The organism is Leptolyngbya sp. AN10, from assembly GCF_050565645.1.
GTDB lineage: Bacteria > Cyanobacteriota > Cyanobacteriia > Leptolyngbyales > Leptolyngbyaceae > Leptolyngbya.
The window spans coordinates 1-53,509 of record NZ_JBNXVP010000018.1; the positions used below are offsets into that span (position 1 = coordinate 1).

The 53,509-nt window shown below is 47.2% G+C and carries 70 protein-coding genes, 1 tRNA gene, 1 pseudogene and 1 other annotated feature (1 of these 73 cut by a window edge); of the genes and pseudogenes, 34 read left to right on the top strand and 38 right to left on the bottom strand.

Annotation, left to right across the window (positions count from 1 at the left end; all coding sequences use genetic code 11):
- Positions 1-126: 126 nt before the first annotated feature.
- Positions 127-183: pseudogene (locus ACQ4M5_RS23450) on the top strand (hypothetical protein); the annotation flags it as partial.
- A 39-nt stretch (positions 184-222) separates the two neighbouring features.
- A complete protein-coding gene (locus tag ACQ4M5_RS23455; protein WP_430678105.1) occupies positions 223-591 on the top strand; it encodes a WD40 repeat domain-containing protein in 369 nt (122 codons plus the stop codon).
- Here ACQ4M5_RS23455 and ACQ4M5_RS23460 read toward each other — a convergent pair.
- Positions 569-685 carry a hypothetical protein gene (locus ACQ4M5_RS23460; RefSeq protein WP_430678106.1) on the bottom strand — a complete coding sequence of 39 codons (117 nt, stop codon included), beginning with the start codon at positions 683-685 and terminating at the stop codon, positions 569-571. The genes ACQ4M5_RS23455 and ACQ4M5_RS23460 overlap by 23 nt on opposite strands.
- 45 nt (positions 686-730) lie before the next feature.
- On the opposite strand from ACQ4M5_RS23460, the gene ACQ4M5_RS23465 reads away from it, so the two are divergent.
- The 5 genes from ACQ4M5_RS23465 (at position 731) to ACQ4M5_RS23485 (ending at position 2,979) form a co-directional block, all read left to right on the top strand.
- Complete coding sequence (locus tag ACQ4M5_RS23465; RefSeq protein WP_430678107.1) at positions 731-1,048, top strand: DUF433 domain-containing protein; 318 nt, start codon at positions 731-733, stop codon at positions 1,046-1,048.
- Positions 1,045-1,395 (top strand): DUF5615 family PIN-like protein, encoded by a 351-nt coding sequence (locus ACQ4M5_RS23470; protein WP_430678108.1) that lies wholly within the window; start codon positions 1,045-1,047, stop codon positions 1,393-1,395. The genes ACQ4M5_RS23465 and ACQ4M5_RS23470 overlap by 4 nt, the downstream gene beginning before the upstream one ends.
- A 60-nt stretch (positions 1,396-1,455) precedes the next feature.
- Positions 1,456-2,304, top strand: coding sequence for an Rpn family recombination-promoting nuclease/putative transposase (locus tag ACQ4M5_RS23475; protein WP_430678109.1), 849 nt, complete (start codon positions 1,456-1,458; stop codon positions 2,302-2,304).
- 18 nt (positions 2,305-2,322) lie between these two features.
- On the top strand, positions 2,323-2,496 hold the full coding sequence (locus tag ACQ4M5_RS23480; protein WP_430678110.1) for a hypothetical protein: 174 nt from the start codon (positions 2,323-2,325) through the stop codon (positions 2,494-2,496).
- A 63-nt stretch (positions 2,497-2,559) separates the two neighbouring features.
- A complete protein-coding gene (locus ACQ4M5_RS23485) occupies positions 2,560-2,979 on the top strand; it encodes a hypothetical protein (protein WP_430678111.1) in 420 nt (139 codons plus the stop codon).
- Here the strand turns inward: ACQ4M5_RS23485 and ACQ4M5_RS23490 are convergent.
- The 10 genes from ACQ4M5_RS23490 to ACQ4M5_RS23535 form a co-directional block, all read right to left on the bottom strand.
- Positions 2,976-3,278 carry a hypothetical protein gene (locus ACQ4M5_RS23490; RefSeq protein ID WP_430678112.1) on the bottom strand — a complete coding sequence of 101 codons (303 nt, stop codon included), beginning with the start codon at positions 3,276-3,278 and terminating at the stop codon, positions 2,976-2,978. The two genes, ACQ4M5_RS23485 and ACQ4M5_RS23490, sit on opposite strands and share 4 nt — an antisense overlap.
- 137 nt (positions 3,279-3,415) lie before the next feature.
- Entirely contained in the window at positions 3,416-3,952 is a 537-nt protein-coding gene (locus tag ACQ4M5_RS23495) for a hypothetical protein (RefSeq protein WP_430678113.1), read from the bottom strand.
- A 496-nt stretch (positions 3,953-4,448) separates the two neighbouring features.
- A complete protein-coding gene (rimM, locus tag ACQ4M5_RS23500) occupies positions 4,449-4,985 on the bottom strand; it encodes a ribosome maturation factor RimM (protein WP_430678114.1) in 537 nt (178 codons plus the stop codon).
- Positions 4,986-4,990: 5 nt separating this feature from the next.
- Positions 4,991-6,337: a valine--pyruvate transaminase gene (locus ACQ4M5_RS23505; RefSeq protein WP_430678115.1), complete on the bottom strand. Its 1,347-nt coding sequence runs from the start codon at positions 6,335-6,337 to the stop codon at positions 4,991-4,993.
- 6 nt (positions 6,338-6,343) lie between these two features.
- On the bottom strand, positions 6,344-6,688 hold the full coding sequence (locus ACQ4M5_RS23510) for a type II toxin-antitoxin system PemK/MazF family toxin (RefSeq protein WP_430678279.1): 345 nt from the start codon (positions 6,686-6,688) through the stop codon (positions 6,344-6,346).
- On the bottom strand, positions 6,685-6,927 hold the full coding sequence (locus ACQ4M5_RS23515; RefSeq protein WP_430678116.1) for an AbrB/MazE/SpoVT family DNA-binding domain-containing protein: 243 nt from the start codon (positions 6,925-6,927) through the stop codon (positions 6,685-6,687). Before ACQ4M5_RS23515 ends, ACQ4M5_RS23510 begins: the two co-directional genes overlap by 4 nt.
- Positions 6,928-7,070: 143 nt before the next feature.
- On the bottom strand, positions 7,071-7,541 hold the full coding sequence (locus ACQ4M5_RS23520; RefSeq protein ID WP_430678117.1) for an N-acetyltransferase family protein: 471 nt from the start codon (positions 7,539-7,541) through the stop codon (positions 7,071-7,073).
- Positions 7,535-7,717, bottom strand: a complete 183-nt coding sequence (locus ACQ4M5_RS23525; protein ID WP_430678118.1) for a hypothetical protein — start codon at positions 7,715-7,717, stop codon at positions 7,535-7,537. Before ACQ4M5_RS23525 ends, ACQ4M5_RS23520 begins: the two co-directional genes overlap by 7 nt.
- A 386-nt stretch (positions 7,718-8,103) precedes the next feature.
- Entirely contained in the window at positions 8,104-9,057 is a 954-nt protein-coding gene (locus tag ACQ4M5_RS23530) for an isoaspartyl peptidase/L-asparaginase (protein WP_430678119.1), read from the bottom strand.
- 134 nt (positions 9,058-9,191) lie between these two features.
- Positions 9,192-9,356 (bottom strand): DUF2256 domain-containing protein, encoded by a 165-nt coding sequence (locus ACQ4M5_RS23535; protein ID WP_430678120.1) that lies wholly within the window; start codon positions 9,354-9,356, stop codon positions 9,192-9,194.
- A 54-nt stretch (positions 9,357-9,410) separates the two neighbouring features.
- On the opposite strand from ACQ4M5_RS23535, the gene ACQ4M5_RS23540 reads away from it, so the two are divergent.
- From ACQ4M5_RS23540 to acsF, 7 genes are all read left to right on the top strand, one after another.
- On the top strand, positions 9,411-10,145 hold the full coding sequence (locus ACQ4M5_RS23540) for an RNA methyltransferase (RefSeq protein WP_430678121.1): 735 nt from the start codon (positions 9,411-9,413) through the stop codon (positions 10,143-10,145).
- Positions 10,146-10,270: 125 nt separating this feature from the next.
- A complete protein-coding gene (locus ACQ4M5_RS23545; RefSeq protein ID WP_430678122.1) occupies positions 10,271-11,617 on the top strand; it encodes a serine hydrolase in 1,347 nt (448 codons plus the stop codon).
- Positions 11,618-11,659: 42 nt separating this feature from the next.
- Positions 11,660-11,893 (top strand): preprotein translocase subunit SecG, encoded by a 234-nt coding sequence (gene secG, locus ACQ4M5_RS23550; protein WP_430678123.1) that lies wholly within the window; start codon positions 11,660-11,662, stop codon positions 11,891-11,893.
- A complete protein-coding gene (locus ACQ4M5_RS23555; protein WP_430678124.1) occupies positions 11,878-12,546 on the top strand; it encodes a peptidase in 669 nt (222 codons plus the stop codon). Before secG ends, ACQ4M5_RS23555 begins: the two co-directional genes overlap by 16 nt.
- A 110-nt stretch (positions 12,547-12,656) precedes the next feature.
- On the top strand, positions 12,657-13,781 hold the full coding sequence (locus ACQ4M5_RS23560; RefSeq protein WP_430678125.1) for an AI-2E family transporter: 1,125 nt from the start codon (positions 12,657-12,659) through the stop codon (positions 13,779-13,781).
- A gap of 41 nt (positions 13,782-13,822) precedes the next feature.
- Entirely contained in the window at positions 13,823-14,614 is a 792-nt protein-coding gene (locus tag ACQ4M5_RS23565) for a YdcF family protein (protein ID WP_430678126.1), read from the top strand.
- Between the two features lie 171 nt (positions 14,615-14,785).
- A complete protein-coding gene (gene acsF / locus ACQ4M5_RS23570; RefSeq protein ID WP_430678127.1) occupies positions 14,786-15,862 on the top strand; it encodes a magnesium-protoporphyrin IX monomethyl ester (oxidative) cyclase in 1,077 nt (358 codons plus the stop codon).
- 50 nt (positions 15,863-15,912) lie between these two features.
- Here acsF and ACQ4M5_RS23575 read toward each other — a convergent pair whose 3' ends face one another.
- The 8 genes from ACQ4M5_RS23575 to purC form a co-directional block, all read right to left on the bottom strand.
- Positions 15,913-16,983, bottom strand: coding sequence for a RuBisCO accumulation factor 1 (locus ACQ4M5_RS23575; RefSeq protein ID WP_430678128.1), 1,071 nt, complete (start codon positions 16,981-16,983; stop codon positions 15,913-15,915).
- Between the two features lie 80 nt (positions 16,984-17,063).
- Positions 17,064-17,207, bottom strand: a complete 144-nt coding sequence (locus ACQ4M5_RS23580) for a hypothetical protein (protein WP_430678129.1) — start codon at positions 17,205-17,207, stop codon at positions 17,064-17,066.
- Between the two features lie 285 nt (positions 17,208-17,492).
- On the bottom strand, positions 17,493-18,662 hold the full coding sequence (lpxB, locus tag ACQ4M5_RS23585; RefSeq protein WP_430678130.1) for a lipid-A-disaccharide synthase: 1,170 nt from the start codon (positions 18,660-18,662) through the stop codon (positions 17,493-17,495).
- A gap of 218 nt (positions 18,663-18,880) precedes the next feature.
- On the bottom strand, positions 18,881-19,681 hold the full coding sequence (gene lpxA / locus ACQ4M5_RS23590) for an acyl-ACP--UDP-N-acetylglucosamine O-acyltransferase (protein WP_430678131.1): 801 nt from the start codon (positions 19,679-19,681) through the stop codon (positions 18,881-18,883).
- 77 nt (positions 19,682-19,758) lie between these two features.
- Positions 19,759-20,253, bottom strand: coding sequence for a 3-hydroxyacyl-ACP dehydratase FabZ (gene fabZ / locus ACQ4M5_RS23595; protein WP_430678132.1), 495 nt, complete (start codon positions 20,251-20,253; stop codon positions 19,759-19,761).
- Positions 20,254-20,288: 35 nt separating this feature from the next.
- Entirely contained in the window at positions 20,289-21,140 is an 852-nt protein-coding gene (gene lpxC / locus ACQ4M5_RS23600; protein ID WP_430678133.1) for a UDP-3-O-acyl-N-acetylglucosamine deacetylase, read from the bottom strand.
- Entirely contained in the window at positions 21,141-23,537 is a 2,397-nt protein-coding gene (locus ACQ4M5_RS23605; RefSeq protein ID WP_430678134.1) for a BamA/TamA family outer membrane protein, read from the bottom strand.
- Positions 23,538-23,693: 156 nt separating this feature from the next.
- Positions 23,694-24,461: a phosphoribosylaminoimidazolesuccinocarboxamide synthase gene (purC, locus tag ACQ4M5_RS23610; protein WP_430678135.1), complete on the bottom strand. Its 768-nt coding sequence runs from the start codon at positions 24,459-24,461 to the stop codon at positions 23,694-23,696.
- 73 nt (positions 24,462-24,534) lie between these two features.
- Here purC and ACQ4M5_RS23615 point away from each other — a divergent pair, with 73 nt between their 5' ends.
- Together ACQ4M5_RS23615 and ACQ4M5_RS23620 are read left to right on the top strand one after the other, a co-directional pair.
- The gene (locus ACQ4M5_RS23615) at positions 24,535-24,894 is read left to right on the top strand and encodes a hypothetical protein (RefSeq protein WP_430678136.1); all 360 of its coding nucleotides are present in this window, start codon (positions 24,535-24,537) and stop codon (positions 24,892-24,894) included.
- Positions 24,894-25,031: an HNH endonuclease gene (locus ACQ4M5_RS23620; RefSeq protein ID WP_430678137.1), complete on the top strand. Its 138-nt coding sequence runs from the start codon at positions 24,894-24,896 to the stop codon at positions 25,029-25,031. Before ACQ4M5_RS23615 ends, ACQ4M5_RS23620 begins: the two co-directional genes overlap by 1 nt.
- A 320-nt stretch (positions 25,032-25,351) precedes the next feature.
- Here the strand turns inward: ACQ4M5_RS23620 and ACQ4M5_RS23625 are convergent, their stop codons facing one another.
- Positions 25,352-26,716 carry an RNA-guided endonuclease InsQ/TnpB family protein gene (locus ACQ4M5_RS23625; RefSeq protein ID WP_430678138.1) on the bottom strand — a complete coding sequence of 455 codons (1,365 nt, stop codon included), beginning with the start codon at positions 26,714-26,716 and terminating at the stop codon, positions 25,352-25,354.
- A gap of 37 nt (positions 26,717-26,753) precedes the next feature.
- Here ACQ4M5_RS23625 and ACQ4M5_RS23630 point away from each other — a divergent pair, with 37 nt between their 5' ends.
- Together ACQ4M5_RS23630 and ACQ4M5_RS23635 are read left to right on the top strand one after the other, a co-directional pair.
- On the top strand, positions 26,754-26,888 hold the full coding sequence (locus ACQ4M5_RS23630) for a ribbon-helix-helix protein, CopG family (protein WP_430678280.1): 135 nt from the start codon (positions 26,754-26,756) through the stop codon (positions 26,886-26,888).
- Between the two features lie 33 nt (positions 26,889-26,921).
- Positions 26,922-27,212 (top strand): hypothetical protein, encoded by a 291-nt coding sequence (locus tag ACQ4M5_RS23635; protein WP_430678139.1) that lies wholly within the window; start codon positions 26,922-26,924, stop codon positions 27,210-27,212.
- Positions 27,213-27,218: 6 nt separating this feature from the next.
- On the opposite strand, the gene ACQ4M5_RS23640 is transcribed toward ACQ4M5_RS23635, so the two are convergent.
- The gene (locus ACQ4M5_RS23640; RefSeq protein ID WP_430678140.1) at positions 27,219-27,761 is read right to left on the bottom strand and encodes a Uma2 family endonuclease; all 543 of its coding nucleotides are present in this window, start codon (positions 27,759-27,761) and stop codon (positions 27,219-27,221) included.
- A 174-nt stretch (positions 27,762-27,935) separates the two neighbouring features.
- Here ACQ4M5_RS23640 and ACQ4M5_RS23645 point away from each other — a divergent pair, with 174 nt between their 5' ends.
- A complete protein-coding gene (locus tag ACQ4M5_RS23645) occupies positions 27,936-28,169 on the top strand; it encodes a hypothetical protein (protein WP_430678141.1) in 234 nt (77 codons plus the stop codon).
- Between the two features lie 84 nt (positions 28,170-28,253).
- Complete coding sequence (locus ACQ4M5_RS23650; RefSeq protein ID WP_430678142.1) at positions 28,254-28,433, top strand: hypothetical protein; 180 nt, start codon at positions 28,254-28,256, stop codon at positions 28,431-28,433.
- A gap of 1 nt (position 28,434) precedes the next feature.
- Here ACQ4M5_RS23650 and ACQ4M5_RS23655 read toward each other — a convergent pair whose 3' ends face one another.
- The gene (locus ACQ4M5_RS23655) at positions 28,435-29,487 is read right to left on the bottom strand and encodes an ABC transporter ATP-binding protein (protein ID WP_430678143.1); all 1,053 of its coding nucleotides are present in this window, start codon (positions 29,485-29,487) and stop codon (positions 28,435-28,437) included.
- Between the two features lie 120 nt (positions 29,488-29,607).
- Between ACQ4M5_RS23655 and ACQ4M5_RS23660 the strand changes: the two genes are divergently transcribed.
- The 4 genes from ACQ4M5_RS23660 to ACQ4M5_RS23675 all read left to right on the top strand — a co-directional run bounded on the left by ACQ4M5_RS23660 (position 29,608) and on the right by ACQ4M5_RS23675 (position 32,543).
- Complete coding sequence (locus ACQ4M5_RS23660) at positions 29,608-30,006, top strand: response regulator (RefSeq protein WP_430678144.1); 399 nt, start codon at positions 29,608-29,610, stop codon at positions 30,004-30,006.
- A 143-nt stretch (positions 30,007-30,149) separates the two neighbouring features.
- The gene (locus ACQ4M5_RS23665) at positions 30,150-31,151 is read left to right on the top strand and encodes an ABC transporter permease (RefSeq protein ID WP_430678145.1); all 1,002 of its coding nucleotides are present in this window, start codon (positions 30,150-30,152) and stop codon (positions 31,149-31,151) included.
- On the top strand, positions 31,120-32,043 hold the full coding sequence (locus ACQ4M5_RS23670; RefSeq protein WP_430678146.1) for an ABC transporter permease: 924 nt from the start codon (positions 31,120-31,122) through the stop codon (positions 32,041-32,043). The genes ACQ4M5_RS23665 and ACQ4M5_RS23670 overlap by 32 nt, the downstream gene beginning before the upstream one ends.
- Before the next feature lie 35 nt (positions 32,044-32,078).
- Complete coding sequence (locus ACQ4M5_RS23675; protein WP_430678147.1) at positions 32,079-32,543, top strand: tetratricopeptide repeat protein; 465 nt, start codon at positions 32,079-32,081, stop codon at positions 32,541-32,543.
- Between the two features lie 55 nt (positions 32,544-32,598).
- Here the strand turns inward: ACQ4M5_RS23675 and ACQ4M5_RS23680 are convergent, their stop codons facing one another.
- From ACQ4M5_RS23680 to ACQ4M5_RS23700, 5 genes are all read right to left on the bottom strand, one after another.
- Positions 32,599-32,850: a hypothetical protein gene (locus ACQ4M5_RS23680; RefSeq protein WP_430678148.1), complete on the bottom strand. Its 252-nt coding sequence runs from the start codon at positions 32,848-32,850 to the stop codon at positions 32,599-32,601.
- Positions 32,851-32,947: 97 nt separating this feature from the next.
- Entirely contained in the window at positions 32,948-34,573 is a 1,626-nt protein-coding gene (locus tag ACQ4M5_RS23685; protein ID WP_430678149.1) for an iron uptake porin, read from the bottom strand.
- Positions 34,574-34,753: 180 nt separating this feature from the next.
- Entirely contained in the window at positions 34,754-35,029 is a 276-nt protein-coding gene (locus tag ACQ4M5_RS23690) for a MoaD/ThiS family protein (protein WP_430678150.1), read from the bottom strand.
- 27 nt (positions 35,030-35,056) lie between these two features.
- Complete coding sequence (thrC, locus tag ACQ4M5_RS23695; protein WP_430678151.1) at positions 35,057-36,352, bottom strand: threonine synthase; 1,296 nt, start codon at positions 36,350-36,352, stop codon at positions 35,057-35,059.
- 113 nt (positions 36,353-36,465) lie between these two features.
- Positions 36,466-36,723 carry a MoaD/ThiS family protein gene (locus ACQ4M5_RS23700; RefSeq protein ID WP_430678152.1) on the bottom strand — a complete coding sequence of 86 codons (258 nt, stop codon included), beginning with the start codon at positions 36,721-36,723 and terminating at the stop codon, positions 36,466-36,468.
- An 11-nt stretch (positions 36,724-36,734) separates the two neighbouring features.
- On the opposite strand from ACQ4M5_RS23700, the gene ACQ4M5_RS23705 reads away from it, so the two are divergent.
- Positions 36,735-38,780, top strand: a complete 2,046-nt coding sequence (locus ACQ4M5_RS23705; RefSeq protein ID WP_430678154.1) for a protein kinase domain-containing protein — start codon at positions 36,735-36,737, stop codon at positions 38,778-38,780.
- A gap of 132 nt (positions 38,781-38,912) precedes the next feature.
- Positions 38,913-39,194, top strand: coding sequence for a hypothetical protein (locus ACQ4M5_RS23710; RefSeq protein WP_430678155.1), 282 nt, complete (start codon positions 38,913-38,915; stop codon positions 39,192-39,194).
- Here the strand turns inward: ACQ4M5_RS23710 and coaBC are convergent.
- From coaBC to rplS, 10 genes are all read right to left on the bottom strand, one after another.
- Positions 39,181-40,383 (bottom strand): bifunctional phosphopantothenoylcysteine decarboxylase/phosphopantothenate--cysteine ligase CoaBC, encoded by a 1,203-nt coding sequence (gene coaBC, locus ACQ4M5_RS23715; protein WP_430678156.1) that lies wholly within the window; start codon positions 40,381-40,383, stop codon positions 39,181-39,183. The genes ACQ4M5_RS23710 and coaBC overlap by 14 nt on opposite strands.
- Positions 40,384-40,431: 48 nt before the next feature.
- On the bottom strand, positions 40,432-41,628 hold the full coding sequence (locus ACQ4M5_RS23720) for a hypothetical protein (RefSeq protein WP_430678157.1): 1,197 nt from the start codon (positions 41,626-41,628) through the stop codon (positions 40,432-40,434).
- Between the two features lie 99 nt (positions 41,629-41,727).
- Positions 41,728-42,123: a 50S ribosomal protein L7/L12 gene (rplL, locus tag ACQ4M5_RS23725; protein WP_430678158.1), complete on the bottom strand. Its 396-nt coding sequence runs from the start codon at positions 42,121-42,123 to the stop codon at positions 41,728-41,730.
- 36 nt (positions 42,124-42,159) lie between these two features.
- Positions 42,160-42,687, bottom strand: coding sequence for a 50S ribosomal protein L10 (gene rplJ / locus ACQ4M5_RS23730; protein WP_430678159.1), 528 nt, complete (start codon positions 42,685-42,687; stop codon positions 42,160-42,162).
- Positions 42,688-42,722: 35 nt separating this feature from the next.
- Positions 42,723-42,870, bottom strand: a sequence feature (ribosomal protein L10 leader region).
- A gap of 10 nt (positions 42,871-42,880) precedes the next feature.
- Complete coding sequence (gene rplA, locus ACQ4M5_RS23735; RefSeq protein WP_430678160.1) at positions 42,881-43,597, bottom strand: 50S ribosomal protein L1; 717 nt, start codon at positions 43,595-43,597, stop codon at positions 42,881-42,883.
- A gap of 46 nt (positions 43,598-43,643) precedes the next feature.
- Positions 43,644-44,069, bottom strand: coding sequence for a 50S ribosomal protein L11 (gene rplK / locus ACQ4M5_RS23740; RefSeq protein ID WP_068390229.1), 426 nt, complete (start codon positions 44,067-44,069; stop codon positions 43,644-43,646).
- Between the two features lie 26 nt (positions 44,070-44,095).
- Positions 44,096-44,722, bottom strand: coding sequence for a transcription termination/antitermination protein NusG (gene nusG / locus ACQ4M5_RS23745; RefSeq protein ID WP_430678161.1), 627 nt, complete (start codon positions 44,720-44,722; stop codon positions 44,096-44,098).
- Positions 44,719-44,931, bottom strand: a complete 213-nt coding sequence (gene secE / locus ACQ4M5_RS23750; protein WP_068390234.1) for a preprotein translocase subunit SecE — start codon at positions 44,929-44,931, stop codon at positions 44,719-44,721. Before secE ends, nusG begins: the two co-directional genes overlap by 4 nt.
- Positions 44,932-45,043: 112 nt before the next feature.
- Positions 45,044-45,116: transfer RNA gene (locus tag ACQ4M5_RS23755), tRNA-Trp, on the bottom strand.
- 76 nt (positions 45,117-45,192) lie between these two features.
- Complete coding sequence (gene rplS / locus ACQ4M5_RS23760; protein ID WP_430678162.1) at positions 45,193-45,558, bottom strand: 50S ribosomal protein L19; 366 nt, start codon at positions 45,556-45,558, stop codon at positions 45,193-45,195.
- Between the two features lie 227 nt (positions 45,559-45,785).
- Here rplS and cbiM point away from each other — a divergent pair, with 227 nt between their 5' ends.
- The 4 genes from cbiM to ACQ4M5_RS23780 are packed head-to-tail and all read left to right on the top strand — an operon-like array spanning position 45,786 to position 48,378.
- Positions 45,786-46,493 (top strand): cobalt transporter CbiM, encoded by a 708-nt coding sequence (gene cbiM, locus ACQ4M5_RS23765; RefSeq protein ID WP_430678163.1) that lies wholly within the window; start codon positions 45,786-45,788, stop codon positions 46,491-46,493.
- 12 nt (positions 46,494-46,505) lie between these two features.
- Positions 46,506-46,832 carry a PDGLE domain-containing protein gene (locus ACQ4M5_RS23770; RefSeq protein ID WP_430678164.1) on the top strand — a complete coding sequence of 109 codons (327 nt, stop codon included), beginning with the start codon at positions 46,506-46,508 and terminating at the stop codon, positions 46,830-46,832.
- Positions 46,833-47,618: a cobalt ECF transporter T component CbiQ gene (gene cbiQ, locus ACQ4M5_RS23775; RefSeq protein WP_430678165.1), complete on the top strand. Its 786-nt coding sequence runs from the start codon at positions 46,833-46,835 to the stop codon at positions 47,616-47,618.
- Complete coding sequence (locus ACQ4M5_RS23780) at positions 47,608-48,378, top strand: energy-coupling factor ABC transporter ATP-binding protein (protein WP_430678166.1); 771 nt, start codon at positions 47,608-47,610, stop codon at positions 48,376-48,378. The genes cbiQ and ACQ4M5_RS23780 overlap by 11 nt, the downstream gene beginning before the upstream one ends.
- Here the strand turns inward: ACQ4M5_RS23780 and ACQ4M5_RS23785 are convergent.
- Complete coding sequence (locus ACQ4M5_RS23785) at positions 48,363-48,857, bottom strand: glutathione peroxidase (protein WP_430678167.1); 495 nt, start codon at positions 48,855-48,857, stop codon at positions 48,363-48,365. The genes ACQ4M5_RS23780 and ACQ4M5_RS23785 overlap by 16 nt on opposite strands.
- Positions 48,858-49,029: 172 nt before the next feature.
- On the opposite strand from ACQ4M5_RS23785, the gene ACQ4M5_RS23790 reads away from it, so the two are divergent.
- The 4 genes from ACQ4M5_RS23790 to ACQ4M5_RS23805 all read left to right on the top strand — a co-directional run.
- Positions 49,030-51,795 carry a M16 family metallopeptidase gene (locus tag ACQ4M5_RS23790; protein ID WP_430678169.1) on the top strand — a complete coding sequence of 922 codons (2,766 nt, stop codon included), beginning with the start codon at positions 49,030-49,032 and terminating at the stop codon, positions 51,793-51,795.
- A 479-nt stretch (positions 51,796-52,274) separates the two neighbouring features.
- Positions 52,275-52,427: a hypothetical protein gene (locus ACQ4M5_RS23795; protein WP_430678170.1), complete on the top strand. Its 153-nt coding sequence runs from the start codon at positions 52,275-52,277 to the stop codon at positions 52,425-52,427.
- Positions 52,428-52,750: 323 nt separating this feature from the next.
- A complete protein-coding gene (locus ACQ4M5_RS23800) occupies positions 52,751-53,089 on the top strand; it encodes a phage holin family protein (RefSeq protein ID WP_430678171.1) in 339 nt (112 codons plus the stop codon).
- Between the two features lie 114 nt (positions 53,090-53,203).
- Positions 53,204-53,509, top strand: the 5' portion of a protein-coding gene (locus ACQ4M5_RS23805; RefSeq protein WP_430678172.1) for a hypothetical protein. It continues 105 nt past the right edge of the window; 306 of the gene's 411 nt are visible here — the first part of the coding sequence; it begins with the start codon at positions 53,204-53,206; its stop codon lies beyond the right edge, outside the window.

The window sequence follows — 53,509 nt, forward strand, 5'->3', positions numbered from 1 at the left end:
TCGTCGGTAATTGCATAAATCGCTATAATTTCGTCAAGCATTTTTCTTCTCTTCGAGGGTCAACATCTTGAAGAGATTTTATTGGCTTTGCTCCCTGACCGCTTCTAACTAGCAACTTGGGTTAATACTGTTACTTTTAGCCCTGACGGTAAGATCCTTGCAAGTGGGAGTCGAGACGGTCAAGTTAGAGTGTGTAATTGGCAGACTGACGACGTTTTGAGAATGTGTATCGAGATCGGAACATCGATTAATACAGTGGCAATAAGTAACCAGAGCCAATTTCTTGCTGCTGGAGATAACGAAGGTGAGATATTGCTACTCAACTTAAAAACTGAGCAGAAGCACGCTGAGTTGAATAGCCATTCAGATGCTGTCTATTCGCTGTCATTTAGCCCGGATGGTCAATTCATCGCTAGTGGTAGCAGAGATGACACTGTTAAGATCTGGCATGTAAAAACAGGGAAGTTACTTCATACTCTTAAAGAGGATTCTCGCTGGTATGGAGTTTTTTCGGTTTCTTTTAGCAAAGACGGTCAGGTTTTAGCAGCAGGTCTTGGAGGAGGTGAAATCAAACTTTGGCAGAAAATATAGTTGGCTCATTGCAGCAACGACAAGCCAGCGCTAAGTTATCAAGCTTATCTGAACCGTCGATCGGTTGAGGAATGAGGGGATTGATCGTAAACATAACAATGCGATCGAGTTAAAATACTGTTGGAGTTTGTGTAACAGCATGGCAGTTGTCGCAGCGAAAGCATATGTAGAGTATCGAAACGATGCTTATTGGATTGAAGAAACTCGGATTTCCCTCGATTCGATCGTATATCTCTTCCAGCAAGGCGCATCTCCTGAAAGCATCGTGCAGGCGTTTCCGTTGCTCACGCTCGAACAAGTTTATGGAGCAATTACCTTCTACCTTGCCAATCGCGCCGAAATTGATGCCTATTTAGCCGAAGAAGCCGCCGCATTCGACGCGATGCCTCAGCCTTTGAAGACTGACGACCCAGTGCTGTATGACAAATTGATGGCAGCTAAGAAGGTCAGTTCGTGAATATTCGGTTTCAGGCTGATGCGGATTTGAATCAAGCGATCGTAACAGGCGTTTTAAGACGAGAACCGAGGATTGACTTTCAAACGGCTTTGTCGGCTGAGTTAGAAGGAGTGAAAGATCCTGAAGTATTAGCGATCGCAGCACAACAAGGGCGAGTTTTGGTAAGCCACGATCGTAGAACAATGCCCCTGGAATTCGCTGAGTTCATTGTCAATTCCAGAAGTGCGGGCGTGATTATCGTTTCTCGGAAATTGTCGATCGAGGTCGTCATCGAAGAGTTATTGCTGATTTGGTCTGCTTCAGCAGCGGAAGAATGGGTCGATCGTATTGCGAAGTTACCTCTTTAAATCGAAACTCAACCCCTTTTCGACATTTTCCTGTGGTCGTAGTACTATTGATCTTTTCCGATGACGATCGATCATGACCGACTGTTCAAAGAATTGCTCTCGACGTTCTTCATCGAGTTCCTAGAGTTGTTTTTGCCGAAAGTGGCGGAGACGATCGAGCGTGAATCGATCGTGTTTTTGCAGCAGGAGTATTTTGCCGATTTAGAGGAAGGCGAAGAGAAGATCATCGATCTACTCGTATCGGTGAAGCAAGCAGGTACAGATATGACTTTTCTTGTGCATATCGAGGCGCAGTCCTACAGCCAGTCGAATTTTAATCAGCGAATGTTCTTCTACTTCGCACGATTGCATCAGAAGCATTTGCAGCGGATTTATCCGATCGTTGTTTTCTCCTTTGATCAACCGCAACGAGCAGAGAAGAACATTTACAAAGTTGAGTTTCCTGATCGAAAAGTTCTGGAATTTAGCTTTGAGCCGATTCAACTTAATCGATTGAACTGGCGAAATTATCTGAATCAGGCGAATCCGGTTGCGGCGGCGTTGATGGCGAAAATGAAAATTGCAAAACGCGATCGACCTAAAGTAAAAGCGGAATGTTTGAGAATTCTGACAACATTGCAACTTGATCCTGCAAGAACTCGTTTGATTTCTCAATTTGTCGATACTTACTTACCTTTAGATTCACAGGAGAAGAAAGTCTTTCAAAGGGAGATTGGTAAAATAGAAGGGATACAGCAGGAGGTCGTTATGGAAATTGTCACTAGCTGGGAGCGTGATGGAATGGAGAAAGAGCGGCAGAAGATTGCTCTAAGAATGCTTCAGCAGAATTGTACGGTGGAGTTTATTGCTCAGATGACAGATCTCTCGATCGAACAAATTCAACACCTGCGATCGCAATTACAACAGTAGACCACACTGGAGAAAGCCATGGAGATTCGGACGAGTTGGGAGCAGGAAGGTTGGGAAGAAGGAAAACGGGAAGCTTTACAGGAGATTGCGCTTAAAATGCTCCAGCAAAATTTACCGATCGAACAAATCGCTCAACTTACAGATCTGCCGATCGAACAAATTCAACAACTGCGATCGCAATTGCCGCAGTAAGGCTCATTGAGCGCGATACACTGCGATACACTAAGGTCTGTATCAGTTGCGGGATGATGAGTTATGAAGGCATGGATCGCGATCGTAGTCTCAGCAGTGATTTGGGTGATGGGTATCTCGAATGCTTGGGCACTGACTCAAATTAAACTGTCGGATTTGGGCTATCGAGAATGCCCGATTGAACTATCGAAGGGCGCAGTGACAGCGGGAGGCATTCCCCAATCAGCGCGATGTTTTATTGTGTATGGCAAAGCAACGAATCCGACCAATAAAATGATTGTCAATGCGGACATCTTTGGGCGGATCTATGATGCGAATGAAGATCCGATTATTGAAAACCGGACGCGATTGGGCGCGATCGAAGAAGTTCCGCCTGGTGTGAGTGAATTTGAGTTTCAGGTGAATGTTCCTGACAATCAGCCTTTACCGTTAAAGCTCTTACAGTTTAAAGCCGCAGGATTTACTGGAACCGTGAGACGTTAGAGGTTGGCGATGTCTTTGTCCACGTTGCAGAGAATGTCGATCGCTTGATCCGCTGTGATTAATCGCTTTAAGACAACTTGCCCGATCGCGCCAGATTCAACTGAAGGTGAAGGTTTCACTTCGACCATTAACACTTCATCTTCGACGCGATAGAGCCAGAGCTTTTCGCCGTTTTCCCAGATACTTAAATCTAATTGTTCAATGCGCGGTTTGCGTCTCCAGGCGATCTCATTCCATAAGCCGCCAATTTCCCAGACTCGACCCACACACCAGCCATCCGAAAGAAAAAAATACTTCACAACCGTCACCAGTCCGCATTTGTGCTTAACCCTAGCGCAAAGTGGCACGATCGCATTCATTTTTAACTAAGATTTCATCGACTTGATTTGGGTGTTGTTTCCTAATTGAATCAACACCCAATCAAAACATTCATGTTCTAGTTCCAAGCGCGTTGTTGATAGTTTTGTTTACAGACATTCAGCATTCGTCGATCGTTAGCACTCAGATTCGAGAGGCGATGGAAGCCTTCTAAGCTAATTGGAGCAACGACTGGATCGCGGGATGCGACCGAATCGTTCCGTTCGGTCGCGATTACAAAAGGATTTTCAGAGCGATCGTAGCTATCGACCACCATTAAGGAAACGCGATCAGCTTCTAGCTGACCATAGGTGCAATCGAATGACGATCGAGGCATATAAAGCGCACCGACTAACTTTCCTTGCCGTGCTTCAAAGACAAAATAACCTTTACCAATCTCATCAGGGTTAGGAGATTGCCCGTATAGGTAAACTCCATCCGGCAATGTGGTGTTTTGTGCAATGACATTCTTTTCCAGATTGCGAGGAGCAGCTTGAGCAGGTGCATTCGTCGCCATCAAGCCTGTCATAGATCCGACCAGTGCAAGCGAAAAACCTGCAATCATCGGAGCGGCTTGTCTAACAGAGGCGAGGAGGTAAGTCGATAGTACTTTCATGGAATGCCCTCTCAAATTTAAGTAGTCTTCAGCAGGGGGATTAAAAAAGCGTTGTTGTTCCTGATTTCACCAGGGGGCTAGTGAATAGTCTGCAACATTGTCTCGGTATTACTACTCCCTCTAAGGAAGTCATTTCGGAAAACAAAGGGCAGAGAATTCAAAAAAGTTCTCGGCGAGACTTGTGGCGAGAAAAGATCGGACGCAAAAACCAGCACGATTGATGTTGTGAGGAAGATTCAACAAAGATCACACTGAGCTTGCTTGATAACTATCAAATCATTGCTGTCGAATAGAGGGATTTGACAGAGTGACAGTCTGTAATTTGGCGATCGATGTAACGTTGTCTTAACCGTTCAAAGAGTTACGACGCTTTGCTTTCTTCGATTCGCCACCTGCAAATCCTCATTTAATCTACCATGCGGGTTTAATCCGATTCATTTTCGCAACAAAGGTTAATTGGAAGTTAAATCGTTCAATAGTAATGAAGTAACTTAACCTATAAGTCGAGAAGTCCAGGGGGTGGTGTGATTTCAATTCGCTGTCGATCGAGGTCAACTACAGGCACGATCGCTTCCACAAAAGGAATCAAAATAATCTTTTCTTGTCCGTTTTCTGGTGTAACTTTAACGACCTGCAATAAATCATGTCCGGCAGGAATCACGTCTTTAACCTTGCCAATCAATTCTTGAGTCGATTGTTCATAAACTGATAAACCGAGCAAGTCTGCAACGTGAAATTCGCCTTCTTCAAGTTCGGGTAAATCGGTATCAGGAACGAGCAATTTACAATCTCGAAGACTCTCGGCAGTGGTACGATCGTGAATTCCTTTGATTTGAATTACATAGAGTCCTTTACCGTCAATGTAGCGACCGGAAAGAAGCTCGATCGCTTCAGGTTCGGTTTGATTCGGACGCAATAACCAGCGTTGTCCAGGTTCCTCGAATCGTTCTGGAAAGTCTGTGTTCGGATAGACGCGCAGTTCGCCTTTGATGCCTTGAGCGGCGACAATTTTACCGATTTCTATATATCCCATGCGTTCTATGATCCGTAAACTTGCTGTGCAACTTCCGCGAGTCGTTCCATTGCTGTTTGTAATTCTACATCTGTTCCCGTTAGGCTAATTCTTAGACATTGCTGTTTGTGTTGCCATTCTTCTTGTAAGCCTGGGAAAAAGGTGCTTCCAGGAACAACGATCACGCCGACTTTTTTGAGTGCTTGGTAAAACTCCCAATCGGTTATTGGTAACTGATCGAGCCATAACCAAGCAAAGATCGCGCCTTCTCCACGATGCAGGAACCAGGGAAGCGATCGCGGCATTGTTCGATCGAGTGTTTCTTCGATAATTGCAATCTTACTTTGATAGAACGGACGAATCACATTTTCAGAAATATCCGCGAGTTGACCGGATCGAATGGCACGAGCCGCGATCGCTTGTCCATATCGAGGGGAGTGAATGCAGAGATTTGTTTGGAAGCATTCGAGCGTTTGAATAATTTCGGGTTCACCGATCGCAATTCCAATTCGCTCTCCGGGCAATCCCGCTTTCGATAAACTCATACAGTGAACTACATTCCCGCCAAACATCGGGGACATTTCAGTGAAGTTCAAAGCAGGAAACGGAGGCGCGTAAGCAGAGTCGATTAAAACCGGAACATCATGAACGGCTGCAAGTGAAGTAATTTTATTCACTTCATCGTTGCTCAAAACGTTTCCAGTTGGATTGCAAGGACGTGAGAAAATTACGCATCCAGTTTGTTCATCAATTTGTAATTGATTGAAGTTGGGGCGATATTTAAACCGATGATTTTCGTGATCGATTTCTAGTTCCGGTTTGTAGGCGATTAGTGCTTCTGGAGTGAGCGTAACGCCACCATATCCCGTATAGTCAGGACTTAATGGCAGAACAATTTTTCTAAGTTCACCGCTTGCTGTGTATCCACCAAAAGCATTTGCAGCATAGAAGTAAAGGCTTTGACTGCCAGGAGTAATCAGAATATTACGATCGCTTAATTGGAGTCCATAGCGCTGATTAAATTCTTGTACGATCGCATCAATCAGCGGTTGATATCCCTGACTTGCACCATACCGACAAACCACATCGCCATATTCAGGACTGGCTAACAATTCCGCAGTACAATCGCGCCAAAGCTGTTCGACCTCTGGCAAAATCACCGGATTGCCTGCACTGAGATTAATAAAACTCTGTCCGGCTCCCGCTCTCAACGTTTCAATAATGTCTTTCATAATCGCCCGAACACCAGACAGGCGGGACATCTCGATCCCAAGTTGACTAAGAGCAGGATTCATCACAAATCGTAATTTTAGAACGATCTTGATGCTACCGATTAAAAGGCTCGATCGAGCATTAATTTTTGCTGCAATCAAGTTTGGTTAAAGCAGCAGTGCCCTTATTTTTTCCTGAACTTCCTCAACAGTTTCTTCTGAAACAGACTCTATAAATTGAACCTTTCGCCCTTTCCAATCGATACACTTGATTTGATCAGTGAGAATGACACCATAAGTACTTAGCCCATCCGGTAGAAGTACCTCGAAAGCGTATCCCTTCTGATGTTTGGTAATTGGCATTACAAGAGCCAGTGAAGTCTTCTTGCTATAAGAGCGGGGTGAGAGGACAAAGCCCGGTCTGAGTCCTTTCTGCTCGCGCCCGATCGTCGGATTAAAATCCACATAGATAATGTCTCCACGATCGGGAATATAGGGATCTAGTTGCTTCACCAAACTTCGTTCCCCACTGGTTCCCCAAAATCAACTGCCGCATGAAGATTTTCTGGAGTAATGCCTTCTAGCAATTCGTCTAGTGAGTACCCCTTGCGCTTTCTCGGTTTCACGACTAGGTTACCGTCGATCGCGCTGATCTCAATTTCTGCGCCCTCGGAGATTTGAAGCTCTTTTGCTAAATTCTGCGGAATACGAATCGCAAGACTGTTTCCCCATTTCGCAACTGTTGAAGCCATAAGAAACTTAGATTAAAAGTAGATACATTATATCTACTTTGGGGGAATCGTTCCAAGTAGAGCTTTCTTAATCTTGTCTTCAGAACTTTGCAGCACGTCTAAAAACGCACCAATTCCTCGATCGAGCATTAATTTTTGCTGCGTCATGGAATCCATTTCAAGAAGCAGCGATTTCCATATTGTTCTGTGATTTCTGCACCTAAGCGATCGTAGAACTGCAATCCGCGAATATTTCGAGCATCAGCATTCCAAGCCAAATGAGAACAGCCATGATCTTGAGCGATTTGGGCGAGTTGCTGCATCAATAGCGCTCCTGCTCCTTGGCTTCTCTGATCTCGATCGACATACAAATCATCAAGCCAAATGCTCGGCTGACCTGCAAACGATGAATACCGAAAGCCATACAGTGCAAAACCAATTTCGCAATCGGAAGACTCAGCAAACAGAACGTAAGCGAAAGGAGCCGTTCCGAATAGTGTTTTTCTTAGCTTGTCTTCAGAAGTTTGAAGCACTCCTGAGAACGCACCAATATCTCGATCGAACTCTGCTTTCTTTTGAATAAACGACAAAATCAGCGCTACATCATGAAGGTTCGCAGATCTGATATTTAACATTGACGCAGGGCTTGTTCGATCTTTTGCACCGCTTCGACTTCATTCAAAAGTCGATCGGCTTGACGTAGCGTTTCACTTGTTTTGGTAGCATCACCGATCGAATAATAGGTCACTCCAAGCTGGTAGAAAGCCTGAGCGATCTCTGCCTTGATCTGGTAAACCTGTGCCAGTGCCATACAGTGACTCGATGGAGGGTTTTACTGATGCGGAAAATTCGGAGACAAACTCTCAGGGGCAATGAGAGCTTGTTAAAGTAGTGGAGATCCCTGATATTTCTATCGTAGAGAAAGTCTCACACAAGAGGGCTGGGGGGTTTAGACCCTCTTTTAGAAAACGTCCTTACTCGGCAGACTGCCAATCTACTTGACACACTCCCACAGCTAGAAGCAGTGGGATTTCAGGCTCAGACAGCAATCGCGGACGTAGCCCGTCTTACATTGCCTAACCTGGCGGACAATGCCCTGCCCGTTTGTAAAAGCATACCTACGCGATTTCCTCAGCACATCCGTAGATACGCATAAGTTTTTCAGTAATTTCTAGTCGGTGTACTGAAATCGAACTGTCACACAGTTCCAGTTTGAAGATCATCGGGCAGATCCAATGTGTCTCCAATGCGATCGCCAGTGTGATACGCCGCTAGAAGCACTTCACTGGTTTTTCCCCAGCCGATCGTGCCGTTTGCAGCAAGTCCGATCGCGCCTAAATCGCGTCGATTTTGATGTGCCTCTTTGAATGATTTCTCAAGCGCCTGATGTAACGACTGTCCATCTGTCACACGAATCACGATTTTTGCCGCTAAACATTCATCGATAATGTCTTCTCCGATTCCGGTGCAGCTAATTGCCGCTTCTGGGTTTGCGTAATTCCCCGCAGGCATCGCAGAATCGCTGACTCGTCCAATTCGCTCAAAGCCTTTTCCGCCTGTCGAAGTTCCAACCGAAATCCGACCGTGACTATCGAGAGCAACGACCCCGATCGTGCCTCGTCCCGCTGATTCCGAAATCAATTCTTTCTCGGCAACTACACCCGCCATTGCACGATTAAAGTTACCTTCGCGCTCTTGAATCCATTCTTGCAAGCGCAGTTCGGTCAGCGGATCATACAAAGGAAGCTGCAATTCGCGGAGCAACTCAGCAGAACCCATATCTGAGAGAACGCGATCGTCAGAGGTTTGCAGAAATAATGCAAGCTCGATCGGGTTCTTGACTCGCGAAGTATTAATCACACCGCTGAATCGTTGCCGCGCTCCATCCATCAAAGCCGCACTCATCCGAATTTGTCCATCCGACTGCAATACTGATCCGGTTCCTGCATTAAAGCGCGGCTCATCTTCGAGCAATTGACAGCCAGTGACTACGGCTTCAGTTGCGGTGGCTCCAGCAAGTAAAAGGGCATAAACTTCTTCTACCACTTTGTAGAGCGATCGACGAACCGCATCGGCTCCGCCTTTCCCTTTAAGCGAACTTCCTGCACCCCCGTGGATGATCAATTTGGGCTGAACTCGATCGACAGACATGACAAGCAACCTCGCGCAGAGTGGGGAGTGGGGAGTGGGGAGTGGGGAGTAGAGCGTTAATTACTCCCTACTCCCTACTCCCTACTCCCTACTCCATTGAGAATTCCATAGCACAGAAGCTTATCACGTCTGGCTTACAGTAATTCAGGTTTTGCTTGTGATTTGCGTTTTCGGCAGCGATCGCTACAGTATTTCACTTCGTCCCAGCAGTCCTCCCACTTTTTTCGCCAAGTGAACGACAAACCACAAACCGGACACACTTTGGTGGGTAAATCAGATTTGGCTCGGTGGCGCGGCATAACAAATTCGATCTAAAGATGCGTTAATTTTAAAGTCTTTCGCTCGTGCGTGCTATGTCGGAAACCTTGTCTTCTCAAGTTCGGATTGTGCTGGTTGAACCTGCGGGAGCGCTCAATGTCGGCTCGATCGCTCGTGTGATGAAAAATATGGGCTTGCATCAATTAGTACTTGTGAATCCGAAGTGTGATTTGCAGTCGGATGATGCGCGGAAAATGGCAATGAGAGCGATCGACGTTTTGGAAGCGGCGCAAATTGTCAAATCGATTCCGGAAGCATTAGCAGGATGTCATCGTGCGATCGCAACTGCGGTTCGATCGAGAATTGATGCTCCTTTAGAACATCCTCGCGAAGCTTTACCTTGGTTACTAGAACCGGGACTAAACACCGCGCTGCTCTTTGGTTCTGAAGATCGAGGACTGAGCAATGGGGAACTAAAGTATGCTCAACGGTTTGTATATATTCCAACCAGTGATAACTATCAATCACTGAATCTTGCTCAAGCAGTAGCACTCTGTTGCTATGAACTGTTTCAAGCTCCGATACCTACTGCACCTGAAGCAATTCCTTGTTCATTGGATGCCCTCGATCGAGCTTATCAACACCTCGAATCCGTACTGCTCGATATTGGCTACCTACAACCGCACACCGCCGCGAGTCGGATGGAAAAATTTAGACATATCTTCAATCGAGCCAACTTATCAGAAAACGAGTTATCCTTGCTGCGTGGTGTTTTGCGGCAGATCGAATGGGCGACTAAAACACGAACCTCTGAAGATTCCCAGACTTGAGCGGATCAGATCCACGAAGTCAATGTAAAATCCCTAAAACATATCGCGTGACGAAAGCGTAAAGCGTTCTAAACTTGGAACCGCTTTTGTAAACCCTTATCCCTGACGAACGGAGAACAGCATCAATGTGGGATGATACGGATGATTCAGCAGCGTCAAATTTAGAGCGCAACGGACGGACAGCACAACGCCGCCGTTCTCGTCGTCGGGCAGTTGAAACTCCACCGAAACCGATTCCCCTTTCATCACGTCGGGAACGAGTACGTAAACCCATTCCTACTGAACGCCCGAAGTCCCGCGAATTTGCTACAACCGTTCGATCGTTTCGCAGCGATCGACCACGATCGAAAGACCGTCGCCTTGAAGTGGTTCCCTCGCCAGAAGTTCGGCGCACTCCCCCTGTTAGAAAACCGCCCGCGCCTAAAAGTCGATCGGCGTTAGCATTTCTCTATGGCACTCGATTGTTAATTCTCGGTGTTGGAATTGGTGTGATTGCGGGAACTAGCTTGTCGATTTGGGACCCAGCAACGCGATTTGGCGGAACACCTCAACCGGAAAAAACCGAGCAAGCAAGTCCTTCTCCGAGTCCTGCTGTCGCGTCTCAACTTCAACTCAATCAGGAAATCACAGGGCTGAAAACGCAGATTCAAACCGCGATCGCATCTCAGACCCAGTTAGCTCCAGGATTCATGATCGTGGATGCAGACACTCACGCTTATGTAGACATCAATGGATCGAATCCGCTTCCTGCTGCTAGTACGATCAAATTTCCGCTGCTTGTCGCCTTCTTCCAAGCAGTGGATGAAGGTAAGATTCGACTCGACGAACCGCTGACGATGCGAAAAGAACTTGTGGCGACTGAAGCTGGAGAACTGCAAAATCTGCCAGTTGGCTCACAGTTTCCCGCGATCGAAGTCGCAACCAAAATGATCGATATCAGCGACAATACCGCGACGAATATGATCATCGATCGTTTAGGAGGAAAAGATGCTGTCAATCAGCGGTTTCAATCCTGGGGCTTAACGAATACTGCCATTCAAAATATGCTCCCAGATTTGCCGGGTACGAATACGAGCAGTCCGCGTGATATGGTTGCGCTCCTAGATGCGGTGAATCGGGGCGAATTAGTGACAATGCGATCGCACGATCGAATGCTCAACATCATGCGGAAAGTCGTAAACAATTCGCTGCTGCCTCAAGGATTGGGGGAAGGATCGGTGATTGCTCATAAAACTGGAGATATCGGCATCATGCTCGGTGATGTTGGCATGATCGATTTACCCAATGGCAAGCGCTATTTGATGGCAGCAATGGTGAAACGTCCGCACAACGACGATCGAGCCGGAGACCTGATTCGGCAAGTGTCGAAGATGACCTTTCAGTATTTCAATCAGTTGAATGCGGCTCCACCCAGTCCTACACCGAGTCCACAAGGAGCAGAACCGCCGAAATCCACGATCGCGCAACCCTAATATTCATATAATGAGAAACGTATCGATCGTAGTTTTGGACTTATGACATTAATCACAGTTTTAAGATCGATTTGGACGTTTTCTGCGGTCGGAATTGTCATTCTGGTACTGTTGCATAGTCCGAAAGGCGATGGCTTAGGCGGGTTGGGCGGTCAAGCTCAACTGTTTACCAGTACCAAGAGCGCGGAAACCACGTTGAATCGCGCAACTTGGCTTTTTACCATTCTGTTTATGGGAATCACCGTTGTTCTGAGTGCAGGATGGCTCGGTCGCTAAGATTCCAACGGTTTAGAACGCATTCGATTGTTCTATTAGCGATCGGGTGCGTTTTGTTTTGGGCAATTTCTGGTCGGGCGTTACCTGCTCCAAAAATTCATCCGCTTCCGGCAATTCTGGCACAGTGGAACGATCGCTCTGGTGATTACTTCGATCGAGTTCAAAAGACTGCTCCAGACTATCTCGTTTGGTCGCGCTTCCCTGTGAAAGTGTTCATTCAGCCTGCGGATGCTCGGAGTCAGATTTGGAACGATTTGATGATGCAAGCGGTGAAAGAGTGGCAGGCTTATTTTCCGTTGGAATTAGTCGATCGACAAAATGAGGCGGATATTTTTATCGATCGATCTTCGATTCCATTGCGTTTTCCCCCGACTGAGCGCATTCGATTTGCAGACACCCGATTTGAGCTATTTGAACAAGATGGCATTCTGCGGCATCGAATGAAGATTCGGATTCAACCCAATCGACCGAATCTTTCGATGCTTGCGGCGGCTCGTCATGAATTAGGACACGCTCTTGGGATTTGGGGACATAGCCCACTGGAAACGGATGTGATGTACTTCTCACAAGTCCGAACACCGCCACCCATTTCTGCAAGAGATGTGAACACCTTGAGGCGAGTGTATGAACAGCCGACGCAATTGGGCTGGTAAAAGGGTCGCCTTGTTTGCCTAATCCCCATCTCTAGGCAGTCGAAAATTTTTCGGGTTCACCTGCAATCTGGAGAGTACACTCGAAAAGGTTCGGAAAGGAGTGAAAAACGGTGGGACTCGGCAAATGGATCGGATTTTTGGCATTCGCGATCGCGCTTTATATCCTGTGGCAGCTTCACCAGGTCTTGCTGCTAGTATTCGCGGCAGTCGTATTTGCAACGGCGCTCAATAGCTTGGTGAAATCACTTCAGCGGTTTGGGTTAAAGCGTGGGGGAGCGGTGCTCGTCTCGATCGTCTCGCTGATTGTACTGATGGTTTTGTTTGTCGGGCTGATTGTGCCGCCGTTTATTTCGCAGATTCAGCAGTTGATCGACTTAGTACCCAAGGGATTCGATCGAGTTCAAATCTGGTTTAATCAGATGCAGGAAATGATACCAGGATATTCACAATATTTACCTGGTGTAGATGATTTGCTGCGACAGGTTCAACCGGTAGTAACGAGAGCATTGGGCGACTTTCTTGCACTATTCCGCGATGCGTTAGCAGTCCTGTTAAACATTCTGCTGGTGTTGATTTTAACAATTATGTTGTTGATCAATCCCCAACCATATCGTCAAGGATTCATAGCACTATTTCCTTCGTTTTATCGCAGACGTGCGGATCAAATTCTTTCACTGTGCGAAGTGTCGCTGGTGAATTGGATTATCGGAATTTTGATCAACATGGTTGTCATTGGTTTAGTAAGCGGGATTGCGCTGCTGATATTAGGTGTACCGCTTGTGTTGGCGAATGCACTTTTGGCGGGACTTTTAGAGGCGATTCCGAATGTGGGTCCGGTTTTGAGTGTGATTCCTCCGATCGCAGTTGCACTTCTAGACGCGCCTTGGAAAGCCGTTGCAGTTTTAATCGTTTATATTCTGATTCAGCAGCTTGAACAGTATTTGCTGGTTCCATTTGTGATGTCGAAACAGGTGTCGATTTTGCCTGCGGTGACATTGATTTCGCAAGTCGTATGTGCGATCGCATTCGGCTTTCTCGGTTTATTTCTGGCAATTCCGCTCGTGATTGTGGGTCAAATTTGGGTGCGAGAAGCTTTGGTGCGTGATATTCTCGACCACTGGCGCAAAGACCAATACGAGGCGCGGATAATTGATCACGCTCAAACGGAATTGGAAAAACTGCCTGAAGCGCCTCAAGAAGTCATTGATTTACCGGATGAATCGAATGCAGAGTAGAACATCAGAGTAGAATACTCAGCGACCTTGTTCGCAGTCCCATGTTTCTATTTCTTTCTAAACTGCTGCCAATTTTCATTTATCCATTGGGTTTGAGTTGTGTCCTGCTCATTCTCACGTTTGTGCTGATTTTAAGAAAGCGATCGCGTTTAGCCCTAATTCCGATCACACTCACCTTTCTGATTTTGGCGCTAAGTTCAAGCGCTTGGATTAGTAACGCTCTCGTTCAGTCCTTAGAATTTCAGTACATTACTCAAGGCGAAATTCCGACCGCAGATGCGATCGTAGTTCTCGGTGGCGCAACCGAGTCTGCATTACCGCCACGTCCGTGGATTGAAATCCGAGAAGAAGGCGATCGAGTCCTTTACGCTGGCAAGCTCTATCGAGACAAGAAAGCGCCGCGATTGATTCTGAGCGGTGGACGAGTCGATTGGCGACCGAGTTCAACCTCGGAGGCGGAAGATATGGCGATTCTGCTGGAAACGATGGGCGTTCCACGATCGGCAATGTTACTCGAATCTCGATCGCTGAATACTCGCGAAAATGCGGTCTACACCCAGGAAATTATGCAAACGCAGAAGATCCAGAAAATTCTGCTAGTAACTTCTGCGATGCACATGCCGCGATCGATGTTGATTTTCAAGAAGCTTGGAATTGATGCGATTCCTGCTCCGACCGATTACATGACAAGTTTTGCCGATCGAGGAGCACGATCCAGCCTAGAAGCGACGATCTTAGATACTTTACCGGACGCGGATCAAATTCGTCGCACGACTCGCGCTCTGAAGGAATACATTGGAATTTTGATCTATCGCTTACGGGGTTGGGCTTAGAGACTGTTCCAAATTGTAAAGACTCGTTGCAACTCTTAATAAAACGGCGGAAAAGCGTTGCAGGAAGCTTGGTAGACTAGGAGACGTATGAAAACTTTGGAATGCTGATGGCAGAGTAATTTGCCGCATTCCTCAAACCCACTTAGACCACACTGCGCGATCGTAAAACTCATGGTAGATTCCCTTAAAAAACCAGGCTTTGAAGAACTGCGCCCCGGAATTAAGGTTCCAGCGAAAGAAACGATTCTCACGCCGCGCTTCTACACCACCGACTTTGATGAGATGGCGCAGATGGATCTCTCCGTCAATGAGGAAGAGTTTGAAGCATTGGTCGCAGAATTGCGAAACGATTACAATCGCCACCATTTCGTGCGCGATGCAGAGTTTGAGCAATCCTGGGATCACATTGACGGCAACACCCGCAAAGTCTTTATCGAATTCCTAGAGCGCTCTTGTACGGCTGAATTCTCAGGTTTCTTGCTGTACAAAGAACTGTCCCGCAAGCTGAAAGGTCGCAATCCGCTATTGGCTGAAGGATTCGCGCTAATGTCCCGCGATGAAGCTCGTCACGCTGGATTCTTAAATAAAGCGCTGTCTGACTTCAACTTGTCGCTCGATTTAGGCTTTTTGACCAAGAGCCGCAAGTATACGTTCTTCAAGCCGAAGTTCATTTTCTACGCAACTTACCTGTCTGAGAAGATTGGCTACTGGCGCTACATCACGATTTTCCATCACCTCAATGCTCATCCTGAAGATCGGTTGTATCCGATTTTCAAATTCTTTGATAACTGGTGTCAGGATGAAAACCGCCACGGTGATTTCTTCGATGCGCTGATGCGGACTCAGCCCCAATTCTTGAACGATTGGAAGGCAAAACTCTGGTGTCGGTTCTTCTTGCTGTCAGTGTTTGCGACGATGTACCTGAACGACATCCAGCGCAGCGAGTTCTATGAAGCGATCGGGCTGAACACTCGCGAATTTGAGTACACCGTAATCGAGAAGACCAACGAAACTGCGGGTCGCGTTTTCCCAGTCATTCTCGATGTCAAGCATCCGAAGTTCTATGAGCGCTTAGAAACTTGCGTTCAGAACAACGAGAACTTAAGAGCGATCGACAGCACAAACGCACCGAAGTTGGTGAAGACGCTGAAGAAGTTGCCTTACTACGTCTCGAATGGGGTTCAACTCGCGAAATTGTATTTCACGAAGCCGATCGATGTCACGCCGACTCATGGGCAAGTTCGATAGATTCTGAGTACCCCTTGATCTGGAGCGGTTCCAATTCGGAACCGCTTTTTTTATTCGTCGATCTGCCAAAGTTCGGTCGTATAAGCTTCATCCAGAACCTTTTTCGGACGCATGACTAAGATCACTCGTCCCAAGAGCGGCATCGTTGGCGCTTCCTCGAACCATTGCAATTCAAGTTGATCCTCGTTTGCGATCGCGAAATAACTATCGATCTGCCATTCTCGTTGAGCGCGATCGATCACGACGATCACTTCTTCTGTATTACCGGGTAACGGAGTCGGAAGTCGATCGCTGTCACATAACACCGCAACCGGATCTTCAGCGCTGCGAATTACTTGCCATCCAGGAACCGTCATCCATGCGCCCGTTCCCGAAAATTGGATAATCCCAAACACGCCAGTTTCTTCGGTCATCGGTACAGCATGAAGATCTGTCACATTTAACGGCAGTTTTCCAGCCACCGGAAGAATGCGCGGCAGTTGTTCATCAGACTCTAAGCGATAAACGGGAAGGCGAGGAGCAGGACGCTTTGGAGTAACGGTGAAATCGGTTAAGAGAGTTTCGATCGCTTTTCGAGCGGTTTCGCTGTGAGCGAATTTCAGACCTCTAGCGATATAGCGCGATCGCTCTTGTAAATCGGTCTTTTCCTTCGCGGTTTTCCAGGCTTGGTATGCGATTGCGTCTCCTGGATGGGATGTGAAAGCTTCAGGCACTTTAGTCAAGCGTGAGAAGTCTTTCAGCGCACGAGCCACTTCGTGAACTTCGTCCGTATCTAAGCTTTTCTCAAACACTAATTCTGCTGCGGCTGCCCGTTCCGATTGTGAAAGAATCCGCAACTCGTACAGAATATCGCTGGCTCTTTGACCGAAATGCGATCGAACCTCATCCGAAACGCCCACTTTCAGCATCGAATCGTAAACTTGAGCCGCAACGATAATTTGGTTTTGGTGAATTGGCTCGAATCCGGTCGCTTCAAAAATAGCGTTTGGCGCGTAGCCTGCTTTTTGCAAAGTTTGACACGCTTGTGCCCAATCGACCCAAGATCCTTCTTTGCGACGCAGCGATAATAGTAAATCGTCTGCGTTTGATAATTCTTCAGGCTTCGATAATTCCTCAGACATGGCGCGTTTTTCCCAGTGAATCCTCAATTAGATTAGCAAAGGGCGATTCGCAAGATCATTTAGATTGTTGGACGATCGCACTATGTAATGCTGAGGGTGTCTTTGTCGATCGGGAAAATATACCGATTCGCGACTTGTTGATAATGAAAAATGCCGATCGCTGCTCCGATTCCAATGAGTACAGCGAGAACGAGTCCCAAACGGTAGTGAGATTGAACTTTCATAGCTTGATGAACGAATGACGCACATCCCTAATATGTTTAAGCCCGAAATGTTCTGCCTCGTACTATCGAATGATTTTGGCAGGATTAGAGGATGTTTGAAGCGTCTCGTTCATTGCGCTCACTCGCCCCGAATTCATTCCGGGGCTAACAGAACGAAGTCCACTAAAGGGGACTGGGAGCTAATTTCAGAGTCTTGAGTCCCGTTTACTGGACTTCGCACCGTTAGCGCCGACTTCTAGTCCGGCGCGGTGAGTGCGTCCGAACGGCTACTTCTCAAACACCCTCTTAAACCGCAATTCCTAAATGTTCCAAAATTGATCGAGCAACTCGATCGCAAGCGCCTTCTCCCCCTAAAGCCGATCGCATTTCCGCATAATCCGCGATCGTTTTTTCACGCTTCTCAGGTTGCAACAATTCCAAAGCCGACATTGCTAGATTCTCAGGAGTTGCAGCGTCTTGAATAAACTCTGGCACAATCGGTTTCATCTCCACCAAATTCGGCGGCGAAACGTATTGCACTTTAAGCTTCAGAATGTTCTTTGCAATCCAATACGTTACAGGCGATAAGCGATACATCACCACTTGAGGCACATTCAGCAATGCGATTTCAAGATTAACCGTTCCGCTTTTGGTAATCGCTAAATCTGAAGCCGCGATCGCATCCAATGGCGAACCTTCGATAATCTCAGCTTGCAATTGATAGTTCTGAATCCCTTGAACGATCGACGATCGATATTTCTCCAACGACAATGGAATCAGAAATTTTACGTCAGGAATCTTTGATTGAATCCGCTTTGCTGCCTCAAACATGACAGGCATCATGTATTTAATTTCCTGTTGGCGCGAAGCTGGAAGAAGCACGATCGTGGTTTGATCCGGAGCAATTCCCAATTTGGTGCGAGACGATTCGCGATCGGGTGCATCCTTCATCCGATCGACCAGTGGATGCCCGACTAAAACGGCATTTGCGCCCTTAGATTTGTAATACGCTGCCTCGCCTGGAAAGATCGAATAAATGCGATCGCTAATCTGAACAAGCCATTGTGTTTTCTTCTCGTTAATCCGCACGACCCATTCTTGTGGCGCAATAAAATAAGCAGTTGGAACCTTCGGCAGATGTTTCCGAACATACAGACCGATGCTGATATTTGGATCGCTGTAATCGATCATCACGACCATATCAGGCGGATTTTCTCTCAGATATTGTTTTGCCCGTCGCTGAACGTTCATTGTCGGAAATAAATAAGGCAATCCTTCGACAGCGCCGATTGAGCCGATTTCAGTTGTTTTTCCTAAAAGTTTCGCGCCTGCGGCTTCCATTCGATCGCCACCCAAAGCCAAAACCTCGATCTCGGCTCCTGCTTTCTCAGCTTGTTCGTACAGCGACTTAACCAGCAATGCGCCTTGCAAATCGCCGGAGACTTCGCCTGTACTGATAAAAATTCGTTTCTTCATTCGCTTTAGGGAATGTTTGAGAAGTATAGAAGTTTTCTCGCTCCGTTCGAGTTCGCCCCGGAATGAAATTCGGGGCTATCGGTGCGAAGTCCTTTGAAAAGGACTGAAGACCTAAGTTAGATTGGCTGTTAGTCCCCTTCAGTGGACTTCGTTTTATTAGCCCCGAATTTCATTCCGGGGCGAGTGAGCGCAATGAACGATACGTTTCAAACACTCTCTTACAGCGTTGCGCTCGGTGTCAGTCCTCTACGTCCCGGTGACAGAGACAGTTGAATGAATTGTTGAAAGTGTTGGATATGTTCGTTTTCAGGCAAAAGATCCAATCGCTCCAAGGCTTCGTTCATCGTTAAGCCCGATCGAAACACGGTTCGATAAGCTTTTTTCAATAAACCAATTTCTTCTGATGAAAAGCCCGATCGCTGAAGTCCTACCTGATGAAAAGCCCGAATTCGCGAAGGATTCCCTTCTACGATCGTAAACGGGGGAACATCTCGATCGATCCGACTCATGCCCCCGATCATTGCGTGTCGCCCAATCCAAACAAATTGGTGAATTCCCAACACTCCGCTTAATCTCGCTTTCGATTCGATGTGAACGTGACCCGCCATCTGAACCGAATTCGCGATAATTACCTGATCCTCGATCACGCACTCATGCCCAACGTGAACATAAGCCATCAGTAGATTTCCGTTTCCGATCAGCGTAATACGATCGACAAACGTTGGACGGTGAATCGTGACAAACTCGCGAATCTGATTGCCGTTCCCGATTCGCACCAAACCAAGCGATCCGTCGTATTTCAAATCTTGCGGCTCAAGACCGATCGCGGCTCCAGGAAAAATCTGATTTCGCTCTCCAATCTCCGTCCAACCCTCGATCACCGCATGATGCCCCACACTTGATCCCGCCCCAATTTTGACGTGTTCCCCAATCACCGCGTAAGCTCCAACTTGGACGGTTGGATGAAGTTGAGCGTTCGGGTGGATCACAGCAGTCGGGTGAATCAAGGTGGTGGTCATAGATAGAGGGTAGGGGGACTAACGAAGAAAGAGAAGCGGATCGGATCGGATCGGATTCGGATCGAGTCGCGCTATCCTCAATCGACCAGCGCAAACATTAAATCACCTTCACAGGCAAGTTGTCCGTTAACTTCGGCACGACCCCGCATCTTACCAAAACGACGTGCCTTCACCGAGAGCAGTTCCACCGTCATAACCAGTTGATCACCTGGCACAACCGGACGACGGAATCTGACTCCATCAATTCCAGCAAACATGAAAAGTCCACCCTGAACATCTGCCATCTGCGTGAGAACGACTCCGCCAACTTGCGCCATCGCTTCGACAATCAGCACACCGGGCATAATCGGACGACCGGGAAAATGTCCCTGAAACTGTGGCTCATTAAATGAAACGTTCTTGATTCCGATCGCCATCTTTGCAGGCACATAATCGATAATGCGATCGACCAATGCAAACGGATAGCGGTGCGGTAAAAGCTGGTGAATTTCTTCGACGGTGAAGGTGGTTTTAATGGGAGCCTCTTCGAGATTCTCGGCAGGTGCAGTATGCGATTCAATCAAGGTTGACATGGGCGTTGGAGTAAAGGGCTAGAGGACAGACTTCGTTAGAGATTTAACAATTGACGGACCAGTTGAGTGTGTAACCCATGACTCGCTTTGTATGCCAAAAAGTGAGCGGTCGGGAACGTCCCCAGTAAACTGAGATCTCCTATTAAGTCTAGAAGTTTATGGCGTGCTGGTTCATTTGAAAAGCGCAATGGCGGATTTATCCATCCGTCTGTGCTGCAAACGAGTGCATTTTCGAGCGAACCGCCTTTAATTAAACCATTTGCCCGTAGCTGTTCGATCTGATGTGCGAATCCAAATGTTCGGGCGGGTGCAATTTCCACCGCAAACGTTTCTGGATCAAATTGCCAACTGTGCCACTGATTCCCGATCGCGCTCAATTCAAAGTCAATCCCATACGAAAATCTCAACTCATCAGACGGCAATGCGGCAACAAACGCATCTCCCTTTCGGACGAAAATTGGTTCAGTGATGGTAATTGCTGATTTCGATTCGGGTTGCTCTACGATCCCCGCTTGTGCGATCGCGCTTGTCCACGATCGCGCTGATCCATCCATCAAGGGCACTTCTGATCCGTCCACCTCGATTCGGGCATTATCAATTCCCATGCCCGCCAACGATGCCAACAAATGTTCGACGGTGCGAATTTTCGCGTCTCCGTTCACGAGTTCCGTCGAAAGCATCGTTTCTCGTACCGCTTTAATCTGAGCGGGAATCTCCGGTTGTCCGGGTAGATCCGTCCGCACGAAATACCGTCCCCGTCCCGGTTCTGCGGGCAAAACTCGCGCCGTGGTCGTTTCTCCTGTATGCAGTCCAACACCGTAACAGGAGAAAGAAGCGGAAAGCGATCGCTGAACGTTTTGAGTGATGCACCCTTGAGAATTCGCCATTTAGAATCGTTCTCCAAATCCAAAGCGAATGTTACTACCGCCTTGATCGTTGATACCGTAGTCAATCCGAATCGGACCCAATGGACCCGCCTGCACCCGAATTCCAATCCCGTAACCGAATCCACTACCAGGCTTACCCCGTACTCCCGCTGGATTTCCAGGAACGCGATCGCCCGATCCTAAATCCGTCGCCGCATCAAAGAACAGCGCACCAGACACGATCGAGAAAATCGGGAATCGATATTCCGCCGTTGCCTGAAGAAAACTCCGACCGCTTCCAACTTCGCCTTCATCGTAGCCCCGGACTGAGTTAGTTCCCCCTAACGGAAACGCTTCATACGGCGGCAAGTCTCCGAAAACTGATCCTGCCTGCACGTTGAACGCAAAAGCCTGAGCGCATCGTCCTTGTGGCGTTTGTTGTAAATCGACCCGACGCGGATCACGCTCCCGACACTCTGGAGTAAATCTCGTCAATCGAGTTGGAATATAGAAGCTATAACTTCCTCGCACTCGGTTGTAAAGAATACTGCCCGAACCGATCGGAACGGATTGCTCAGTACTGAATTGCAGGACTGATCCACGAGTCGGGCGAAAGAAATCATCGCGTCGATCGCGTCTCAGCGCCAATTGTCCGGTGAACAAATCATCATTACCAGACGGATCAAACGTCAGCGGATTGCCAAGTTCATCCACTCTTCGACGAATTCCATCTCCATCCGTTGCGTTCACTCGCTGATATTGCAAGCCCAGTGAAGCGACCCATTCTGCCCGTTCAAACACATTTCTCGACAGCGGACGCGAGAAGCTGATTCCGCCTCCAGTCCGGTTGATTCTCGGTCGATCTCGATCGGCATTCCCCAATCGCACTTCTGGATCGCCCCCATCAAAAACCAGCGAAATTGTTCTACGACGGAACACGCTCAACGTGTAAGAAGTTCGGAACGGATCGCCGCCAATCCACGGATCAGTAAAGCTCAATTCAAACTGCTGATCTCGCTGCCCGATTTGCACTTCCGCATTCAGCCTTTGGTTATTGCCACCAAAGTTCTGTTGTCCGTAGCTCACACTTCCAAACAAACCGCTGGCAGAACTAAAACCACCCGCAAGCCCGATGTTTCCAGTGTTGCGCTCAACCACATCCACGAAAAGAACCACTTTACGCGGATCTTGACCGACATCGAAGTTCGGACGAGTTCCTTCATCAAATAGTCCCAATCCAAACAAGCGCTCAAAGTCGCGTTGAATCGTATTCCGATTGACGATCGTACCCGGTTGAGATTGAAGTTCACGAGTCACAATGAAGTCGCGAGTCCGACCCCGAATCGGTCTACCTTGAGCATCTTGAGGCTGCCCTTCTTTGTTGATGAACCGCACCTGAATCCGTTCGATTTCCCCTTCGGTCACATCCAAAACGACCGTTCCATCAGCATTAACTTGCGGCTGTTGAGCATTCACAACTTGCGCCAAGACGAACCCGCGATCTTGATAAAACTTGGTCAGTTCTTGAATGCCCGTTTGCAAATCTCGGAAGTTCGTAATTCTGCCGTACTGCGGTCCAAAAATACGATCGACATCCGCTTGCTGAAGAACTTTAGTATTTGGAATCTGTACCGATCGTAAAACCGGATTCGCTGCTACTTCAAACGTGACACGAACTCCAAGCGGTGTATCTTCCGGGGTCGCTCTCACATTCGAGAAGAATCCAGTCGCAAAAATCGCATTAATGTCATTCTGAAGCTGTGTTCTCGTCGTGGTTCGTCCCGCCTGGGTTTGAATCACACGGTAAACTTCATTCTGCAATTCTCCTTCGACCCCCGTGACCAAGACTTCCGAAACCAAAACTCGCGGTTCATCGGGTGCGGGAGTTGGCTGAGTCGGTTGAGCGGGTTGGGCAGGCTGAAGAGGCTGAGTCTCCGTGGGGGCTTGAGGTGTTTCAGGCGGAGCTTGAGGTGTTTCAGGTGGAGTCTGTTGTCCTTCTGGAGTAGGCGTAGGGGCTTGTGGACTTCCTGGCGGAACCGTTGGAGCCGTTCCTGGATTTGGAATGGTTGGAATATTGGGACTCGTGGGAACCGGAGCCGAGGGATTGAGTTGAATTTGATTTGGCGTTTCTTGCTCGATCGTGCCTTGTGCCACTTGTTTGATTTCAGACAAAGCAGGCAATTTTGCAGCGGTGCGAGTTTGCAGCACTGGAATGGTTTCGACCACGACATTTCCTGCTTGGGCTGGAGGAATCTTCGCAGCCGTCGTCGATGCCTTGGGCACAGGGGAACCTGACCGAGGAGTTAATTTTGCCTGCGGTTGAGTTGGCTGATTGGGGGTTTTTGCCACAGCAGACCGAGACAAGCCAAGCGTTGCCGTTAATGCAAACGCCGCCATCACAACAGGGGATAAGCGCATAATATTCACAGGTTTTCGCACGTCCTCACACTTCGCTGCTCAAGGCAGACACAACACTATCGAACAGATTCCGATTAAACGGCAAAATTGTACCGCACCCTGAGTATCGAGACTCATGTTAGGTAGGACTGATTTTCAACTGGCAGTTCGTCCGAATCATACCGTTTGTCCGAGGACTCGTTCCATGACTTGCCGATACGCATCTTCGACATTGCCCAGATCGCGCCGGAATCGATCTTTATCCATGACTCGTCGATCGGGGTCGGTTTCTGCCTGATTCCACAATCGACAAGTATCGGGGCTGATTTCGTCTGCGAGTAAAAGCTGACCCTGAGCATCAGTGCCAAACTCTAGTTTGAAGTCAACGAGGGTAATGCCACATTGTTCAAAGAAGGTTTGTAGCACTGTATTGATCTGGGATGCCATGCGCTTGAGCGGTTCGACTTGATCTGCCATTGCGGGATTGAGTGCCCGAATGCGATCGACCGTTAGTAATGGATCTCCCAGCGCATCGTCTTTAAGATAGAACTCGACTAGCGGCGGATTGAGAATGGTCCCTAACTTGAGTCCGGTTTGCTGGCAGAGGCTTCCGGCAGCAATATTCCGTACTACAACTTCTAACGGGATAATGGTGACAGCTTTCACGAGCATTTCGTTCCCGGAGGTGCGATCCATAAAATGCGTCGGGATGCCGTTCTTTTCCATCAGCTTGAATAAATGAGATGCGATCGCACAGTTGATCTCACCTTTGCCCTGAATACTGCCGCGCTTCTGAGCATTGAACGCCGTTGCATCGTCTTTGAAGTAGGTCAGCAACACATTCGGATCATCGGTGCTGTAGAGAATTTTGGCTTTGCCTTCGTAGAGTTTCTGACCCGTTTCAGACATAATGCGATCGCTCTTGAAAATTGAGAATTTCATCATTGTAGCGGTCGAGTGAATCGGTTTGGCGGCGAATCGAGATCTATAATTTAATGACCGATTTAACGGTCAAAATATGACTACTGTTGCCATCGTGCCCGTGTCTGACGCAAGTGGAGAAACCTCTTATCAAGCGATTGCTGGCAATAAGCGATCGTCAGGAAAAACCGCAGGACAAGCGTTAGATGCACTGGTCGCGGAATTAGGTGAGACAGAATCGAGCTTACTGCTTGTCGTTCAAAGATTTCGACCGGATGCGTTTTTTGGAGAAGCGCAACAAAAACGATTAGGTGAACTAATGGAGTTGTGGCGAACAAACCGCGATCGAGGTGAAGCAGTTTCGCCAGAGCAGCAAGCAGAACTCGATCAGTTGGTTGAAGTTGAATTAGAGGCTGCTAGCGATCACTCCGCCGCAATGATTCGACAATTAAGTTAATGAACCCGTTTTATTCACGGGTTGCAGATCAAGCAGGACACTGCTGTGAATACTGCCATGCGCCAGAAGTAGTGTTCAATTTTCCGTTTGAAGTTGAACACATCATGCCGTTATCCAAACAGGGAACGAACTTATAGGAGAATCTAGCGTTGTCTTGTCGATCGTGTAACCTCCGCAAAGGAAGCCGTGTTAGAGGATGTTTGAGAAGTATAAAAAGCTGCTTTGCTACGTTGCGAGTTCGCCCGGAGATTTATTTCCGGGCTAATAGGGGAAGCCCACTAAACTGGGCTAAGAACCCCGTATTACTCTCTTAGCCCGCTTCAGCGGGGTTTCCTCCATTAGCCCGGAGATTTATTTCCGGGCGGGTGAATGCGATGAACGATTGCTTCTAAAACGCCCTCTTAGTGGTATTGATAGTGACGCTCCTACACCAACCTAGCGGTATGGTGTAGGCTTCTCAAGCACTCCGAAGAATGCGTAGAACTTCCTTAGAGGTATCATCGGTAATAGAACCAACTATCACGACTTTACCTTTACGGCGTTTTATCGTGGGGAACACGTCCAGCCCCACTCGTTTGATGTTGATTGCGGCGTTCACGTCACGATCAACCCAAAGCTTTAGAGTTGCGTCCCAATATTCGCGGATGCTGCAATCGGTAAAGATTACTTCATCGCGATAGCTCAGCAATTGAGACGTATAAGCAGGATTCTTTGCAATTACAATAGCTCCAGCTTTTCCAGCTATGTGACCAAGCAATTGAAAGAATTGACCAAACGCGGCATCCGACCAAGACAAATTAAGTCCAGACTTGGCAGATTGACCGTTTGGGATAAAAGCACCCGTTTCGTCTTGTTTGGGTGGGTTGCGCTTTGATAGACCTTTGAGATTGAGGTCTTCATGAAAGAAAACTTTCTTACCCGTTCTCACTAATTTGTGAGCGGTTTTGTATTGGAAATCTTTGCGGCATCTCGCGATCTTTTGGTATTGCCGTCCTTCTCGTTTTGCCAGCTTGCGACGTGCTTTACTTCCACGCTTACGAGCATTCTTTTTCTGCGAGATGCGAGTGAGTTTGTGCTGGCTTTTCCGTAACACCTTGAGCGATGGAAGCTTTACGCCTTCAGAAGTTGCAAGGTAATCATCCTCGTGTAGCACTGCATCCATTCCGAGCGTATTCTCCCAAGTCGGAATGATATCACTCTTGCAAACTGGAACGGTCAGATCTTCGAGTCGCAAGTTAACGAACCAGCCATCATTTTTCTTGACGAATTGAAGCTGTTTAAGGATTGACCCATCAGGTAAATGACGGTGCGACCGAATCTTAATCAGTCCGATTTTTGGCACTTTGACAACCAAATATTTGCCACCAATCGAGCATGAATGCAATTCAAGTCCAGCGCCTTCAATCACAAATGAGCGATAGCGTGACTGCGATTTGATGCGGGGTTTACCGCTTCGATTGCCATTTGAGTCACCCGCGATGAACCGCTCAAACGCAATATCCACGCGCTTACAAACTTCTTGCAGCGTGTTTGCAGGAACCCGCGATAAATCCAACTCCTCACCCGACCATTGCACCGTGACAGGCTCTTTTTTGAGTCCTGGCAGATACTTTTTCTGGCTGTAATAGTTCGGTTTGTCTCGCAACTGGGGCAGAGAAACAACTAGCGGGCAAGCGTCAACGGGTGAGCGATTCTTTTCCCACCAATCGAAGCGATCCCCTAGCTGTCGGTTGTACCAGTACTGGCAAATCCGCAGCCAAAGATTTAACTCTAGCTTCTGTTCAGTTGTGGGAAGTGCTTTGTACTGGTGCGTGAGTTTCATCCTATGATTGTATCGCAACATGCAACACGTTGGAATGATGACAAGTAAGGAATCTGTGAATATTCGACTCCCCAAACAGGAGAAAGAAAAGCTAGACCAATATTGCAAATTGGTTGACAGATCTCAAACGGATGTGATTCGAGAGTTCATTCGTTCATTGCCTGAGAGATAGTTCGTTTCGTCGTCGCTGCTCTCTCTTGCCTCATTGCATTCGGCATCAGTCAACCAGCGCTCCTCAACTCACGCGCATTCCTCTCGACACCTACCCGAAGGGAGGTGTGAGGCTCCTGCTGCTTTAGCTGAGTCAAATGCTGAAGTTGATTTCTTTCGTCCCAGACAAGATTTATGGACTGAGCATTTTGAAGCTGACTTGCAAACAGGCAAGATTCGCGGTATTACTCCGACTGGAAGAGTGACGGTTGTTGCTTTAGAAATGAATAGTGCTGCTCAAGTCGCAGCAAGACAACTCTGGATTCGTTTTGGATTATTTCCTTAATAGGGGTTAACTTAATAATCGATCGACCGAAATTGCAAGGTCTGGAAATGCCAACGGTGCGATCGTGCTCGTCCTTAAAATCTGTTCTGTTTGATATCCGCCATTCTGCGGATCTCGAAACACGATCATTTGTCGAGCCGCTAAGGTTAGAACCCAATACTCTTGAATTCCAGCAGTTGCATAAATTTCAGCTTTCAACTCAGTGTCTTTCTTCAAACTGGTTTTCGCCACTTCAACCAGTAGATAAATATCTTGGACATTCGGATGTCGATCGCAGTATCGTTCTTCTGGCAAATGCACGATCGCGATATCAGGTTCCGGTTCTGAATCTGCTAGTGTAATGGGTCCATTGAATCGAACTTCTGCGCGACTCTCAAGCACCTGCTCTAAATACTTGGCTCCTCGTTTTGCGGTGCTGTAGTGAATTGGCGCTTCTGGACTCATTTCAACAATCTCGCCTGCCAACAGTTCCACAGAGCGATCGCGTAACACTCCCGCTTCAATCATGCGGTGAAATTCATCGATCGACCATTTTGCCAACGTTTTCATCGTTAACTTGAATGCAGGTTTAGTTCAATCGTAGCTTTGATTGTGATGAAAGTTGTGTTACTCTTCGGCGGATTGGTAAAGTTCTAATACAAAGTCGCAAAACCTGACAAAAGTATCATAAGCTACAAAATATCTTGATTGCGTTTGCAGTCCTCGCTACAGAAAGGTATTGTTATGGCTCTTGACTCCCCGAACTCCACAGCATGGGATACGCTTCGATCGATTCCCTGTGCGCCGCGCTTTATGCCCTCTATGTGGGTGGAATTGATCAAATCTCCAACCGCATATAGTTTTGATCAAGCCTGGTTACTGTGCCAATGTGCTGAAGATCAATGGCTGGCTTGGGTTCCAGAATACGGCGAACTGTTGCTGAGAACGGATGAGTTTCGGAGTTTGACCGACGACTGATCGCCCTGATTAGACCATTGGCAGATTTATTGCAGATTTGCAGGATTTAGCGTGGAGCAATTGGCATTTCTGGAGTCACTTGCTATGAACGATTCTGATTCTTTGCAGCTTGACCAAGAATGGTTCGATCGCGGAAAAGAAGATGCTTGGGCGGGTCGATCGAAGCAACCTCCAGAACATGATCCGCAAGCCGCAAGCTTCTATGACCTCGGCTACAGTGAAGGCGAAATCGAACGTCCACCTGTTAGTCTTGTTGAGCCGTGATTTAGGGGTAGAGACGATCGCCAGAAATCGAATCAAATACAAACAGTCGATCGAGATCAAACCGCAGAGGTAATCGATCGCCTAGTTTCAAATTCAATGCTGGATCGGTTTGCAAGTTAATTGATCGCCCCTCCAGCATTGCACGAACTAATACTTCTCGTCCCAACGGTTCGATCACGCTCACTTCTGCAATACAGTGCGGCTCTTGAGCATTGACTGAAATATGCTCTGGACGAATTCCTAAATCGGATTGTCCTGATGGAAGATTGGGCGCGATCGAGAACGATTGTCCTCCGATCTGAACCTCTGAGCCAGTAAGTAGTGCTGGAATGAGATTCATTGGAGGACTACCGAGAAAAGTTGCAACCATACGATTGATTGGTCGATCGTAAATTTGCTGCGGTGTTCCAATTTGCTGAATCTTTCCGCGATCGAGCACCACAATACGATCGGCTAATGTCATCGCCTCAACTTGATCGTGCGTTACATAGATCGTGGTAATTCCCACTTGTTGATGCAGTTGTTTCAACTCGGTTCTTGTTCCATCTCGTAACTGAGCATCCAGATTCGACAGCGGTTCATCTAACAGAAAGACTTGGGGCTGACGTGCGATCGCTCTTCCCAGTGCGACTCGTTGCTGCTGTCCGCCTGATAGCTGTCTTGGTTTGCGATCGAGCAAATGACTAATTTCGAGAATTCTTGCTACCGATTCGACGCGATCTTGGATCGTTTTTGGTTCCGCTTGCCGCATTTTTAGCCCAAAAGCAATATTTTCTGAAACGCTCAGATGCGGGTAAAGCGCATAGTTTTGAAATACCATTGCGACATCCCGTTGACGCGCTGGAACTTGATTGACTAAGCGATCGCCAATATACAAATTTCCAGAGGTTGCCGTTTCAAGTCCCGCGATCGTTCGTAAAATTGTAGACTTTCCACACCCTGAAGGACCCACTAGCACCCAAAATTCTCCATCAGGAATCTCAAAAGTAATATCCTCAACCGCTGCGGATTTACTGAACCGTCGAGTAATACGATCGAGTCGAACAGTTGCCATAAAAAGGTAGATTCTTCTGTGAAACGTGCCCGAAGTTAGAGAAACCAGTCTATCTTAAGGCGTATTATTTTAATACCATTGTAATTTAATGTTGTTTAGTGACATTCACCTGAATCTGTTTTGGTTATCCCAACTTCTGTTCTTAATTCATCACAGGTCTTGATTGTAGAAGATGAAGCAGTGACGCGAACTGCGTTAACTGTTCTTCTGGAGCATCAAGGCGCGATCGTGATTTCGGTTGGTTCTATTCAGGAGGGAATTCAGGCACTCCAGTCTGGATTTCAACCCGATTTGTTGGTGAGTAATATTCGATTACCAGATGGCAACGGGGCACGAGTTCTAGAAGCCATTCGGCAACAAGATGCGGAACACAAACGACAAACGCCTGCGATCGCACTGACTGGAGAAGCGATCGAGATGATTCGCCACGATCCAGAGTCAGCGGGATTTGAGGTCTATTTGCCAAAGCCGTATGATTCTGAAATTTTATTAGCGACGATCGCCCGATTAATGAGTTAAGCGATCGCAACATCTTCGATCGTCTGGAGCTTTGAGAATAGTTGATCAAACGTCTAAACGTTCTTAAGATGCTTGCACGAAAAGAGGATGATTTCGCTCTGAGTTTTGTTGATACAGTTGGGAGGAACAGAAGTGATTGATTTATGTCGCAATACCTTCTCAAACGGCTTTTGGGGCTAGTTCCTGTTCTCTTTGGTATTACGCTGGCGGTCTTTGTGTTGTTGCGGTTTATTCCAGGCGATCCTGCGATCGTCCTTGCAGGTGAACGCGCAACTCCGGATCAAATTGCTGCGCTCCGAACTCAATTAGGACTCGATCGACCTTGGTATATTCAATACTTTGCCTTTGTTGGTAATCTGTTGCAGTTGAACTTAGGCAATAGTATTTTGAGCGGAATTCCAGTGCTGGACGAGATCCGATCGCGTTGGGCGGCAACGTTTGAATTGTCGATCGCAGCAATGTTTGTAGCGATCGTGCTCGGAATTCCAGCAGGCATTATTGCGGCAGTGCGGAAGAATCGCTGGCAGGATCAAATGACGATCGCAGGATCATTACTGGGTGTTTCACTTCCGGTTTACTGGTTGGGATTGTTGTTAATTTATCTATTCTCAGTCACGTTAAGATGGCTGCCTCCCAGTGGTCGAATTAGTCTTGGCTTTGATATTCAACCGATTACTGGATTTTATTTATTAGACACGTTGTTCAGATTCAATCTTCCCGCGTTCATAGATGTGATCGCGCATTTGATTCTTCCAGCGTTGACTTTAGGAACAATTCCACTCGCGATCGTAGCAAGAATTACTCGGAGTGCAATGTTAGAGGTGCTTTCTCAAGACTACATTCGGACTGCGAAAGCAAAAGGACTATCCGATCGTATAGTAGTTCTGCGTCATGCGTTGAAGAATGCACTCTTGCCAATTAATACAACGATCGGGCTTCAGTTTGGAACCTTATTAAGTGGTGCAGTCTTAACCGAAACTATCTTTTCTTGGGCTGGAATTGGCTCCTGGATTTACGAAGGAATTTTGGCACGAGATTATCCCGTGGTTCAAGGTGGTGTCGTATTTGTTGCGATCGTATTTGTGTTAATCAATCTATTAGTTGATCTGTCGTATGCAATCATTGATCCAAGAATTCGATATTAGTCGCTCACGTTCATGGAAGCGATTTTGGCGATCGACTTCAGGCAGAATCGGATTGGTGTTAACACTTGGACTATTTGCGATCGCATTTTTAGCTCCGATTCTAAAACCTGCTGAACTAGGAATTACTCCTGATGTCGTCTCCCGCTTACAGCCTCCAAGCGCGACTCATTTACTTGGAACGGATGGATTGGGACGCGATTTGCTCACACTGATTTGGTACGGAATTCGTACCTCGTTGTTAATCAGCTTAGTATCGGTTGGAATTGGAGCCGTATTCGGTCTGATTCTCGGCTTGATTGGAGGCTATTTTCGAGGATTGCTCGATGCTCTGATTCGTTGGTATACCGACATTTTGCTGGCATTTCCTTCGATTTTATTAGCGATCGTCATTCTTACGATCGCTAACAATCCGAATCTAAGCGTCAGCTTTGCCGGAATCACACTCTTTACAGTTCGCCTCACGAGTTTGCAAACGGTCATGCTGGCAGTTGGAATTGTGCAAATTCCGATTTTTATTCGTCTTACTCGCAGCATTGTTTTGTCGCTGCGAGAACAAGATTACATTCAAGCAGCAAAAGCGATCGGAGCTACAACTCCACAAATTCTGATGAAACACATTCTGCCTGGAAGTCTAGCGCCAATCATTGTTCAAGCCTCTTTATCTTTGGGAACTGCCACGCTTGAAGCTGCGGGACTAGGATTCTTAGGACTCGGAGCACAACCTCCAACCCCAGAATTAGGCACAATGTTAGCCGATTCATTTCGAGGTGGATATTTCCTCACTTCGCTTTGGACAACGCTTTTTCCAGGATTAGCAATCACGCTGATTGTGCTGGCATTTAACTTATTAGGCGATGGACTACGCGACGGGTTTGATCCTCGATCGCAATAGTTGTTATCCTGTGTTCGATACCTGTTGCATCTGTTATGAAAGAAATCAACGTTCTACTTGAAGCTCTGAAAGATCCTGATGAAGATGTCCGATCCGATGCAACCCAAGCGTTGTGGCAGATTTGGTTTAATCAAAAAGGTGTAACGGGACTTCAAACTCTACAACGAGCACAGGTACTTTTAGAGTCGGGTGAAGCAAGTCAGGCAGAAACCGTTTTATCCGAGGTCATTGAGCAATTACCAGATTTTGCAGAAGCTTGGAATCGACGAGCCGTTCTGTATTTTGTGCAGCAACAATACCGAAAAGCGATCGCGGATTGTCAAAAAGTAATCGAGCTAAATCCCATCCATTTTGGAGCGCTACACGGATTGGGATTGTCTTATGCCGCACTCGGAGAGTATCGAGATGCGATCGCGGCTTTTCGGCAAGCTCTGACGATTCAACCTTATGCGATCGAGAATCAGCGCTTGATCCTTGAATGCACCGCGAAGTTAAGCTAGAAACAAAAAAGAGACGCAATTCAATCCGTCTCTCAAGTGCAATATTCAAAAAGATTTATTGTTCCATTGATGGGACGGCAAAAATTCGGCTACTGAGCGGAATTCGAGTTGCTTCTACGGGTTTTGGAGCTTCTTGCGGTTTAGCAATCTCAGTTTGTGAAACGACGACAGGTTTTTCTGATGCTACTTCTGGTTGAGCAATTTCGGATTGAGTGGGTGCTGTTTCAGGAGCAGATTCGGCAATCGCAGGCAACGAAATCGAACTAGCCAAACTGAGAATGACGATCGAGCGGAACAATCTAGACATAAACACACTGAGAAAATGGTGAGTTCACTCTAGCTTTAGGGATAGGTTGATCCGGATGCGAACGATTACGGAATCTGCATCAAGACAAGATGAAGTTTTAGAAAGCAAATGTCGATCGAATAACGCCAGTCACGAAGGAATCACTATCTGGAGTGTGTCCCGGCTTCAGAATCCAAATCAAGCCAGGAGTAATACTGAGATTATTGTTCACCTGCCAGCGGTAGAACGCTTCAATGTGCGTCGTTGTTCCAGGTTGTCCACCCGATCGACCCAGTCCAGTATTGAGAAAGTCTGGAACATTGTTCCCAGTCGGTAAAGTACTCCGAGTAATCTTCGGCGGCTGACCAATATACAATCCGCCTAAATTCCCCTTGCCAAACAGATCGGGAAAATTTAGATACGCCATATAGTTCGTCGTTTCAACTCGTCCAGATTCACCCGGAATGTAGGAATTTGTATAGCCAAACCATCCTCCCAAACTCACACGGGGATTGATTTGCCAATTGACAGTTGCACCAAAAGCATTCGTTTGCAGTGGCGCTGAAGCTCCGGTCGCAGGATTGACTGCGGTTAGTTGTTCATCACCCACAAAGTTAATGAGATTACCGTCTGGTGAATAGTCGTTGATATAGTACAGAGCAATGTCGATCGGGTTAATCGGAGTTAAGGCAAGCTGTACGCCTGCGGTGTTGTGTCCTCTGCCACCTACAGAATTTGGAAAGAATCCTACAATGTTTGTGCTGTAAAAGGCTTGCAAACTCGCACGTTTCGCGAATTGCCAATCGAGTGCTGCTCCACCGCGTCCAAATCCAATGTTCAAAATCGGATTGCGTTGAGCAAAGAAAGAGAGGGGTCCAGTAAATGAACTTTCGACCCGATTGGGTCCTCGAAACGCCAAGCTCGTGTACACACCTTCGGTTCCGATCATTGCAGCAAGCTTGTCCGTAATCAAAAAGTGATACTTCAAATCACTCAAATACAGATCAAAAGCTTCTCCGTCATATCCAACTCTTCCATCATTGGTCAGACGAGGACTACCACTGCCCGTCTGATTCCAGAAGGCAAAATAGAGATAGTCACGCGGACTAAATTGCGTAGTGAAGTAAAGATAGTTTTGATTGATGACATTAATATTAGTTCCAGGATCGTCCGTGTCGCGTTGTCCATCTCTGGGATTACGATCGCCCCGATTTTCGGTTCGTCCCTGAACTCCGACGACGACAAATCCATTCATCTTTGTCGTGGTGGAGAACTGCTGTGATTCTAGTGTTGCAGTTCGAGCTTCTAAAGCATCCACTCGCCCTTTCAATGTTGCGAGTTCAGACGAAAATTGAGTTTGCAGCGTTTGTAACTTTTCTAAGTCTTCTCGCTTGACTAAATCTGCGGTGCTGGCAGCGATCAGTTCGTTCACTCGAACACTACGTGGAGCGAAGCTTGCGAGACAAGCATTCAACCCAGCGGCAAATTCATAACGAGTTAGAGCGCGATTTCCCCGAAATGTTTGGTCTGGGTAGCCTGCAATGCAGCCATATCGTTCGACTAGGGACTGGAGTGCTTGAAATGCCCAGTCGGTTGGCTGTATATCCGTAAGCTGAGAAACAGAAGTAACTTGATCAAAGGCTGGATTTAGCTCTTCTGCGGGTCGCGTTTCAGCGTGACTGACAGAATGGAGACTCAGACTCAGGAACAAAGGAAGAATTCGGAGAACAAAACGGAGATTCATAGCTCGATCGAGAATTGCTACCCCAATCTACTGATTCGCTTCTGAATTTAATCCGTGATTCTGTCACTCTTCGATCGTCTGAAACTCTCACAGGTGCGATTTTTACTGTTTGTTGATTTGAACATAAAAAACTCTAAGCCTCCTGGGAAGCCTAGAGTTTTGAGTGAAGATTTTGAGGAATCAACCGCCCGCGATCGCTGGAATAATGCTCACTTCATCGCCATCTTTTAGCGCAGTATTCTCATTATCGAGAAATCGAATATCTTCGCTGTTGACATAGAAATTGACGAAGCGGCGAAGCTTGCCCTGCTCATCACACAAACGTGCTTTGATACCTGGACAGCTTGCTTCAAGCGACTCTAACAATGCACTGATTGTTTCACCGCTGCATTCGACGGTGGCTTGATCATTGGTGAGCTTTTGCAACGGGGTTGGAATTAGAACTTTGACAGCCATAACCTTGATGTGGAGTTAACTAGAACATTAAACCAAAACTTGTTGCCACTCTAAGCGATCGAGCGTTCTGGATCTTTCCAATGCTCGCTCAAAGCTGTCGAGTTTTGGCTCGATCGTGAACGGTTCGCTAATGTAACCTTGAACCGCTTCTTGGGTCTTCAGACCGTTTCCAGTGATGTAAACAACTGTGGTTTCTTCTGGATCAATCTTGCCTGCTTCAACTAATTTCTTCAGAACTGCAATCGTGGTTCCGCCTGCGGTTTCGGTGAAGATCCCTTCGGTTTCAGCCAGCAGTTTGATGCCATCGATAATCTCAGCATCATTCACAGATTCGATGTTGCCGTTGGTCTTACGAGCGATATCGACTGCGTACACCCCATCAGCAGGATTTCCGATTGCGATCGATTTCGCGATCGTGTTCGGCTTCTCAGGTGAGATAAAGTCGCGTCCTTCTTGGAATGCTTTCGCGATCGGAGAACATCCTTCCGCTTGTGCGCCACTGAATCGAACTGCTTTTTCGTCAACTAATCCAACTTCAACGAATTCCTTGAATCCTTTGTAGATTTTGGTGAAGAGTGAACCTGATGCCAACGGAGCAACAATGTGATCTGGAAGTTGCCATCCGAGTTGTTCGATCACCTCGTAGCCAAGCGTTTTCGAGCCTTCAGAGTAGTAAGGACGCAGATTGATATTGACGAAGCCCCAACCGTGAGTGTTTGCCACTTCAGAACAGAGGCGATTCACTTGGTCATAGTTGCCGTGAACAGCCATGACTGTGGGACCGTAAATCAAAGTTCCGAGTACTTTTCCAGCTTCGAGGTCGGAAGGAATGAACACACAACAATCTAAGCCTGCGTGAGCCGCGATCGCTGCCGTCGAATTCGCCAAGTTTCCGGTACTCGCACAAGAAACGGTCGTAAAGCCCAATTCACGAGCGCGACTGAGCGCAACTGAAACGACGCGATCTTTGAAGCTCAGAGTCGGCATATTCACTGCATCGTTTTTGATGTAGAGCTTCTTCAAACCGAGGCGACGCGCCAAACGATTTGCTTGCAACAGAGGAGTCATTCCAGTTCCAACATCGATTACGTTGTCGGTTGCAACAGGCAGAAACGGACGATACCGCCAGATCGAGTTCGGACCTGCTTGAATCGTTTCGCGTGTGACCGTTTTGCGGAGCCAGTCATAGTCATATTTCACTTCCAACGGACCAAAGCAAAGCTCACAAACGTGAGTCGCTTTTGGTTCGTATTCTGCGCCGCACTCTTTACATTTGAGTGCTTCAAAGGCAGATTGACTGGTTCTCGTGTAGGTGGCGGTCATGTCTCGAAACTCCCTAACTGCAAGCTTTCTATCGTTTGACTGTGATTTGTTTGAAATCGTATCACGCAGAAAATACGGAGTCAAATAATCCCGATAAAAAGAGTCGGGATTGCTCAACCGCCGCTTACAGGTGGGATTAGCACGATTTCATCCCCGTTTTGGACGATCGTATCTGGCGAAACAAATTCCAAATTTACGCCGAATTGAGTAATTTCTTTGAGCGGGGCGAGTTGAGGACGATCGAGCAAAATGCGATCGCAGACATCCATCACAGTCGCGCCTTCGGGCAGTTCTAGCTTTAATTCGGGCAATCCATACGCATCTTGATACGCCGCAAACAGCTTTACGGTCACAGAAATCGAGTCAGACATTTTTGAGGAGTGTGAATGTTCAAAATTTGGCGAAAAAGATCAATCTAAGTAAAGACGATCCCCGCACTCCTCTGAGTATGACGTACTGTATTAACCCTGATTGCTCTCACCCGAATAATCCTGATGGTCTCGAACTCTGTCAGACCTGCGGCACAAAGCTAATTGAAAAACTCAGAGGACGATATCGAATTCTGCAACCGTTGGGACAAGGCGGCTTTGGTAAAACTTTTCTCGCTGTGGATGAGGATCGCTTGGGAACTCGATGCGTGATCAAGCAATTTTCACCGCAGCTAAAAGGAACAAAGGCACTCGATAAAGCGATTCAACTGTTTGAACAAGAGGCAGTTCGACTGCATGAACTGGGTGAACATCCGCATATTCCCGCACTTCTCGCTTATTTTGAGCAGGATCAGCGACTCTATTTAGTGCAGCAATTTATAGAAGGTTCAACGCTGGCGCAAGAATTAGCGCAGATGGGAGCGTTCAACGAGCAAAAGATTCGAGAAGTCTTGGTGCGACTGTTGCCGATTCTGAAATTTGTACACGATCGACATGTGATTCACCGCGACATCACGCCTGCAAATATCATTCGTCGCAAGCTCGACGGGCGTTTGGTTTTAATTGATTTTGGAATTGCAAAGGTACTCACCGAGACGAATTCAGTACAACCTGGAACGAGAATTGGAACAGAAGGATATGCACCGATCGAACAATTGCGAAACGGAAAAGCGTATCCTGCAAGTGATTTGTATAGTTTAGGTGCGACTTGTTTGTATTTAATGACGCAAGTTCGACCGGAAGAATTGCATGATCCGCTCTCCGGTCGCTGGCTCTGGCGCGAACATTTAGAGCTTCGAGGCGGCGGAATTAGCGATCGGATTGGGGAAATTCTCGATCGAATGCTAAAAGATCTCGTCAGCGAACGCTATCAAACTGCTGATGAAGTGATGCACGATTTGAGAATGGCACTTTCGACTCCTGCGATCGCGACTTCTGCAAAGCATTCAACGAACGGGAAAGGCGCGACTTTTTCAATGCCATTTCCGATGACCGAGCCTCCCTTAGAAGCGCGACCTTCTGCGCCCAACCTCTCTGCACCTAAAGTGTCTGCGCCACCGCCACCTCCTTCAGTTCCGGTCAGTGCATCTAGATCGCAGCAAAAGAGTCCTCAACCGCGAAAATGCCTCTACACATTACACGGTCATACCGCTTGGGTGATCTCGATCGCGATGAGTCCCGATCGCAAAACTTTAGCCAGCGGTAGTTTAGACGATCGCATTCTCATCTGGGATTTAAACACAGGCGATCGTTTAGGCACATTAACCGGACATACAAAATCGATTAATGATCTAGCCTTCAGCCCAGAAGGATCAAGATTAGCGAGTTGCAGCGATGATGATTCGATCAAGATTTGGCGATTACCAAACGGGGATTTAATGCGATCTCTCTCTGGTCATTTGCGCGACGTGAACTCAGTTGCATTTAGCCCGGATGGACAGTTCTTAGTCAGTGGCAGCGAAGATCGAACGATTTGTGTTTGGCGATCGAACACCGGAGAGCTTTTACAGAAATTCGTCACGCCTGGAATGGTGCGATCGATTGCCATCAGTCCAAACGGTCAGATTGTTGCCAGCGGCGGACTGGATCATCAAATTACACTTTGGAATCTGATTACAAGTCAGCAGATTCGCACATTAAGCGGACATCAGAATTCGATTTTGTCGATCGCAATTAATCTACGAGGCGATCGATTAGTCAGCGCAAGCAAAGATAAAACAATCCGAATTTGGCAACCCAACACAGGCGAATTGCTCCAGACATTGACCGGACATTCCGATATTGTGAATGCGATCGCGATTAGTCCTGACAGCAAAACCTTGATTAGCGGGAGCAACGATAAAACAATCAAGCTTTGGAACTTACATACAGGCGAATTGATTTGCACCCTAAACGAACATACTCATGCTGTGAATGCGATCGCGATTAGTGCAGATGGAAAAATGTTTGCAAGTGGCAGTTCCGATAACACGATCAAAGTGTGGCAAATGTCTGTGTGATTTGTTGCAAAAAATTAGACGCAGGGAAGATGAGCAACCCGATCGAATGCGGGTAATCTAATAGCATTCAGACCGTGAGTGCGTCTGAGTTTCGGCTTCGCTACGTTGTCCTTACTCCGGAACCCTAAATCAATGGATGCAGCTAGATCCCCGCGACGAATCGATTATTTATTGCGTAAGGCGGATTATGTGAACTGGCATCGCCAGCAAAGTAATCGGCAAATCTTACGATCGCAACAAGGATTCAGCGAGGTCGAGTCATCCCGCCCTAAAGCCTGTCGTGGCTGTATAAACTATCACGGAGTTTCGTATGGCTACAGTCGCGATCGACGCACTCCATTAATCTGTGGCTTTCATCCATTCGGTTGGGAAGGTTCTGACTGTCCCGATTGGGAAGCGATTAGCGATTCATAAAATCAAACAGTTGATGAGCAAGTTCTAATTTACTGCAAGACGGAATCGTGAGTTGATGACCCGATCGATCAATAAACACCGCCTGATTCGTATTGCTGCCAAATCCGCTATTCGGTTGATCGACGGGATTTGCCACGATCGCATCTAAGTTTTTTCGCTTCAATTTGTCGATCGCAGGTGTCACATAGTCGCCTGTCTGCGCCGCAAATCCAATCAAAGTCTGATGCGGTTTCTTCAACGTAGATAATTCAGCCACGATATCAGGAATCGACACTAATTCTAATGATTTAGGTAACTGATTTTTCGGAAGTTTAGAATCGCTATAGAGATCAGATCGAACATCACCGACAGCAGCAGACATCACAATATAATCTGCAATACTAAAATTCTCTTTCATCGCTTGCTGCATTTCTGCGGAGCTAGTCACAGGAACGAGACGAATATTTTGAATTGGAGCAAGAAGATGAGCATCAATTGGAGCATGAACGACTGTCACTTGTGCGCCTCGATGTAAAGCAGCTTGAGCGATCGCCACGCCCATTTTCCCAGTTGAAGGATTGCCAATAAACCGCACCGGATCAAAGTGTTCGCGTGTTCCTCCTGCACTGATTAAGATGTTTTTTCCTGCTAAATCTCGCTTTCCATTCGTATGTAACAGCGATCGAATCTGGACTAACAATTCTTCTGGTTCTGCCATCCGCCCGGTTCCAACGCGATCGCAAGCAAGAATTCCAGAACCCGGATCAGCAGAATGATATCGAGAATCAGAAAGCAATTCTTTCCAGTTTCGTTGTGTCGATCGCTGTTCCCACATATCCGTATTCATCGCAGGCGCTAATAATACAGGGCAAGTTGAAGCCAGAACGGTATTTGTGAGTAAATTATCTGCAAGTCCGTAAGCGAGCTTTGCCAAAGTGTTTGCAGTTAAAGGAGCAATCACGAATAAATCAGCCCATTCGCCCAGTTCGATGTGTAAAGGACGCGGATTAGAAGCATCCCAGAATTGTCGATCGACATAAGCTGGATTTCGACTCAAAGTAGCAAACGTCAACGGCGAAACAAATTCCTGAGCAGAATCCGTGAGAATGACTTTTACCTCAACTCCTGCTTTTGCCAATGCTGAGACCACATTGCACACCTTATAAGCTGCAATCCCGCCACTGATGCCGATGAGAACTCGTTTTGCCACAGGTGTCACTTTGAGAGAGTCAGCGCTGATTCTAGCAATCGGAGGGCTTTAATTGCGATTTCTACTCAAATTTTCGTCAGCATAATAGAAAACAGACCGCTCTGGATCACAAATAAGGGTTTGAAGAACATCAGCAGGAGTCTTTGAATTCTTTGCAACTTCCATTCGTACCCAACTCGATTCATGCTGAGAGAGTTGCCTCAATCGTTCAGCCGATATGTTTGGATTGCTGGCTAAGGCGGCACAAATGCGGCGATGCTTTCTTTGAGCAAGAACATTCAGGATTGATATTGGAGTATTCGGATTTTTAGCAACGGCAGCACAGACATGAGGATAGCGATCGCACGATAGCTTCTCTAAAAGCTCAACTGAAAGGGATGGATGACTTGCTGCAACTACACGAACATCTTCATGATGATCCTGAGCAAGCTGTTCTAAGATATCCCTTGGCAAATCTGCTCTCCGCAGTACTTGAATGCGTACTCTTGTTGCAACATCATCAGCAAGTTTTCTGACACACAGAATCGGAGTCCGTGGATTGCTGACTACAGTTGCACGAACGCTCGAATTTGCATCTTCCGCAAGCTGTTCTAAACAGTGAATTGGTGCGTCGAAATGTCTTGCTACATCCTGGCGGACTTGGTAGCTTTTATCCTTTGCGAATCCGACAAGAATATCAGGTGAAAGCTTTTGTCGAAAAATAGCTCGACGAACTTGGACTGCTTGATCTTGAGAAAGGGTTTCTCGACAATGAACGGGTGTATTTGAATTTGCTGCGATCGCACAACGCACGAGGACAGAACGATCTTGACTCAGACGTTCAAGCAGCGATCGAGAAGTATACAGACTATTCGCAAGACTGACTCGAAGTGCTGTGTCGTGATGATTCGCAGCCCAGTTGAGGAAAAAATCAGGAAGTTGTTCTAGCCGAAGAACATCAGGATAGTGCTGGTATAGCTGATATAAAAAATCTTCCTCTCCTAATAGCAATAAGGGCATCACAGGGCTGTTCAGAACTTGTAGCGGAAATATCTGAGCTAACTTCAGCAGTGTTTCTGGGGGAGTATTAGGATTTTGTGCGATCGCGATACAGATTCGACTTTCTAGCAAGTTCTCACTAATTTGATTTGATAGCCAGTAACCCTGAAACCGATTCTGAAGCAAAGCGATCGCGGTTTTCGCCATCTTTTGAAGTTGATCCGGTGGCGTGTTGGGATTGGCTGCGACTTCGAGTGGCAAATCCATAAAGAAATCTATGTTTGATCTTCGCGCTCAGATTACCCAACTTCGATCAAAAAAGGAGCCTCGATCGAGGCTCCCATCATCATCAGAATCAAGCAAGAACTATTTAACCGAGACCTTACCGCCAGCTTCTTCGATCTGTTTCTTGATATCTTCAGCTTCAGCCTTCGCAACACCTTCTTTGATTGCTTTCGGTGCAGCTTCCACGAGGTCTTTCGCTTCTTTCAGACCCAAACCTGTGATACCCCGAACCACTTTCAGAACCGCGATCTTCTTATCAGCCGGAACTTCTTCCAAGACTGCATCAAATTCGGTCTTCTCTTCGACTTCCTCAGCCGCAGCACCGCCGCCAGCACCCGGAGCCATCATCATCATGCCACCAGCCGGAGCCGCAGCACTGACACCAAACGCTTCTTCGATTTGCTTGACGAGTTCAGACGCTTCGAGCAGGGTCAAGCCTTTCAACTTCTCAATAATGTCATCGGTTACAGCAGACATGAAACTAACTCCCTAAATTGAATAGTGTGTAGCAACTTACGCTGCTTCTTTTTCGGACAGTTGTTGGAGCGCTCTTGCCAAACCAGACGGTACTTCGTTGATACCGACTGCCAGTTGAGTCGCAACACCGTTGATGGCTCCAGCGATTTGTGCAATGAGTTGCTCTTTCGACGGCAGATCAGCAATTGCTTTTAGATCCGCTTCTTTAAGAACTCGCCCATCCATCACGCCGCCACGCATCTCGGTCTTTTTCGATGCCTTTTGGAACTCTTGATAAGCCTTGATTGCACCACCGAGATCGTCTTTGACCATGACAAACGCGGAATCACCTTTCAGCAATTCGCTCACAGCTTCCCAACGATCGTCGCCTTCGGTTGCTTTTGCCATAAAGGTGTTTTTCGCCACTTGGCAAACGGCACCTTTCGGACGCAAGCGATTTCTCAAATCTGAGATCTCCGCAACAGACAAACCACTGTAATTGATGATGAACATCAACTGTGTTTCGCTCAACGTTTCTTTCAGATCAGCAACAATCTCTTTCTTGCTTGCTAACGTTCTTCCCACTCTTTCTCACCTCCTGATTTGGGATGTATGAGAATATCCAAAAACAAAAAACTCGACTTTGTTAGGAGCCGAGTTCGCATGATTTCTTTAAAACACAATGAATGTGTCTTGAAAAATCAAACCTCGGCAGGACATTAAGTGAAAACTCACACCCGCTGTCTTTGGTTTGGATATTCAGTTGAAAAACTTTTGTCTAGGCGGCATCTCCAACCTTAAGGTCACGTAATGCATTGATATCGACCTCGATCGAAGGTCCCATCGTTGACGAGACATACATTGTACGCCAGTATCGTCCTTTTGCGCCAGAGGGTCGATTTCGATCGATCGTTTCTTGTAGCGCTTTCAGGTTGGTGAGCAAATCTTCAGCGGAGAAGCCAGCTTTCCCAAACAGCACGTGAACGATTCCGGTACGATCTGCCCGGAATTCGAGCTTACCTGCTTTGAATTCTGCGATCGCTTGCGCCAAGTCAAAGGTCACGGTTCCGCCCTTCGGAGAGGGCATCAAACCACGCGGACCCAATACTCGACCCAGCTTCGCCACTTGCGGCATCACATCAGGAGTCGCAATCAACAAATCGAAATCCATCCGTCCTTTTTGGATTTCATCGATCAGCTCTTCCGATCCTGCAATGTCAGCACCCGCATTGGTCGCTGCGGTCACGTTTTCACCTCGTGCAATTACCGCAACTCGGACTTCTTGCCCGGTTCCCTTCGGCAGTGCAACCGTGGTTCTTAACTGTTGGTCGCTGTACTTTGGATCAATACCGAGACGGATGTGAGCTTCTGCGGATTCGGGAAATTTCGCCGTTGCAGTCTCTTTCAGCAGTTCCAAGGCTTCCATCGGAGTGTAAGCCTTATCTTGAACTTTGGCACGTAATTCTCTCGTGCGCTTTGATAGTTTCTTTACCATGTGTCTCCTGGGGTAATCGCGAGAAAGTCTCTCCCCCGAATAAAGGTTAGTCGGTGACAGTTACGCCCATGTTACGAGCGGTTCCTTCGATGATTTTCATTGCTGCTTCAATGTCGTTTGCATTGAGGTCAGGCAACTTGGTTTTAGCGATGTCTTCCAATTGAGAGCGGGAGATTTTACCCACTTTCTTTTTGTTCGGCTCACCAGAACCCGTTTCAATTCCAGCCGCTTTTGCAATCAGTTTTGATGCAGGCGGGGTTTTGAGAATGAATGTGAAACTGCGGTCTTCGTAAACTGAGATTTCTACAGGAACCACCATGCCCGCTTGGTCTGCGGTTCTGGCGTTGTATTCCTTGCAGAACATCATGATATTGACCCCGTGCTGACCGAGCGCAGGTCCGATCGGCGGCGCAGGGTTCGCCTTGCCAGCATTAATCGCCAGCTTGATCACTGCGGTTACTTTTTTTGCCATCGATTCTTGACTTTACTGAAAGTCGGTTAAATTTTCTCTACTTGATTTACTTCAAGTTCAACCGGGGTTTCTCGCCCAAAGATTGACAGAAGTGCTTTGAGCTTGTTCCGCTCTGGGCTGACTTCGATCACTTCACCTTCAAAGTCCTTAAACGGACCTGAAAGCACTGTAATCTTGTCGCCCGTTGCCATGTCGATTTTTCTGACTGGCTCCTGCTCTTGGGACTGCTTGAAGATGCGTTCCACTTCTCCATGTCCCAACGGCATTGGTTTGACGTGACCGCGCCCACGACCGTAACGGCGCTTCTGTTCCGCGCCGACGAAGTTGATCACGTTGGGAGTATTCTTAATCACCTGCCACGTTTCGTCGTCCATCACCATTTTCACGAGGACGTATCCAGGAAACACTTTCTCAGCCGATTCCTTGGCTCGTCCGTCTTTCTGGTGCTTCAGAATCGGCGTTTCGGGGATTTGAACTTCCAAAATTCGGTTCGCGACATCAAGCGTTTCGATGCGCTGCTCTAAATTCATTTTGACGCGCTTTTCGCAACCCGATGCTACCTGAACGGCATACCAGCGGGCGCTTTTTGACAACACCGCTTCCTGGTTGTCGTCTGTGCGATCGTTTTGAGTTTCGTCTGAAGTGTATGTCATCCGAACACCTTCACTTGTGCCCAATGAAAGAGTTGATCGACGAGGTAAATCGTGGTTGCGGAGAGCGTCACCATCAAAATTACCGAAATGGATTCACCGATCAGTTGTTGTCGGCTGGGCCAAACGACTTTATCGAGTTCTTCTTTGGTTTCTTTCGCGAACTCGTTCGGGTTGAATCCTGATTTTTTGACCTCTTCTGTCTTTGCCACCGCTCTTGCTCCCAAAATTGCGCTCGACCGAATTCTTATGATAAAGACTTTTCTCGATCGCGGCACACGATCCGATCAAAATCCCTATACATGCAAAATCAGAGTAATTCAGCGCGCCCTGGAGGACTTGAACCCCCGACATCAGGTTTTGGAGACCTGCGTTCTACCAACTGAACTAAGAGCGCATACGCTGAACGACTCTGATTGCGTTCTGTATCTAGTTTATCAGGAGTTGTCCACTTGCGTGTAAAACCTGAAAAACTAAGTCAAGGGACGATCGAAACGTTGTTTCAAGCGAGTTGCCTTACCTACACGATCGCGGAGGTAATACAATTTCGCCCGACGTACTTTTGCCCGACGAATCACTTTGATGCTCTCAATGCGCGGAGAGTGAATGAGGAACACTCGCTCAACTCCGACACCTTGAAACACACGCCGCACTGTGATGTTTTGGGTAATGCCAGCACTACCTTTGGCAATCACAACACCTTCATAGGGCTGCGTCCGTTCCTTGTCACCCTCTTGAATGATCACGCCGACGCGAACCGTATCCCCGATATAGATCGTGGGGATAGTGTCTTTCAGTTGTTCCGCTTCGATCGAGCGGATGATTTCTTGCGCTTTCATAAAGGGCGTTAAAACTCACAATCGCGTATCGTAGCGCACGAGTGTGTATTTTGTCTATATAAATTTCCAAAATTCTTTTACAAAAACGCTCGAATCTTAAGTCAGGCTTAAATTCCGCCAGTTATGCCCCTACCTAGGATTGAATTCTGAGAGATACATCAACTCTACTAAACATTTAGAACCCACGACTTGACACGCTTCAAGGTTGTCTCTTTTAGGATGAATCTATGATCTTTTTTCCACATCATTTGGCGCTGCACATTCCAGATGGTTTTCTAAATTTGCCTGTAACGTTGCTGACTTGGATATTTGCGATCGGACTAATTGCCATAAGTCTCAATCGCGTCCAGGCTGAATATCAAGAGCGAACAGTGCCCCTGATGGGAGTTTGTGCTGCCTTTGTTTTTGCGGCTCAGATGATTAATTTCCCGATTCCTGGCGGAACTTCAGGACATTTACTCGGTGGAACATTAGCAGGCGTATTGCTTGGTCCTTGGGCGGGATCATTGGTAATGACCGTGGTGTTTATTGTCCAAGCATTGCTGTTTCAAGATGGTGGAATTACCGCTTTAGGAGCCAACATCTTCAACATGGGATTGATCGGAACCTTTGGCGGGTACTACTTGTATCGATCGATCCGCAATATGCTTGGACGGGATTCATCTAAATCGATTTTGACTGCATCGGCGATCGCGGCTTGGATCAGTGTGATGGTTGCAGCGATTGTGTGTGCTTTTCAGCTTGCAATTTCGGGAGCCGTGCCGTTGCCTGTAGCGCTGATTGCGATGGGATTTTGGCACCTGATGATTGGAATTGGTGAAGCCTTAATCACAGTATTGGCGTTGAGCTACATTCTGAAAACTCGTCCTGACATGATTTACAGAGCGCCTCGTTCTGTTGTTCAGGAACTTCCTCGATCGTACTCTTCGCACTAAGGATGATTGGTCATGACACAAGCTCAACAAACTCGAAATCGCGCTTTTGTTATTTCTGGGTTAGGAATTGCGCTGCTAGTTGCAGTATTTCTGTCTCCATTCGCGAGTTCCAATCCAGATGGACTCGATCGCGTTGCTCAAGACCACGGATTTGAAAAGAAAGCGGCGGAAGAGCCGATCGCACACAGGTTGCCGTTCTATCAAATGTTTGAGGAATACCAATTGCGGGGAGTTCCAGAGCAAATTGCCACTCCCGCAGCAGGTCTAGTCGGAACATTAGTCACCTTTGGGTTAGCTTGGGGTGCTGGGAAAATTCTTGTACGCAATCGTGAGCAATAGATGATTTTGTTGCATATTGGCGCACTTCATCTCGCCGATGCTGAGGAGAAAAAAACTGCTTGGCATCGGTTAACCCCTCGATCGCGGGTTTTATGTGCGTTGTTATTAGTTTTTGCGATCGCGCTGACTCCCAATGGTCGGTGGTGGACTTGGGCAATTTATGGAACTGCGATCGCGCTGATTGTTTTAGCGAGTCGCGTTCAATTATCTGTTCTCTTAAAGCGAGTTGCTGTTGAATTTGTTTTTATTGGCGTAGTCATCCTTGGTACGTTGTTTCGAGGTGGCGGTGATGTTTTATTTCAATGGGGTTGGATACAAATTACAACTGAGGGTTTAACGATTCTCGGTAGTGTTGCGCTTAAAGCATTTTTATCGTTACTGATTCTAAATACTTTAGTTTTAACGACTTCGATTCCGGCATTGCTTCATGCGTTGGCAGCTTTGAGAATGCCACCGTTACTCGTTGCGATTCTGGCATCAATGTACCGATATATTTCTGTGTTGGGTGATGAATTCGCATCAATGCAAAAAGCGGCTCGATCGCGCAATTTGATGAGTAATCCAAAACGCCAGAGAATCATCATTGGCAATATGTTTGGTTCATTGTTCATTCGCACTTATGAACGGGGCGATCGAGTGCATCAAGCCATGTTAGCGAGAGGATATCAAGGTTTACCTCCGATGGCAGAAGTTCAGAAAGGCGGACGACGCGATATTTTAGCGTTGACGTTGACGATCGCAGTTTTATTGTTCGGTCAGGCACTGTATTTGTTTCATGCACCATAATCCGATCGAGATTTACAATCTCTCTTATGCTTACCCAGACGGTACTCAAGCACTGAATGGGGTAACTGTCTCAATTCGTGCGGCGGAGCGAGTCGCTTTAGTTGGCGCGAATGGCTCTGGTAAATCCACTTTACTGATGCACTTTAACGGCTTGATCACGCCGCAAGTGGGTCAAGTGATTGCAGGTGAACTTCCAGTCGAAACTCAAAATCTCAAACAGATTCGTAACTTTGTCGGGTTAGTGTTTCAGAATCCGGATGATCAATTGTTCATGCCGACAGTTTGGGAGGATATTACCTTTGGTCCACTGAATCAAGGCGTGACCGGACAAGCATTAACCCATCGAGCCATTCATGCCATGCGCTGTGTTGGACTTGATCCGGATGCGTATGGATCTCGAAGTGCAAATGGTTTATCAGGTGGGGAGAAGAAAAGAGTCGCGATCGCGGGAGTTCTCGCCATGCAGCCTCAAGTTCTCGTATTGGATGAACCTTCAGCGCAGTTAGATCCGCGATCGCGTCGTCAGTTGATTGAGTTACTCGATACGCTGCCGCTGACACAATTGATCGCAACGCATGATTTAGATTTAGCTCTAGAATTATGCGATCGAACCATTGTTCTCAGCAAAGGGCGAATTGTGTTTGATGGTGCAACTGAGAGAATTATGAGCGATCCAGAACTACTCACTCAACACTCATTAGAGCCGCCATTAAGTTACAGTCGCCCTTACTGTCAGCTTGAAGATTACAACAAAGCTTGAATGTCTTTCTCAATGTCTTCAGGCTTGGTTGTGGAAGGATAGCGTTTTACGACCTTTCCAGAGCGATCGACTAAGAACTTCGTAAAGTTCCATTTGATGCCTTCTGTACCAAAAATTCCAGGGGCAGATTTCGTCAAATATTTGAACAACGGATGTGCATTGGCTCCATTCACATCGATTTTTTCAAACAATGGAAAGGTCACACCAAAGCGCATTTCACAGAATGATTGAATCTCGTTTGCGCTTCCGGGTTCTTGCTGTCCAAATTGATTGCAAGGAAATCCTAAAACTTCAAAGCCTTGATCCTTGTATTTGTTATAAACCGACTGTAAACCTTGATACTGAGGTGTAAATCCGCATTGACTTGCAGTATTCACAATCAAAAGCACTTTATCTTTAAAGGTGCTGAGTGAAGTGGGTTGACCTTCGAGACTATTTGCCGAAAAGTCGTAGATAGATGGCGATTGTGTTGTAGTCATAACCATTGATGTGAAACTACAACTCTTAGTTTACATTTCTTTACGGCATTGTATTGATAAACCATTGTTCAGATCGATCGCACTTCTTAGCGCTAGAGTGGAACTTGCCTGAAATTTTTGGGTCAACACTGCACAGACCGAATATTTCCTATCATCATAGGCAAGTTTTCCTATGTCTCTTCTGAAATTTCTTCGGCAACATCGTCTTGCCAGCTTCCTCTTTGCGCTCTGTCTCGGTACTGTTCTTCTCTCGAATTCAGTACCGTTGATCCAATCCGCGTCGGCTGCTGCTCCGATCGCTGCAATCACAACGACAGACAGTGTTCGCAAAACAGTTCTCGATAATGGATTAACAGTTCTGACCAAAGAAGTTCCGACAGCTCCGGTGGTGACGGTGCAGGTTTGGTATCGAATTGGATCGCGAAATGAAGCTCAAGGAGTGAACGGCATCGCGCATCAACTAGAGCACATGATGTTCAAAGGAACCAGCGATCGACCCATCCAATTCGGTCGCCTGTTCAATGCTTTGGGCAGTCGATCGAATGCTTTTGTAACCTACGATCAGACCGCTTATTTTGGCACAGTTGCGCGGGATAAATTACCCGCTATGCTTGCACTCGAAGCTGATCGGATGCAGAATGCGCTGATCAATTCTGATTCACTCCCAAGCGAAAAGCGAGTCGTGATCTCAGAATTGCAAGGGTATGAAAATAGTCCCGATTATCGGCTCGATCGGGCTGTAAGGCGGGCGGCGTTTCCGAATTCTCCCTACGGTTTACCGATCGGCGGAACAAAAGCTGATGTCGAAAAGTTTGAAGTCGAGCAAGTTCGCAACTATTACCGCGACTATTACAGCCCGGACAATGCCACTCTGATTCTGGTCGGCGACTTCAAAACAGAGCCAACTTTGCAGCAGGTCATAGAACTCTTTAGTAAAGTACCGAAGAAAGAAAAGGCAAACCCTGTTGCTGAGAAGCCAACTTCAACCCCTGCAACCTCTGCAAAGCCAACTCAGCCGATCGTACTTCGCGAACCCGGTAGCGCTCCCTTGCTCAGTGAGGTTTATCCGTTACCGAATGTGACTCACCCTGATGTTCCAGCCCTGCACGTTCTAGATCTCGTTCTGACTGAGGGACGCAGTTCTCGACTGTATCAGGCGTTAGTGGAAACAGGTTTGGTAAGTGGATTTAGTGGTAATCCCTCTAATATGATTTCGGGTGGATGGTATGACCTTTCGGCGATCGCTGCTCCGAATCAAGACTTGAATAAAGTAAGCCAAACGATTCAAGCAGTATTGGCAGATGTTCGATCGAAAGGGGTAACGAAAGAAGAACTCGATCGCGCTAAAACCCAGCTAAAATCCTCGGTTCTTCTTCAAAACCGGGATATTACCAGTCAAGCGCAGCAACTTGGATTCGACCAGACGACCGCAGGCGATTACAAATTTACCGATCGCTTTTTGGCAAATGTCGATCGAGTGACTTCTGCCGATTTGCAGCGAGTCGCCAAAACGTACTTTAGTTCTGACAAAGCTACGATCGGCTTTTTCCAACCCACAGCAATTGATGAAAAAGCTGGCGGTGCTGTGGGAACAGGTCAAACCGCTGAGAAATTCAGTGCAGGTCCGCCTGTTGATCCGGCTCAAGTGGCAAAATACTTGCCTGCGGTGCAATCGAGCGATCGAGCAACCCAAGCTTTACCAGAAAGATACGTTTTGCCAAATGGCTTGAAAGTGCTGCTGATGCGCGATACCAGCACCCCAACGGTTTCGCTCACTGCTACGATGCAAGCAGGGTCAGAATTTGACTCGAATGCGAAAGCTGGACTGGCAAGATTGACGGCAGAAAACTTAACGAACGGGACAAAAACGAAAGATGCACTAACTCTGGCGAAAACGCTGGAAGATCGCGGCATCAATTTCGGGATTGATACCAACCGTGAAACTGTCTTGGTGGAGGCGAATGCGCTTTCTGAACATCTTCCGATTTTGGTTCAGACAATGGCAGATGTGGCACAAAATGCAACCTTCCCCGATCGAGAACTTGAACTGTCACGTGCTCGATCGCTGACCGCTCTCAAAGTTCAATTGGATGATCCGGCGGTTCTTGCTCGTCGCGTCTTCCAGCAAACCATTTATCCAGAAAATCATCCGTTCCACAGCTTCCCAACTGAATCCAGCCTAAAAGCGATTCAGCGTCAGGATTTGGTCAATTTTTACCAAACGCACTACCGACCGGATGCGACGATCATTTCTCTCGTTGGTGATTTCGATCCAACTCAAGTCAAAGCGCTGATCGAAAAAGAACTCGGCGGCTGGAAAGCGACCGGAAAAGCTCCAAGTCTAACCTTCCCACCCGTTTCCGCTCCAACTTCGACCGTGCGCCGTTATGCTCCGATTCCTGGCAAAACGCAGTCAGTCACGTTCATCGGATCATCGGGTATCGATCGACGAGATTCACGCTTCTATAATGCTTCGGTGATGAATCAAATCCTTGGAGGCGATACGTTATCGAGCCGATTGGGGGCAGAAGTGCGCGATCGACAAGGCTTGACTTATGGCATCTCCAGCCGCTTCCAAGCGGGAAATCGTCCGGGTCCATTCGTGATTGCAATGCAAACTGCGCCCGAAGATGCCGATAAAGCGATCGCAAGTACGGTTAAACTTCTGGAGCAAATTCGCGCTAAAGGTGTGAGTACCACAGAAGTCACGACCGCACAGCGATCGATTACCAGCAGCTATCCAGTCGATTTGGCAAACCCGGATCAACTTTCCTCAGTCGTACTGATGAACGAGTTGTATGGGTTGAATCCGACTGAACTGAGACAGTATCCGGCTCAAATCAACGCTGTGACACCTGCACAAGTGAACGAAGCCGCTCAAGAACTGATTCGTCCTGAACAGTTGATTATTGTGACGGCAGGACCGCCTAAAGCGTAGAACCTCGCTGCAAAAATTAATACCAAATTAAACGGAGAAGATATAGCAATCCTAAGTGAGTTGTGAAGTCGGGAGGGTTGTGGAGAAGTAGGGAGTGGGGAGTGGGGTGTTGCTCCCGTTTTGATTCCTGACTCCCTACTCCCTACCCCTCACTCTTTCTGATGTTCACGACTCAAATAGGATCGCCATAGCAGATGACTTAAACTTAAAGAGGAGTTGTTCAAGGTTGTTGCAAGGGTGGCTCTTACATCGGTTGAAGTCAAAGAAAGCCTAGAAGCGTGAGCCGTCCATCTGAAGCAAGCCAAACCCCCAAAAGAACAGGAGCGACTGCAAGTTTTCTACTGGCTGAAACAGGATAATCCACCCAGCATTTTGGCGGTAGCTTCGCTTCACAGAACGTGTCCGCATCCGCGATTGGGAAACATTGAAACAGGCTGCGAACCGGGTTGATGCAATACCGAAGCGGAGGAGCGGAAGCGATGCTTTCCATGGAGACATCACCGGGGGGAGTGCGAGTGATTCGACAAGGGGCGGAAGACGCATTAGCCAAGCGACTGCAAGATCGAGAACCTGGCTTTGCAAGTGATGGGGCAGTGCAGCAAAGGATAACTCAGATCTTGCACCATTCCTGATAAGACCTTTTTCTGAGCATTTCAGAGATCGCACTACCACACGCCAGACTGAAAGTCCGGGGCGGATGAATGCAACGAACAAGGTTCTTGAAATATCACTTGTTAAGACTGGTGCAAGATCTGAGATAAGCTTGCTAGACAAGTCATAGAATGTTAGAAGGTGCGTTCGCCTCAAGATGTCTGATGAAAGTAGGATTGCTCCTCTAGCTAAAGAGAGAGAGCACTGAACAACGAATTGGCTAGAAGCTGTCACTTTTGAGTCACAATTTGCCGTGACTCTGAAGAAAGTTAATGTGCAAATGTAAAGCTTAAAGGAGGTTTCGATGGCTGATATTCTCCTGACTTGGTTAGTAACCACTGTTAGCTTTCTGATTATCTCGCGGCTTCCAATCGGTGTAGAGATTAGTAGCGTTAGTCGAGCAGCAATTGCTGCGGCTGTTTTTGGCTTACTGAATGCGATATTGCGACCTGTTCTAGTCTTTTTTGGCTTTCCCTTTATTGTGATTACTTTGGGATTGTTTTTGTTTGTTCTCAATGCAGTTATCTTTGCGATCGCAGCCGCGATCGTGAATGGTTTTCATCTGAAATATGGCATTTGGAGCGCTTTGCTCGGTTCGATCGCGCTATCCATCATTAACTCCATTCTTCTTTCATTCATCTAAATTGACTATGAGAAATTACTTGCAACTGTTCATTGCTTAACAGCCGAACCCGCTTGCTATTTTGCCATCTCTAACTCCAAGTCAATTTCTCATACAGCGATCGAGAGGTGGTGCATGAGAAACTTATTGATGCACAGTCCGATCGTCGTTGCCTTGTGTTGGATTATTGCCTTTCTGTTTTTCACTGTTCTACCGCTGCTCGTTCTGCTCATCTATCCACCTCCTGCGGGACGAGGATTTTGGCTAGAATTCTCAGTTGCATTGGGCTTTATTGGACTAGCACTAACAGCGCTGCAATTTGCGCTCACGACTCGTGTGAATCGTATTGAAGCCTCTTATGGAATTGACGACTTGGTTCTGGCATTTCATCGCTATACTTCGTTTAGGGAACTATTTGGAATTGTTCTGGAAAGCAGTCTT

Excerpts from the sequence above, each read along its gene's own strand:
- ACQ4M5_RS23455 (WP_430678105.1), top strand. The coding sequence starts at position 223 with ATGTGTATCGAGATCGGAACATCGATTAATACAGTGGCAATAAGTAAC.
- ACQ4M5_RS23480 (WP_430678110.1), top strand. The coding sequence starts at position 2,323 with ATGGAGATTCGGACGAGTTGGGAGCAGGAAGGTTGGGAAGAAGGAAAA.
- ACQ4M5_RS23535 (WP_430678120.1), bottom strand. The coding sequence starts at position 9,356 with ATGCCGCGCCACCGAGCCAAATCTGATTTACCCACCAAAGTGTGTCCG.
- rplS (WP_430678162.1), bottom strand. The coding sequence starts at position 45,558 with ATGAAAGCGCAAGAAATCATCCGCTCGATCGAAGCGGAACAACTGAAA.
- ACQ4M5_RS23530 (WP_430678119.1), bottom strand. The coding sequence starts at position 9,057 with ATGTCTGTCGATCGAGTTCAGCCCAAATTGATCATCCACGGGGGTGCA.
- rplL (WP_430678158.1), bottom strand. The coding sequence starts at position 42,123 with ATGTCTGCTGTAACCGATGACATTATTGAGAAGTTGAAAGGCTTGACC.
- ACQ4M5_RS23685 (WP_430678149.1), bottom strand. The coding sequence starts at position 34,573 with ATGAATCTCCGTTTTGTTCTCCGAATTCTTCCTTTGTTCCTGAGTCTG.
- ACQ4M5_RS23795 (WP_430678170.1), top strand. The coding sequence starts at position 52,275 with ATGCTTTCCATGGAGACATCACCGGGGGGAGTGCGAGTGATTCGACAA.
- ACQ4M5_RS23780 (WP_430678166.1), top strand. The coding sequence starts at position 47,608 with ATGCACCATAATCCGATCGAGATTTACAATCTCTCTTATGCTTACCCA.
- ACQ4M5_RS23520 (WP_430678117.1), bottom strand. The coding sequence starts at position 7,541 with ATGTTAAATATCAGATCTGCGAACCTTCATGATGTAGCGCTGATTTTG.
- ACQ4M5_RS23485 (WP_430678111.1), top strand. The coding sequence starts at position 2,560 with ATGAAGGCATGGATCGCGATCGTAGTCTCAGCAGTGATTTGGGTGATG.
- ACQ4M5_RS23770 (WP_430678164.1), top strand. The coding sequence starts at position 46,506 with ATGACACAAGCTCAACAAACTCGAAATCGCGCTTTTGTTATTTCTGGG.
- ACQ4M5_RS23645 (WP_430678141.1), top strand. The coding sequence starts at position 27,936 with ATGGCTCTTGACTCCCCGAACTCCACAGCATGGGATACGCTTCGATCG.
- ACQ4M5_RS23690 (WP_430678150.1), bottom strand. The coding sequence starts at position 35,029 with ATGGCTGTCAAAGTTCTAATTCCAACCCCGTTGCAAAAGCTCACCAAT.
- ACQ4M5_RS23710 (WP_430678155.1), top strand. The coding sequence starts at position 38,913 with ATGGATGCAGCTAGATCCCCGCGACGAATCGATTATTTATTGCGTAAG.
- secG (WP_430678123.1), top strand. The coding sequence starts at position 11,660 with ATGACATTAATCACAGTTTTAAGATCGATTTGGACGTTTTCTGCGGTC.
- lpxA (WP_430678131.1), bottom strand. The coding sequence starts at position 19,681 with ATGACCACCACCTTGATTCACCCGACTGCTGTGATCCACCCGAACGCT.
- rplA (WP_430678160.1), bottom strand. The coding sequence starts at position 43,597 with ATGGTAAAGAAACTATCAAAGCGCACGAGAGAATTACGTGCCAAAGTT.
- ACQ4M5_RS23495 (WP_430678113.1), bottom strand. The coding sequence starts at position 3,952 with ATGAAAGTACTATCGACTTACCTCCTCGCCTCTGTTAGACAAGCCGCT.
- rplK (WP_068390229.1), bottom strand. The coding sequence starts at position 44,069 with ATGGCAAAAAAAGTAACCGCAGTGATCAAGCTGGCGATTAATGCTGGC.
- ACQ4M5_RS23665 (WP_430678145.1), top strand. The coding sequence starts at position 30,150 with ATGTCGCAATACCTTCTCAAACGGCTTTTGGGGCTAGTTCCTGTTCTC.
- ACQ4M5_RS23565 (WP_430678126.1), top strand. The coding sequence starts at position 13,823 with ATGTTTCTATTTCTTTCTAAACTGCTGCCAATTTTCATTTATCCATTG.
- ACQ4M5_RS23670 (WP_430678146.1), top strand. The coding sequence starts at position 31,120 with ATGCAATCATTGATCCAAGAATTCGATATTAGTCGCTCACGTTCATGG.
- ACQ4M5_RS23700 (WP_430678152.1), bottom strand. The coding sequence starts at position 36,723 with ATGTCTGACTCGATTTCTGTGACCGTAAAGCTGTTTGCGGCGTATCAA.
- nusG (WP_430678161.1), bottom strand. The coding sequence starts at position 44,722 with ATGACATACACTTCAGACGAAACTCAAAACGATCGCACAGACGACAAC.
- ACQ4M5_RS23675 (WP_430678147.1), top strand. The coding sequence starts at position 32,079 with ATGAAAGAAATCAACGTTCTACTTGAAGCTCTGAAAGATCCTGATGAA.
- ACQ4M5_RS23525 (WP_430678118.1), bottom strand. The coding sequence starts at position 7,717 with ATGGCACTGGCACAGGTTTACCAGATCAAGGCAGAGATCGCTCAGGCT.
- ACQ4M5_RS23790 (WP_430678169.1), top strand. The coding sequence starts at position 49,030 with ATGTCTCTTCTGAAATTTCTTCGGCAACATCGTCTTGCCAGCTTCCTC.
- ACQ4M5_RS23580 (WP_430678129.1), bottom strand. The coding sequence starts at position 17,207 with ATGAAAGTTCAATCTCACTACCGTTTGGGACTCGTTCTCGCTGTACTC.
- ACQ4M5_RS23640 (WP_430678140.1), bottom strand. The coding sequence starts at position 27,761 with ATGAAAACGTTGGCAAAATGGTCGATCGATGAATTTCACCGCATGATT.
- purC (WP_430678135.1), bottom strand. The coding sequence starts at position 24,461 with ATGATGAAATTCTCAATTTTCAAGAGCGATCGCATTATGTCTGAAACG.
- ACQ4M5_RS23650 (WP_430678142.1), top strand. The coding sequence starts at position 28,254 with ATGAACGATTCTGATTCTTTGCAGCTTGACCAAGAATGGTTCGATCGC.
- ACQ4M5_RS23555 (WP_430678124.1), top strand. The coding sequence starts at position 11,878 with ATGGCTCGGTCGCTAAGATTCCAACGGTTTAGAACGCATTCGATTGTT.
- ACQ4M5_RS23620 (WP_430678137.1), top strand. The coding sequence starts at position 24,894 with ATGAACCCGTTTTATTCACGGGTTGCAGATCAAGCAGGACACTGCTGT.
- ACQ4M5_RS23605 (WP_430678134.1), bottom strand. The coding sequence starts at position 23,537 with ATGCGCTTATCCCCTGTTGTGATGGCGGCGTTTGCATTAACGGCAACG.
- ACQ4M5_RS23545 (WP_430678122.1), top strand. The coding sequence starts at position 10,271 with ATGTGGGATGATACGGATGATTCAGCAGCGTCAAATTTAGAGCGCAAC.
- cbiM (WP_430678163.1), top strand. The coding sequence starts at position 45,786 with ATGATCTTTTTTCCACATCATTTGGCGCTGCACATTCCAGATGGTTTT.
- ACQ4M5_RS23625 (WP_430678138.1), bottom strand. The coding sequence starts at position 26,716 with ATGAAACTCACGCACCAGTACAAAGCACTTCCCACAACTGAACAGAAG.
- ACQ4M5_RS23655 (WP_430678143.1), bottom strand. The coding sequence starts at position 29,487 with ATGGCAACTGTTCGACTCGATCGTATTACTCGACGGTTCAGTAAATCC.
- ACQ4M5_RS23630 (WP_430678280.1), top strand. The coding sequence starts at position 26,754 with ATGACAAGTAAGGAATCTGTGAATATTCGACTCCCCAAACAGGAGAAA.
- ACQ4M5_RS23800 (WP_430678171.1), top strand. The coding sequence starts at position 52,751 with ATGGCTGATATTCTCCTGACTTGGTTAGTAACCACTGTTAGCTTTCTG.
- thrC (WP_430678151.1), bottom strand. The coding sequence starts at position 36,352 with ATGACCGCCACCTACACGAGAACCAGTCAATCTGCCTTTGAAGCACTC.
- ACQ4M5_RS23785 (WP_430678167.1), bottom strand. The coding sequence starts at position 48,857 with ATGACTACAACACAATCGCCATCTATCTACGACTTTTCGGCAAATAGT.
- lpxB (WP_430678130.1), bottom strand. The coding sequence starts at position 18,662 with ATGAAGAAACGAATTTTTATCAGTACAGGCGAAGTCTCCGGCGATTTG.
- acsF (WP_430678127.1), top strand. The coding sequence starts at position 14,786 with ATGGTAGATTCCCTTAAAAAACCAGGCTTTGAAGAACTGCGCCCCGGA.
- ACQ4M5_RS23680 (WP_430678148.1), bottom strand. The coding sequence starts at position 32,850 with ATGTCTAGATTGTTCCGCTCGATCGTCATTCTCAGTTTGGCTAGTTCG.
- ACQ4M5_RS23475 (WP_430678109.1), top strand. The coding sequence starts at position 1,456 with ATGACGATCGATCATGACCGACTGTTCAAAGAATTGCTCTCGACGTTC.
- ACQ4M5_RS23515 (WP_430678116.1), bottom strand. The coding sequence starts at position 6,927 with ATGGCTTCAACAGTTGCGAAATGGGGAAACAGTCTTGCGATTCGTATT.
- rimM (WP_430678114.1), bottom strand. The coding sequence starts at position 4,985 with ATGGGATATATAGAAATCGGTAAAATTGTCGCCGCTCAAGGCATCAAA.
- ACQ4M5_RS23540 (WP_430678121.1), top strand. The coding sequence starts at position 9,411 with ATGTCGGAAACCTTGTCTTCTCAAGTTCGGATTGTGCTGGTTGAACCT.
- ACQ4M5_RS23720 (WP_430678157.1), bottom strand. The coding sequence starts at position 41,628 with ATGGATTTGCCACTCGAAGTCGCAGCCAATCCCAACACGCCACCGGAT.
- fabZ (WP_430678132.1), bottom strand. The coding sequence starts at position 20,253 with ATGTCAACCTTGATTGAATCGCATACTGCACCTGCCGAGAATCTCGAA.
- ACQ4M5_RS23575 (WP_430678128.1), bottom strand. The coding sequence starts at position 16,983 with ATGTCTGAGGAATTATCGAAGCCTGAAGAATTATCAAACGCAGACGAT.
- ACQ4M5_RS23465 (WP_430678107.1), top strand. The coding sequence starts at position 731 with ATGGCAGTTGTCGCAGCGAAAGCATATGTAGAGTATCGAAACGATGCT.
- ACQ4M5_RS23615 (WP_430678136.1), top strand. The coding sequence starts at position 24,535 with ATGACTACTGTTGCCATCGTGCCCGTGTCTGACGCAAGTGGAGAAACC.
- ACQ4M5_RS23460 (WP_430678106.1), bottom strand. The coding sequence starts at position 685 with ATGTTTACGATCAATCCCCTCATTCCTCAACCGATCGACGGTTCAGAT.
- cbiQ (WP_430678165.1), top strand. The coding sequence starts at position 46,833 with ATGATTTTGTTGCATATTGGCGCACTTCATCTCGCCGATGCTGAGGAG.
- lpxC (WP_430678133.1), bottom strand. The coding sequence starts at position 21,140 with ATGGCGAATTCTCAAGGGTGCATCACTCAAAACGTTCAGCGATCGCTT.